Source organism: Sphingomonas mollis, assembly GCF_016427505.1.
Lineage (GTDB): Bacteria > Pseudomonadota > Alphaproteobacteria > Sphingomonadales > Sphingomonadaceae > Sphingomonas > Sphingomonas mollis.
The window spans coordinates 229,555-284,936 of record NZ_JAELXS010000003.1; the positions used below are offsets into that span (position 1 = coordinate 229,555).

Sequence of the window (55,382 nt, forward strand, 5' to 3'; positions counted from 1 at the left end):
CCATCACGCGTGACGGCAGCCATCGAGACTTCTAAAGCACAACCCATGCTTTCGAACCTGACCGCCGACCGCCCCACCTTCGTCACCCATCTCGAATGCTCGATGACGGGCGAGCGGTACGCGGCGGACCGGCTGCACGGTTTGTCACGGGCCGGGCGGCCCCTGCTGGTCCGCTACGACCTCGACGCCGTCGGCGCGGCCCTGTCGCGCGAGGCGCTGACCGCGCGCGACACCGACCTGTGGCGCTGGCGTGAGTTGCTGCCGGTGCGGCACACCGGCAACATCGTCAGTCTGGGCGAGATCGAAACGCCGCTGGTGCCGATCCCCAAATCCGCCGGCCCCAACGTGCTGGTAAAGGACGAGGGTCGCCTGCCCACCGGCAGCTTCAAGGCGCGCGGGCTGGTGATGGCGGTCGCGATGGCCAAGGAACTGGGCGTCACCCGCATCGCGATGCCGACCAACGGCAATGCGGGCGCCGCGCTCGCCGCCTATGCCACGCGGGTCGGGATCGAGACGATCGTGTTCTGTCCGGAGGACACGCCCGAGATCAACGTGCGCGAGATCGCTATGCAGGGCGCGCGGGTGTGGCGGGTCAACGGCCTGATCGACGATTGCGGCGCGATCGTCGGCAAGGGGGCGGCGGAGGGCCGCTGGTTCGACTTCTCCACCCTGAAAGAGCCGTACCGGATCGAGGGCAAGAAGACGATGGGCCTCGAACTGGCCGCGCAGTTCGGCTGGGAATTGCCCGACGCGATCTTCTATCCCACCGGCGGCGGCACCGGCCTGATCGGCATGTGGAAGGCGTTCGACGAACTGGAGAAGCTCGGCTGGATCGGGTCGAAGCGCCCGCGCATGTACGCGGTGCAGGCGTCCGGCTGCGCCCCCATCGTCCGCGCGTTCGAGGCGGGCGAGGAACATGCCGAGCGCTGGGAGGATTCGCACACGATCGCGATGGGCATCCGCGTGCCGAAGGCGGTCGGCGACTTCCTGATCCTGCGCGCGGTGCGCGAAAGCGGCGGCAAGGCGCTGGGCGTCGGCGACCCCGCGATCCTGAAGGCGGTGGACGACTGCGCCCGGCGCGACGGCCTGTTGCTGTGTCCCGAAGGCGGCGCGACGCTGGCCGCGTACCGCGAGGCGCTGCGCACCGGCGAGGTGGACGAGGAGGAACGCGTCGTCTTGTTCAACTGCGCGACGGGCCTGAAATACCCGATGCCGGCCGCGCCGCAGACGCTCGACCGCCACGCCGCGATCGACTTTGACGCGCTGTGACCCGTGCTGTGATCCCGGCTGCGATCCGCGTCGCGGCGCTCTATCGCTTCGCGCGGTTCGACGATCCCGTTGCAGTGCGCGACCGGCTGGAGACGGTCGCGAAGGCAGCGGGTATTCGCGGCACGCTGCTGATCGCGGCGGAGGGGATCAACGGCACGATCGCCGGTACGAACGAAGGGATCGACACAGTGCTGGCCGCCATTCGCGCGCTGCCCGGATGCGCCGACCTGACCCCCAAATTCGCCGAGGCCGCCACGATGCCGTTCCACCGGCTGAAGGTGCGGCTGAAGCGCGAGATCGTGACGATGGGCGTGGCCGACATCGATCCGCTGACCGAGGTCGGCACCTATGTCGCGCCGGCCGACTGGAACGCGCTGGTCGACGATCCCGACACCGTCGTGATCGACACGCGCAACGATTACGAGGTGGCGGTGGGCAGCTTCGCCGGCGCGGTCGATCCCGGCACCGCAAGCTTCCGCGACTTCCCGGCATGGTTCAACGCGCACCGCGACGAACTGGCGGGCAAACGGGTCGCGATGTTCTGTACCGGCGGCATCCGCTGCGAAAAGGCGACCGCGTTCCTGCGCCGCGAGGGCGTGGAGGATGTGTTCCACCTCGACGGCGGCATCCTGCGCTATCTGGAGGAAATGCCCACCGCCGACAGCCGCTGGCAGGGCGAATGCTTCGTGTTCGACGAGCGCGTGGCGGTGGGCCACGGCCTGACACCGGGCAGCCACGCGCTGTGTCGCGGTTGCCGCATGCCGGTAAGCGAAGCCGACCGCGCCTCGCCGCTGTTCGTCGAAGGGGTCAGCTGCCCCCGCTGCCACGCCGCCCGCGACGACACGCAACGGGCGGGTTACGCGGAACGGCACCGACAGGCGCTGCTCGCCGAGGCACGGGGTGAGGCGCATGTCGGGCGGGTGCAGGGGTAGGGTGGCTGATCTGCCGGCGGAGATCACGACATTTTTTACGACTAAGCCAGCGACATTTGCATAGGATTTTTGCATCGTGTGAACACTCGGGCCATTTTCTGACGATGCGAAATTTGTGATTTTTGCATCAGGGCCTGTGAGGTCGCTGGAAACCGGTCATTGACCGGAACTCGGATTATGCTGACAAACCAAGCATGACTAAGCGCACCTCGGCCGTCTTCACGCTTCTGATCTTCGTATCGACATCGGTAACGGCACAGCAGACTCCATCAGCGGCTGACATGGAGCGCATGGTGAGCCAGCTACAAGCGAGGCATATCTCAGCAAATGCGCCACCTGACTCAAGCTTCAGCAAAATTCTTGATCGCGATGTTCGAGCCTACCTCGCAGCGCACCAGCTACCTTCCAAGAAGGTGATGATCGAATCGCTTCGAAAAGGCGCGACACAGAGTGGAGTGTCGTATCCAAAATACTACATCTGGATTCGTGCGACGGATGCGGCAAGCCACCATGTTGAGGGTGCAATGCGTGTCGCGGCTATCGACCGAGTTAAATTCGAAGTTACTGACTTCACGCCTACCGATACGATCCGAACCGATCCAGCGTCACTCGCCGCCATTTATCCATCGCCCATCATACCTGCCATCCGACAGCACGCTGCAATTCGGTAGGGCCACCTGCTTGTAGGTGATTGTCGGCCGGACCTTCACATCGTTCTGTTGCAAAACTTTCAATCTCCGCATCACCGAAACCCCCGCAACAAACTCTCATACACCTCCAGCGCCGGCGCCCCCGGCACCTCTTCGCCCTCGCGTAGCAGATAGGCGTGGCGGATGATTTCCGCCTGTTGTTCCAGACCATAGCGCACCAGCGGCCAGCCCGGTTTGATCGTGTAGCTGTACCGGCAGAACGGCGCGCGAGCGAGGGGGAGGTAGATGCCGCGCTGCCATTGCCAGACATGGGCGAGTTCATGGACGAACAGGCCGCGCCGGTCGATATCCGCCTCGGCGAAATCGTCGCTCCACCCGTCGCCGTGCGGGTGGAAATGGATGTGGCCGCACGGCGCCATCGCGACCTGTCGCGGTTGGAAGAACGCCCATTTCCGCCGCCTGATTTCCACCCCGGTCAGGTCGATGCGATCGCCATAGACCGACCGGGCCAGCGCAATCTCGCCCGGTGTCAGTCGGCGTGCCGCGCCCGGGGCCATTCCTGAAGGCGTGGTCGCCATTATTCGGGCGCGGGATCGCCGGCGCCGACCGCCACTGCCTTGCGCTGGATGCGCGATCCGTCGGCGAAGGTGAAGGTCAGCAGGGTGTTGTCGCCCGGTTTCAGGTCGCGGCTGACCCCGAACAGCATCAGGTGGCGGCCCCCCGGCTGGAACGTCACCTCGCCACCGGCGGGCAGGGGGATGCTGTCGATCTTCGCCATCGTCGCCATGCCGCCCGACATCATCGATTCGTGCATCTCGGTCCGGATCGCATAGTCGGTGGACACCGCGACCAGCGTCGTCGCGGCCGCGCCGCCGTGCAGCGTGAAATACCCCGATCCGGGCCGTCCCTCGACGGCGGGCAGGCGGACCCAGGCGTGATCCGCCTCGATCGCGGCGGGCTTCAGGCATCCCGTCAGGAGCAGCGCCCCCCCCACTACCGGCGCCACCACCGGCGCCACCATCGCCATCATCGCCCGCATGCCCGCCACTCCCGTTTCATGCGGGGCTCACCCGCATCCTGTTGCATCATCGTCACGCTGGAGCGGTTCGTAGGTTCCACGCCTTCTTGCGGCAAGCGACATGCCACCTATATCGCGCCCATCACCCGGAGATTGCGCTTCCGTAACGGAGCGTGATCGCAAGGCTTTTTTTAATGTGATGAGGGGCATCAAGGACTCATGGCAAAAGTAATCGGTATCGATCTGGGCACGACCAACAGCTGCGTTTCCGTCATGGAAGGCGGCAAGCCCAAGGTGATCGAGAATGCGGAGGGCGCCCGTACCACGCCCTCGATCGTCGCCTTCGCCAAGGATGGCGAGCGTCTGGTCGGCCAGCCCGCCAAGCGGCAGGCCGTGACCAACGGCGACAACACGATCTTCGCGGTGAAGCGCCTGATCGGCCGCCGCTTCGACGATCCGATCACCAAGAAGGACACCGAGCTGGTCCCGTACAAGATCGCGCGCGGTCCGAACGGCGACGCATGGGTCTCGGCCGGCGGCAAGGATTACTCGCCGTCGCAGATCAGCGCCTTCACGCTCCAGAAGATGAAGGAAACCGCCGAGTCCTATCTGGGCGAGACGGTGACGCAGGCGGTCATCACCGTGCCGGCGTATTTCAACGACGCCCAGCGTCAGGCGACCAAGGACGCCGGCCAGATCGCCGGTCTCGAAGTGCTGCGCATCATCAACGAGCCGACCGCGGCGGCGCTCGCCTATGGGCTGGAGAAGCAGGACGGCAAGACGATCGCGGTCTATGACCTTGGCGGCGGTACGTTCGACGTCTCGATCCTGGAGATCGGCGACGGCGTGTTCGAGGTGAAGGCCACGAACGGCGACACGTTCCTGGGCGGCGAGGACTTCGACAACAAGATCGTCCAGTATCTGGCGGACGAATTCAAGAAGGCCGAGGGTATCGACCTCGCCAAGGACAAGCTGGCGCTGCAGCGGCTGAAGGAAGCCGCCGAGAAGGCGAAGATCGAGTTGTCGTCGGCGGCCTCGACCGAGGTCAACCTGCCCTTCATCACCGCGGACCAGAACGGGCCGAAACATCTGGTGAAGACGATCAACCGCGCCGATCTGGAGCGGCTGGTCGATGACCTCATCAAGCGCACGATCGATCCGATGAAGAAGGCGCTGGCCGATGCCGGCGTGAAGACCGACGACATCAGCGAAGTCGTGCTGGTCGGCGGCATGACCCGCATGCCCAAGGTGCGCGAGGCCGTGAAGGCATTCTTCGGCAAGGAGCCGCACACCGGCGTGAACCCGGATGAAGTCGTGGCGATGGGCGCCGCCATTCAGGCGGGCGTGCTGCAGGGCGACGTCAAGGACGTGCTGCTGCTCGACGTGACGCCGCTGTCGCTGGGCATCGAGACGCTGGGTGGCGTGTTCACCCGGATGATCGACCGCAACACGACCATCCCGACCAAGAAATCGCAGACCTATTCGACCGCCGACGACAACCAGGGCGCGGTGACGATCCGCGTGTTCCAGGGCGAGCGCGAGATGGCGGCGGACAACAAGCTGCTCGGCCAGTTCGATCTCGTCGGCATCCCGCCGGCACCGCGCGGCGTGCCGCAGATCGAGGTGACGTTCGACATCGACGCCAATGGCCTGGTCAACGTGTCCGCCAAGGACAAGGGCACGGGCAAGGAACAGCAGATCCGCATCCAGGCATCGGGTGGCCTGTCGGACAGCGACATCGACCAGATGGTCCGTGACGCCGAGCAGTTCGCCGAGGAAGACAAGAAGCGTCGGGCCGGTGCCGAGGCGAAGAACAATGCCGAATCGCTGATCCACACCACCGAACGCCAGCTGGCCGACAATGGCGACAAGGTCGACGAGGCGCTGAAGTCGGAAATCCAGGCCGCAATCGATGCCGCGAAGGCATCGGTCGAGGGTGGCGATCCGGATGCGATGAACGAAAAGGCGCAGGCACTGGCGCAGGTCGCGATGAAGCTGGGTCAGGCGATCTACGAGAAGCAGGCGCAGTCCGAAGCATCGCCGCAGGGCGACGGTGCGCCCGAGGCGAAGGCCGACGACGTGGTCGATGCCGAATTCTCGGAAGTCGACGACTCGCACAAGGCATAACGACACCATGATCGCGCCCCGTCATCCCATCGGCCGTCCCGGCCGGGGGATGGCGGGGCGCTTTCTGTGAGGCGATCATGAGCACCCAGATCGACTATTACGAACTGCTCGAATGCGAGCGGACCGCGGATGCGGGGACGATCAAGACGTCCTACCGCAAGCTCGCAATGAAATATCACCCGGACAAGAATGCCGGGTGCAAGGATTCGGAATCGAAGTTCAAGGCGGTGTCGGAAGCGTACGACATCCTGAAAGACCCGCAGAAGCGGGCCGCCTATGACCGGTTCGGGCATGCCGCGTTCCAGAACGGTGGCGGCGGTGGTGCGGGCGCGCAGGACTTCGGCGGCTTCTCCGACATCTTCGAAAGCGTGTTCGGTGAATTCATGGGCGGGCGCGGCGGTGGCGGTGGCCGCCAGCAGGCGCGGCGCGGCGCCGATCTGCGCTACGATATGGAAATCACGCTGGAAGAGGCGTTCCACGGCAAGTCGACCGAGATCACCGTCGATGTCTCGGCCGAATGCGATACCTGCCACGGATCTGGCGCGAAGCCCGGCACGCATGCTTCCACCTGCCGCCAGTGCAATGGTCATGGCAAGGTGCGCGCGCAACAGGGCTTCTTCGTGGTCGAGCGCGCCTGCCCGGTCTGTCAGGGATCGGGTCAGGTCATCGCGGACCCGTGCACCGATTGCCGGGGCGAGGGCCGGGTCGACAAGACCAAGACGCTTGCCGTCAACGTACCGGCCGGTGTGGATGAGGGCACCCGTATCCGCCTGACCGGCGAGGGCGAGGCGGGACCGCGCGGCGCGCCGGCCGGTGACCTTTACATCTTCCTGCACGTGAAGCGGCACGCGTTCTTCGAGCGTGAAGGCACGACCCTGTTCGCGCGCGCACCGATCAGCTTCACCACCGCCGCCCTCGGCGGATCGCTGGCGATTCCCGGCCTCGACGGCAGCACGCACGAGATCAAGATCCCGGCCGGCGTCCAGTCGGGCAAGCAACTGCGCCAGCGCGGCGCGGGTATGCCGGTGTTGCAAGGGCGTGGCGCGGGCGATCTGGTGATCCAGATCGAGGTGGAAACCCCCACCCGCCTGTCCACCCGCCAGCGCGAGCTGCTGGAGATGTTCCGCGAGACGGAAACCGGCGACGAATGCCCGGCCAGCCAGGGGTTCTTCGCGAAGTTGAAGGGTGTGTTCGCCGGGGAGTGACCGGTCGATCGGTCACCTCATACTTGAAGCCAGTGACGTCCGGTTTGCCCGCCCTTGTTACAGGGGCGGGCAACCGGTCGTACGACGCTGGTTCAGAGAGTGGTGAAGACCACTCCGACCACCAGCGCCTGTGCCGCGATCGCCAGCATGGAGCTGGTCACGGTTTCGAACATGCGCATGTAAGGTCTCCGATGCCGGAGAAATATCCGGCAAGCGCGATATGGCGATCATGTCGTGCTGACGCAATTTTGTAACAGTCCATCGCAGTTGCATTATTTGCAACTTAGACTGCCGCCGACGTCGGTCATCCCGGATCGGGGAAGCGGTCAGGCACCGCTATCTTGCTATTCGCCGCCACGTGTCCTTCACTCCAGTCTCTTCGCAGAGAAAGATAATGATGCTCCGTCGCCTGTAAGCCTTGCCGATCCTCTCTGCCGTCATCGCACGATGGCGGTGGCCGCCCCCAAACGCCACCCTGGATATCGGTCGCCAGCTTCGATGCCCTGCCTCAGCCGCTGCCGCTTTCCTATCACGCCGGCGACGGACGGGCGGACGTGGCAACGGCCCGCGCGCAATCAAGGCGCACAAGCTGTTGCCGATCGATCTCGGCCAGTGTGCCGGCGCTGTTGATCGTCGATTCAAAGACCAACCGCCTCGTCAATCGTGGCCGCGAAACCGCGCTCGCCGATGCCCGCAGCCTGACGCCGCAGGCGCTGGCGGACCCGGACGGCCTAGGTCGGACACAGACCCATCCGTCTTTGCGAGCGAAGCGAAGCAACCCAGAGCAGCACGTGATGCCCTGAGTTGCTTCGCTTCGCTCGCAAAGACGGGTAGACCGACGTCATCATATTCCAGATCGCCCCAACCGTCCGCTACGGGCGCGGCGTCAGACCGCGCCGAACACCCGCGCGAAGATCGTGTCGACATGCTTGTAATGATAATCGAGATCGAACTTCGACTCGATCTCCGCGACCGGCAGCGCGGCCGTCACGTCGGCATCCGCCTTCAACAGGTCGAGCAGCGATAGCTCGCCATCGGATTCCCACACCCGCATCGCGTTGCGCTGGACGAGACGATAGGAATCCTCGCGGCTGACCCCGGCCTGCGTCAGCGCCAGCAGCACGCGCTGCGAATGGACCAGTCCACCCATCCGGTGCAGGTTCTTCGCCATCCGCGCCGGATACACGACCAGCTTGTCCATCACCCCGGTCAGCCGCGCGAGCGCGAAGTCGAGCGTGATCGTGGCGTCGGGGCCGATATAGCGTTCGACCGACGAATGGCTGATGTCGCGCTCATGCCACAGCGCCACATTCTCCAGCGCCGGCGTGACATAACCGCGCACCATGCGGGCGAGGCCGGTCAGGTTCTCGGTCAGCACCGGGTTGCGCTTGTGCGGCATCGCCGACGATCCCTTCTGGCCGGGGGAGAAATACTCCTCCGCCTCCAGCACCTCGGTGCGTTGCAGGTGACGAACCTCGGTCGACAGCCGCTCGATCGAACTGGCGATGACGCCTAGCGTGGCGAAGAACATCGCATGGCGATCACGTGGGATGACCTGGGTCGATACGGGTTCGACCGTCAGGCCCAGTTTGCCGGCGACATATTCCTCCACGAACGGATCGATATTGGCGAAGGTGCCCACCGCGCCGGAGATCGCGCAGGTGGCGATATCGGCGCGCGCGGCGACCAGCCGGTCGCGGTTGCGGGCGAATTCGGCATAGGCCTGTGCCAGCTTCAGCCCGAAGGTGACGGGCTCGGCATGGATGCCGTGGCTGCGGCCGATCGTCGGCGTCAGCTTGTGTTCGATCGCACGGCGCTTCAGCACGTCGAGCAACTGGTCGAGATCGGCGAGCAGGATGTCGGCGGCGCGCGCCAGTTGCACCGCGAGGCAGGTGTCGAGCACGTCGGACGAGGTCATGCCCTGATGCAGGAAGCGCGCTTCCGGCCCGGTCCGCTCGCTGACATGGGTCAGGAAGGCGATGACGTCGTGCTTGGTCTCCGCCTCGATCGCATCGATGCGGGCGACGTCGAACGGGCCGGCGGCGGCATCGGCTTCCCAGATGCGGGCGGCGGCCTCCTTCGGCACGACGCCCAGCGCGGCGAGGGCATCGGTGGCGTGCGCCTCGATCTCGAACCAGATGCGAAAGCGCGCCTCTGGCGTCCAGAGCGCGGCCATGGGGGCACGGGAATAGCGGGGGATCATGATACCTCGTCTCGGTTCGGCCACGGGTCGTCGTGACTCCGCCCCGGGGGCGGGACGAGTTGCCGTTAGCAGCACTCGCGCCCCCCTTCAAATCCCGTCACGGGGAACATACCTACAGTATTGACGGTTGTACCGCACAGATTTCCACGCCGGCATCCAAGCATTGCGAGTGAGGCCGGTGCTACTATCGAAGGAGACATGATATGTTGAAGATGATCTTGCTCGCCGGAACGATGACTATCGCCGCACCGGCACTGGCGCAGACCATGGCACCGGTCGATCCGGGTGTGCAGACGGCACCGCAGACCACGATGGTGGACCCGTCGACAACTGCGCCGCAGACGGCTGTGGATCCCGCTACTTCGACGACGGCACCCGCAACGACGGCCGCCCCCGCGCAGACGGCGGAAGCAGCGTCGGCGGCCGATGGCACGCAGGTGGCCTCCGCGGTCGACACGCAGTTCGGCACCTATGACAAGAACGCCGACGGCAAGCTGAGCCAGGCGGAATTCTCGTCCTGGATGGTCGCGCTGAAGACCGCGAGCGATCCGGCCACGAAGGCCGGCAGTGCCGAGACCAAGAAGTGGGTCGGCGCGGCATTCGCGCAGGCCGATACGGACAAGAACAAGTCGCTCGACAAGGCGGAAGTCACCGGCTTCCTGACCAAGGGCTGATTTAGTCCCTTTCACCCCCAGCGGGTGAACGCAGCGCCGCCGGCATTCCCCCTGTCCGGCGGCGTTGTCGCGTCTGGATCAGATCAGGCCCTGCGCCCTAAGCGAGACATGGCCGGCGGTGCCGACGATCAGATGGTCGTGCACCGCGATCCCCATCGGCTTGCCGGCGGCGACGATCGATCGCGTCACGTCGATATCCGCCCTGCTGGGGGAGGGGTCGCCCGACGGATGGTTGTGGACCAGGATGATCGACGCCGATTGCAGGTCGATCGCCCGGCGGATCACCTCGCGGACATGCACCGCGGCCTGATCGATCGATCCCTTGCTCATCACCTCGTCCCGGATCAGCATATTGCGCGTGTTCAGGTGAAGGACGCGGAACCGCTCGACCCCGTGATGCGCCATATCTGCATGGAGATAATCCAGCAGCGCCTGCCAATTGCCCAGCACCGGCCGCGCCACCACTTCGCTTTGCAACAGCCGCGTCGCGGCGGCGGCGGCGATGCGGATCGCGGCGGTCGCCGTGTCGCCCATCCCGTCCACCCGCGTCAGCGCCTCGGTATCGGCCGACAACAGGCCGCCGATGCCGCCGAACTCGCGCAGCAGCGCCTTGGCGAGCGGCTTCGTGTCGCGGCGCGGGATCGCCAGCGCGAGCAGATACTCGATCAGTTCGTGATCCAGCAGCCCGGCCGGATCGGTCAATAGGCGGCTACGCAGCCGGGCGCGGTGGCCGGCGGTATCGGACGGGGGGTCTGCATCGGCCATCGCCCACGACCCTATAAGCGCGTGGATGACAATCAAGGGGGACAATCAAGGGGCGCCCGCCGCCCAAGCAGCGCTTGGTTGCCGCCCGGCCCCGCACCGCCTATCTCACGGGCATGGCCACCACAGTATCCGAAGTCGCCCTGTCCGCCGCCGCCGCCGCGCGCGTGGCGGCGATCGCCAACCGTCAGGGAAAGCCCGCGATCCTGCGCCTGTCGGTCGATGGCGGCGGCTGCTCCGGCTTCCAGTACAAGTTCGGTCTGGCGGATGCGCCCGAGGGCGACGACATGATCGCCGAGACGGACGGCGTGCGACTGGTGGTGGATTCGATCAGCCTCGATCTCGTGCGCGGATGCCGGGTCGATTATGTCGAATCGCTGGGTGGCGCGGCGTTCAGGGTGGACAATCCGCAGGCGGCATCGGGATGCGGCTGCGGCACCAGCTTCGCGGTCTGAGGCATGAAGATCGTCACGTACAACGTCAACGGCATCAAGGCGCGGCTGCCCCGCGTCATCGAATATCTGACCGAGGATCAGCCGGATATCGTCTGTCTCCAGGAACTGAAATCCAGCGACGAGACCTTTCCCCTCGCCGAGATCGAGGCGGCCGGATACGGCGCAGTGTGGCATGGGCAAAAGGCGTGGAACGGCGTTGCCGTGCTGGCAAAGGGATCGACTCCCGTCGAGCGCCAGCGCGGTCTGGCCGGCGAGCCGGAGGACGAGCACAGCCGCTATCTGGAATGCGAGATCGGCGATCTGGTGGTCGCCTCACTCTATCTGCCCAACGGCAATCCGCGTCCGGGGCCGAAATTCGATTACAAGCTGCGCTGGATGGATCGGCTGGCCGACCGCGCGCGTGCCATTCTGGCCGAAGAGAAACCAGCGGTGCTGGCCGGCGACTATAACGTCATCCCCAATGACGACGACACCTTTTCGGTGCGCGCGATGCATGATGACGCCCTGATGCAACCCGAAAGCCGTGCCGCCTATCGCCGCCTGCTGGCGCAGGGGTGGACCGACGCGCTGCGCACCCGCGAGCCGAAGGGCCGGGTCTGGACCTTCTGGGATTATCAGGCCGGCGCATGGCAGCGCGACGCAGGTTTTCGCATCGACCATCTGTTGCTCAGCCCGCAGGCGGCCGACCGGCTGACCGGGGCGGGCGTCGACAAGGCATATCGCGGCCGTGAAAAGGCGAGCGATCACGCGCCGACCTGGGTGTCCCTGCGATGAAGACCGCCGCGGCCGCATGGCTGGTGCTGGCCATGCTGCCGGGCGCGGCGATGGCGCAGAACCGCGATCTGTGCGCGCACCGGCCGGGGCTGGGCACGCCCGCCTGCACCGTCGATCCCGGCCATGTCCTGATCGAGACCGGTGTGGCCGACTGGACCCGCGACGACAGCGGCGATGGCCGTATCGACACGATCCAGATCGGATCGACGCTCGCCCGCTTCGGCGTGGACGATGCGACGGAGCTGGAACTCGGCTGGACCCCCTATGGCCATCAGCGCGAGCGGAGCGCCATGGGCGACGTGACGCACATGGGCCGGGTCGGCGACGTGACGGTGGGCGTGAAGCGCAGCATCGCCAATCCGGACGGGCACGGCCTGTCCCTTGCCGTGCTGCCCTTCGCCACGCTGCCGGTGGGCCGCACGCCGATCGGCGCCGGCGACTGGGGCGCGGGGCTGACCGCGCCGCTGACCTACGACCTGTCCGATGCGGTGCAGCTGGAATTCACGCCGGAGGTGGATGCCGCGGTGGACGAGGACGGTCACGGCCGTCACCTCGCCTACAGTGCCGTCGTCGGCGCAGAATGGGATGTGGCCGAAACCGTCGAACTGATCGGCGAGGTGCAGGCGATCCGCGATCGCGATCCGGGCGGCCGGGCGACGATGTATCTGGCCGGTCTTTCCGCCGCGTGGCAGCCGGGCAAGCGCTGGCAATTCGATATCGGCACCGCCGCGGGGCTGAATCACGATGCACCGGCCGTACGCGTTTACGGTGGGATCGCCGCGCTGTTCTGAACCCCGGTATACTTTCAGGTAAATTTCGCCAGACAATAGGATAATCTTCGGGCTGGTGGTGTACTTCACCAACACAGCTTTTGCTAAGTCATTGTAAAACCATCATCCTGAGTTTGGCACGGGCCATGCAAAGTGGTTCATGCGGAATGATCCGCATCGAAAAAGGGTGATGGAAATGTTCGGTTCGAAAATTTTTCTGACGCTGGCCGGCGCAACGACGATGCTGACGGCGGGCGTGGCACAGGCCAGCGAAAAGCCGGTCGTCATCGCAACCAGCGCACCATCGGCACCGGTGTCGATCAACCTCAACCAGCGTTACTGCATCGTCGATGACAGCGTCACCGGCTCGCGCATCCCGCGCAAGGAATGCGCCCCGCTCGGCCAGTGGAAGGATCGCGGTATCGATCCCACCCGGATGCGCCGCCGTTGACGGCGATCGCCTCGCGACGCCCGGCGTCGCGGGGCAGCCCGCCTACAGGTGGCGTTCGTAGATGATGTAGGTCTTGTTGACGTGGCTCTGGATCGTCTCGGCGATCGATCGCATTCCCTGATTGTCATCGAGGATCCAGCCGATCTCCGCCCGGCTCGCGCCATAACGCTCCACCGATGACCGGCGAATATATTCGATCATGGTGAAGGCGAGCTGGCTCGCCATCCGCGACGATTGCAGTTCCTTCACCACGCCCATCAACGGCACGCGCATCGTCCGCACCTTCGGCTTGCGCAGCCAGAGCAGCAACTTCGCCCAGCCGAAGGGTAACAGCGATCCCTTCAACGGCGCGATCGCCTCGTTCAGGTCGGGCAGGGTAATCATGAAGGCGACCGGCTTGCCGTCCAGTTCAGCGATGCGGATCAGGTCCTCGAACACGATCGGCTTCAGCTTGATGCCGACATCCGCGATCTCCGGTTCGGTCAGCGGCACGAAGCCCCAGTTGTCCGACCACGCATCGTTCAGGATGCCCAGAATGATCGCCGCTTCCTCGTCGAACTTCGACTTGTCGACTTCGCGGATGCGGATGCGCGCGTTCTTCTCGCCCGACTGGATGATGCGGTTGACGATCGGCGGGAACGGCTTGGTGATGTCCAGATCATAGGTCAGCAGCGTCTTTACGGCCGCATAGCCCGCCGCCTCGATCCAGCCGCGATATTCCGGTTTTGCATGGCCCATCATTACCGTCGGCGGATGATCGTACCCCTCGACCAGCAGGCCCGGCTCTTCCCAGATCGACATCGAGATCGGGCCGAGCGCCCGGCTCATCCCCTCGTCGCGCAGCCAGTCTTCCGCCCGCGCCAGCAACACCGTGAAGATGTCCTCGCGCTCCGCCTCCATCAGCCCCCATTGGCCGACACCGGGACCGAACCCCTGCGCGGCCGGCATGGTCAGCGCCAGCGTATCGATATGCGCGGAGATCCGCCCGACGACCTGGCCGTTCTCCTCCGCCAGGAAAAGTTGTGCCTTGGCATGACTGAACCAGCCGTTCTTGGCGGGGGTGATGAGGCCCAGCGCCTCGGATTTCAGCGGTGGGACCCAATTGGGATCGTCACGATACAGGCGGAACGGCAGGTCGACGAACGTCTTGCGATCCCGCGTCGTCCGTACTTCCCTGATCGTCACATCGTTCGCCATCGTGCCGCCCCCACATTCATTCCAACTGGCCCGTTCCCGGATCGGCGCACGTCGTAACCGGCGTATCCGATCATGGCGAGTGGCATTTCCGTCATCTCGCGCGCCCACCGGCGTCTGTAAAAGCCACGCTGCCGCCATTATCTGGTGGCAATGGATCACGCCATGAACACCACGCTAACCCTGGATCGCGCGACCCCCGGTGGCGCGAAGCCGGACCTTCGCATCGCCGATGACAAGGCGATGCTGCGCGCCGCGGCGGAGCTGACCCGCGATCTCGTCCAGCCGCGTCCGCGCATCTACTGGATGGACCTGATCGCGTCGGTCGTGATCGGGTACGGTGCGCTGGCGGTGGCGATCGCATCGACGTCGACCGGCCTGACGGTTGCGGCGATCGTCGTGGCAGTGCTCGGCCTGTACCGCGCGCTCAGCTTCATCCACGAAGTGTCGCATATGAAGCACGCGGCGCTGCCCGGCTTCCGGCAGGGGTGGGACACGCTGGTCGGCATCCCGATGCTGACGCCGTCCTTCATGTATGAGGGCGTGCACAACCTGCATCATGCCAAGACTCGCTACGGCACCGCCGAGGACCCGGAATATCTGCCGCTGGCGTTGATGAAGCCATGGACGCTGCCGCTGTTCATCGTCATTTCCGCCTTGGCGCCGGTGGCCCTGATCGTCCGTTATGCGATCCTGTCGCCGATCTCCCTGCTGTCCTCCAGGCTGCGCCGCGTCGTGGTGGAGCGGTATTCGGCGCTGGCGATCAACCCGCAGTTCCGCCGCCGCAGCCCGGAGGGCGACGCAGCACGCCAATGGGCACGGATCGAAACCGCCGCGAGCATCTGGGCGATCACGTTGCTGACGCTGGCAGTGACGGGCGTGCTGCCCTTGCGGTCGTTTCTCCTCATCCTCGGCGTCGCATCGGCGGTGGCGGTCATCAATCAGGTCCGTACATTGGTCGCGCATCTGTGGGAGAATGAGGGCGAGCCGATGACGGTCACCGCCCAGTATCTCGACACGGTCAACGTCCCGCCGCCTGCTTTGCTGCCCGCACTATGGGCGCCCGTCGGCCTGCGTTACCATGCGCTGCACCACCTGTTGCCGGGGCTTCCCTATCATTCGCTGGGAGAAGCGCATCGCCGCATCTCGTCGGCGCTCGACATGGCGTCGCCCTATCACAAGGCCAATTACGCCGGGCTTCCCGGTCTGGTCCTGAAGATCGGCCGCAGCACGATGGTATCGCGCCGCTAGCTCGTACGGCACGATCCCGTCGCGTCGGCGGTGATCGTCAGTTATTGATCGCCGCGCTGAAAGATGGCGCTGTAGAAGATATAGAGAATCCACAGGCCGATGATCGGCAGAATGACGTAATACGACGCGAAATGGCAAAAGGCATTCCATCCGGCCAATATGTCATTTAACATGTCGGTCGGCCCTGTGGATCATCATACGATACGAGCCCTGTTGCATCGACTGCAGCGGATGATGGCAATCTCGCCGCCGGCAACAGGATTGATCGGCGTGTGATCGATCGCTTCGTAGATCTGCTTCCGCGACCATCGATGTCCCCAGAAGCACCTCAACACATTCCCGATCCCTATTCGCGGCCGTCATTCTTTTGCCCGTTTCTGTGACCGGGCGCTGTCAGGCAAGGCGGCGGACTGGTATGTCTGCTCCGTTGTGGATGTATATCTTGGGTAAGGGCGGTGTGATGAGCGACGAACAGGATGGCACCAGCGTGCCGCCGCAAATCGATGGCGCGTGCCGCTGCGGACAAGTCCGCTTCCGGGTACAGGGGGCGGCGTTGATGACGATGGCCTGCCACTGCACCGGCTGCCAGCGAATGACCGCCAGCGCCTTCTCGCTAAGTTCGCTCTACCCGGCCGCGCATTTCACCGTCACGATGGGTGAACCCGTGATCGGCGGCCTGCACGGCACCACGCGACACTTCTTCTGTCCGCATTGCATGAGTTGGCTGTTCACCCGGCCGGCGGGGATGGACGATATCGTCAACGTTCGCGCGACTTTGCTGGACGATGCCGCCAGCTATCGGCCGTTCATCGAAACCTTCATCAGCGAAAAACTGTCATGGGCGACCACCGGCGCCCAGCACAGCTTTGCGGCCTTTCCGCCGCCGGACCGGTTTCCCGACTTGATGGCCGCGTTTGTCGATCGATCCTGAAGGACCGGCCGCTATTCCTCGGTCCGGAACAACACCGCTTCACCGATAAACAGGAACAGCAGGAACGGCGCCCACGCCGCCAGAAACGGCGGATAGGCCCCCAGATTACCCATCGCCAGCGCGAAGTTATCCGCGACGAAATACGCGAAGCCCAGCGCCATGCCGATCACCGCGCGCACGAACAGTTTGCCCGACCGGGCGATACCGAATGCCGCGACCGCGCCCAGCAGCGGCATCAGGATCGCCGACAGCGGCCCCGACAGCTTGTGCCACAACGATCCCTCCAGCGCCTTGGTCGGCCGCCCGGATTCCGCCAGATCGGCGATCGCCGCGCGCAAGGCGCCGAACGACAGGCTGTCGGCATCGACCGACGCCAGCGTGAACTGGTCGGCGCGGATGCCCCGACCGATCACCAGCGTGTCGAACGGGGTCAGCTTGCCGCTCGCCACGTCGAACCGCGTACCCGGCCCGACCCGCCAACCGCCGGAAGCATAGACGCCGCGTGTCGCCCGCACGATCGACCGCAGGTTGCCGCCGGTGCGATCGTACAGCGTGATGCCGCCCAGTTGCGTCGCCGCCCCGCGTCCCCGTGTCTGGCTGACCTCGATCAGGTCGTCGCCGTCGCGCACCCACACATTCGCCCGGTCGCCCCGGTCGATCGGCATCTTGCCGTAATCGACATTCTGCCACTGCGTCAGCGTCGCGGTGGAACGCGAGACGATACGGTCGTTGAACACAAACGAGACGATTGCCACACCCAGACTGGCGACCAGCAATGGCGCCAGCACCTGATGCGCGGACAGCCCCGCCGCCTTCAATGCCACGACCTCGCTGTTCTGGTTCATCGTGATGAGCGTCAGGATCGTCCCCAGCAACACGCAGAACGGCAGCAGGAACGAGATGATCTGTGGTGACCGCAGCGACACATAGGTCCAGATCTGCGACTGCCCGTTCCCCGGCACCGCCAGGATATCGCCGGTGGTGCTGAGCAGATCGAGCGTCTGAAGCACCAGCACCAGACCCAGCAGGATCGCAAAGGTGCGGACCAGGAACAGCCGCGCCATATAGATCGCGACGGTGCGCGACGGGAAAAAGCTTGCGGCCTTCACGACACGACCTCCGCCTTGCGCCGGCGTCGGCCGGGCAGGCGGCGCATGATCGCCTGACCCGCCTTCGAAAATACCCGTTCCAGCGCGCCGATCGGCTGGCCGCCGGGGACATAGGCGACCGTGTAGTACATCCAGAACACCAACCCCGCGAAGATCGCGAACGGCACCCACAATGCGATGGCGGGATCGACCCGACCCAGCTCGCCCACCGCCTGCGCATACTCGTTCACCTTGTGATAGGTGACGATCATCACGATCGACAGGAACACGCCCAGCGCCGACGACGATCGTTTCGGCGGAATGCCCAGCGCCAGCGCCAGCAGCGGCAACAGGAACATCGTCGATACCTCGGCCAGACGGAAATGGAACTCCGCCCGGCTGGAATCGCGCTGTTGCTCGGTCGCGCCGTCATTACGGCCCAGCCGCGCCAGTTCGGGCAGCGTGAATTCCAGATTACGGCCGCCGCGCTGACGGAAATTCTCGAACCGGGGCAGGTCGATGGGCAGATCGTGGCTGCTGAACTGCAACACGCGCGGGGTCGGAAATTCCGGCCGGTTGTGGACGAGGATGCCGTTGGTCAGGCGAAAGATGATGACGTTGGGATCATCGGTCGCCATGAAGCGCCCGCGCTCCGCGGTCACGCCGATCCAGTCGTTCTTGGGCGTCTGGACATGGACGAAGATGCCGCTCAGGTCGCGGCCCTTGTCCTTGCTCTCCTCGATGCGCAGCGTCATCCTGGGGCCGAGATGGGTGAACTCGCCCACCTTGATCGATGCACCCAGCGCCCCCGTGCGCAGCTCGAACCGCAGCCCCTCGTAATAATAACGCGCGATCGGCTGGACATAGCCGACGATCGCGAGGTTCACGAGCGCCAGCCCGATCGCGTACATGTACGGCACGCGCAGCATCCGCGTGTAGCTCATCCCCACGCCGCGCATCACATCCAGTTCGGATGAGGTCGCCAGCCGGCGAAAGGCGAGCAGGATGCCCAGCATCAGCCCGATCGGGATGCCCAGCCCCAGATATTCCGGCAACAGGTTGGCGAGCATCCGCCACACCACGCCGATCGGCCCGCCCTGCGTCGCGACGAAATCGAACAGCCGCCGGATGCGGTCGAGCACCAGCAGCATCGCCGCGATGATGAGCGTCGCGAACAGCGGCACGGCGATCAGCTTCGCCAGATAGCGGTCGATGGATTTCAACAAGGGCGGGGCTCGGACGACAAGGCCTGCCGGCTATAGGCGGCGGCGCGGCGGGCGTCAGGGGAAAAATGACATCGGCGACGCCAAAGCGCATCGGCGAGGGCGGGCGGGGGCGGGGGCGAGTCAGGGGCCGGCCGTTACTCCGCCGCCACCCGGTCCGGCGGCGCCGCATGGCCATCCATCGCCGCCGCCAGCGCCCGTTCCAGACGCATCAGCGTGAACGGCTTGCGCAGCACCTGATATCCGCTGAGTTCGCCCGCGCCGGCATCGCCGGCATAGCCGGTAACGAACAGCACCGCGACATCGGGGAAGCGCGCACGCAGCCCGGCGATCATCTCCGGCCCGGTCTGGTTCGGCATCAGCACGTCGGATACGACCAGATCGATATGCGGCAATTGCGCCAGCAGCTCGGGCGCCAGCAACGGGTCGGCACAGGCAACGGGGCGGTGGCCCAGTTCCTCCAGCGCATCGACCGTCGCGGCCAGCACGCGGGGATCGTCCTCCACCACCAGCACGTCCAGCCCCGCCCGGTCGGGCGTCGCGCCCATCGGCACTTCCCTGGTCGTCTCCGCCGCCACGGCCGCGACATCGCGTGGCAGATACAGCGACACCGTCGTGCCGGCGCCCGGCGCGGTCTCGATCGCGATCTCGCCGGCATGCTGGCGCACGAACGCGAAGATCTGGCTCAGGCCCAGACCCGTTCCCTTGCCGACTTCCTTGGTGGTGAAGAAGGGCTCGAACGCCCGCTCCGCCACCTCCGGCGTCATGCCGCAGCCATTGTCGGCGACCGACAGCATCACATAATCGCCCGCCGCACAGTGGCCGACCGCGTCCGCCGCCAGCGTCACTGCTTTGGTGACGATCCGGATCGTGCCGCGCCCGGCCAGCGCATCGCGCGCGTTCACGGCCAGGTTCAGGACGACATTCTCGAGTTGCACCTGATCGGCGCGCACGCACCACCCCTTCGCCTCGTCGCGCCGCGCCAGCGTGATGCCACCGCCCAGCGTCCGGTCGAGCAGGTCGGACATGTCCGCGATCAGCGCTCCCGCTACGATCGCCTCGGGCTTCAGCGATTCCTCGCGACTGAACGCCAGCAACCGGCGGGTCAGCGCCGCCGCCCGGTTCGCCCCCTCGGTCGCGCTGTCCAGATGGCGCAGCATCGATGCCGGATCGCTATCGGCATGACGCCGCGCCAGTTCCAGTCCGCCGACGACCACCGCCAGCATGTTGTTGAAATCATGGGCGATGCCGCCGGTCAACTGGCCGACCGCCTCCATCTTCTGCACCTGGCGCAGCTTGGCTTCCTGCAAGCGCAATTCGGTCGTCGCCGTCGCCACCGCCGTCGCCAGCGCCTCGGCCTGTTCGCGGGCGGCATCGGCATCGGCGCGCGCGACGATGCGTTCCTCGACCGCGCGCAGGCTCATCCACCCCAGCATCACCGCGCCCAGCACCAGCAGCACGCCGAACACCGCCAGCACGCCCGCAATCCGGCTCGACCGGTCGACCGACGCCGTCGCCGCCGCGATCCGCTGGTCGAGCAACGTGCGTTCGTGGCGGATGATCCCCGCCAGTTCCCGCTCGATCGCGCCCAGCGACTCGGCCTTGCGCGCCCGGTAATATCGCGCGAACGCCAGATTGTTCTTGCCGTAACTGGTCGACAGCGCGGTGATCGACAGCTCCTCGCCGCGCGTTTCGTACGCCGCGCGCAGCCGGTCGATCGCCGGGTCCTGATCCTTGTTGTCACTGGTCAGCCGCGCCAGCCGGTCGATCTGCGACCCCGCCAGCGTCCACTCCTCGAAATACAGCTGGCCCTGCTGCTTGTCGCTGGAGATCACGTACCGGCCCAGCGACGCTTCCGACCGCGCAATGCTGCTCGACAGCGTGCGCGCCAGAATCATCACGTCGTAACTATGGCGCTGCAACTCCAGCGCGCGGTCCCGCTCGCGATTGGAACCGCCCAGCGTCACGATCAACGCCACCAGCACGGCAGCCGCCAGCAGCGCCATCACGATCAACGTGACGGTCTGCCACCAGGCGGCGCCCCCTTGCGCGTCCGTGTCACCCTCGCGGTCCACGGTCATTGATCTACCTCAACTGTGGTACGCGGAAAAGACGTCCTCGGTCAGCCGATTGCGCCCACCGCGCGACCGGCGGCGGCGAACTTCGCCAGCACCGCGTCGATCTGCGCCGTCGTATGTTCCGCACACAGCGAACAGCGCAGCAGATACGTCCCTGCCGGGGTCGCGGGCGGCCGCGCCATGTTAACGTACAGCCCATCTTCCAGCAGCGTCTGCCACATCGCGACGGCCTGTTCCTGATCGTCCAGGATCACCGCGACGATCGCGCTGTCCGGCAACTTGGTGCCCAGCCGGAATCCCATCGCGGTCAGCCCGCCGTGCAACTGCCGCGCGTTCGCCCACAATTGCGCCCGCTTGTCGTGCGCGGTCATCAGCTTGCGGATCGATGCGGCGGCGGTCGCCACCACCGACGGCGGCAGGCTGGCGGTGAAGATATACGGGCGGCAGGCGAGGCGGATCGCCTCGAACTTCGGATGGTTCGACACGCAGAAGCCGCCGACCGTACCGACCGATTTCGAAAAGGTGCCGACGACGAAATCGACGTCGCCTTCCAGCCCCTGATCCTCGTACACGCCGCGGCCGTTGGGGCCATAGAAGCCCATCGAATGCGCCTCGTCCGACAGCACCATCGCGCCATGCTTCTTGGCGACGGCGACCATCTCCTTCAGCGGCGCGACATCGCCCAGCATCGAATAGACGCCTTCCAGCACGACCAGCTTGGCCGGCTCCTTCGGCAACCGGCCCAGCCGCTTGTCGAGGTCCTCGACCGAATTGTGGCGGAACCGGACGATCTCGGCATTGCCCTGCGCGCAGCCATCATAGATCGATGCGTGGCTGTCGGCGTCTAGGATGACGTATTCGCCCTTGGCCGCCAGCGTCGATATCATGCCCAGATTGGCCATGTATCCGGTCGAAAACACGATCGCGCCGGTCATGCCGTAAAAGTCGCGGAGCGCGGCCTCGGCATCCATATGGTCGCGGAACGTGCCGTTGAGCATCCGGCTGCCGTTGGTGCCCGATCCGAACTGGTCGAGCGCGGCATGGCCGGCGGCGATCACGTCCGGGTCGAACGTCATGCCCATGTAATTATACGTGCCGAGCAGGATCGTGTCGCGACCGGCGATCACCGCCTCGGTCGGCGATTTCACCTGATCCATCACGATCGCGAACGGATCGATCACGCCGGTGTCGATCAACGCCTGACGTTCGGCGATCAGGCCGTCGAACTTGCTCATCAGGTCGCGTTCCGGCGCGATCGCCGGCGGGTCCATCGATAGCGTCTCGGACTGAAAGCCTGCGTCGGTCATCAGTTACCCTTCAGCTTCGCGACCGCATCGACCAGTTGGCCGACCGTCTCGATCTCGGCCTGCATGTTCATCGTAATGATGATGTCGAATTCATCCTCGATCGCCGCGACGAAATCCATCACGGTCAGGCTGTCCCATTCCAGATCGCCCTGGAACGTGGTCGCATCGGTCAGCGCGACGCCCTTCTTGTTGAAAGGCTCGATCTGGGCGGTGACGGTGTCGAAGATGCTCTGGCGATCGGTCATGTCTGTTCCTTGATCCGCAATTGCGGCACGGGTGCGGCGCTATAGCAGGCCGGCGCGGCGATACCACCTGGCGGTATCGGCCAGCCCGGCCATGGTGGGGATGGACGGCGTCCAGATCGACGGCGGCGGTCGCCTGTCCGGATCGATCGTCCAGTCGGGATGGCAGAAATAGGCGACCCGGTCGGCGGTCAGCCGCGCCTTGTCGCCCCGCCACCAGCGATCGCCGCGCGCGACCAGCGACAACAGCCCCTGCGGCAGGTGCATCGGCATCACCCGCCGGCCGACCGCCGTGCCGATCGCGCGGGCGAAACCATCATAGGTCCAGCCCGCCGACCCGTCATCCGCCTCGTAGATCGTGCGCGCCGGTTCGGCGGCGGCCAGCGCCAGCAACAGCCGCGCCAGATCGTCCACCGCGATCAGCGACAGGCGGCCGGGCGGCGGCAGGAAGGCGAGGCCGTATCGCGCGATCCTGAACAGATCGAGCTGATCCATGTCGCCGGGGCCATAGATGCCCGGCGGCCGCACCATCGTCCATGGCAGGGCGCTGGCCGCCACCAGCCGCTCCGCCTCCGCCTTCGACCAGCCGTAATTCGACAGGCCCGGCTCGCGCGCGGCCAGTGACGACACATGGACGAAGCGGGGGCCACCAGCGCGGCCGGCGGCGGCGAGGATCGCGCGCGTCCCCTCGACATTGCCGGCGACGAACCCGGCGCGATCGGGCGCATTCACCACGCCCGCGACATGCACCACCACCTCCGCACCGTCGACCAGCCGGTCGAGCGCCGCCGGATCGTCCAGCGCCCCCGCGATCCAGACGACGCCGTCGCGCTCGGGTTGAGGCCGTCGCGCAAGCGCCCGCACCCGGTGCCCGGCTTCCACCGCATGCCGGATCAACACCCCGCCGACGAACCCCGTCCCCCCGGTAATCGCGACGATCATGGGACGAGCCGCCCCCTCCACTCTTGTTCCCCGGCGGAGGCCGGGGCCCAGTTGGAAAGTTGGTGGTGATGATGCACCGACGTTCCCCAACTGGACCCCGGCCTCCGCCGGGGAACGGCACGGTCATCCCAAACGGTCGAAACCTCACCCATCACAGCAAGGCCAGATGGTTACGATGCACCAGCGCCGTCCGCGGCGCATAGCCCAATATCGCCTCATGCTCGTCGCTGCGCCGGCCCAGCAATCGCTGCGCATCACCCGCATCATATTCCGACAGCCCGCGCGCGACGGCACCGCCCGGTCCCATCACCGTCACCAGATCGCCGCGCAGGAAACCGCCCTCGACCCGGACCGCACCCGCCGCCAGCAAGCTGCCGCCGCCGTTCAGCGCCGCCGCCGCCCCGGCATCGATATGGATTGCCCCCGCCGCGGTCAGGCCCCCCGCCAGCCACGCCTTGCGCGCCGGCGCGGTCCGTTCCGCGACGAACAGCGTATGCCGCTGCCCGCCCGCCAGCGGCCGATCGACCCGGCCGGATGCGATCGCCAGCGGGATGCCCGCCGACACCGCGATCCGCGCGGCGGACAGTTTCGACACCATCCCGCCCGATCCCATGCCCGACGCCGATCGCGTGTCGGCCATCCCCGCGACGGCATCGATCCGCTCGACCACCGGGATATGCCGCGCGTCGGGATTGTGGGAGGGGTTGGCGTCGTACAGCCCGTCGACGTCGGACAGCAGCACCACGCCCTGCGCGCCCGCCGCCTGCGCTACCCGTGCGGCGAGGCGGTCATTGTCGCCGAACCGGATTTCCTCGGTCGCGACGCTGTCGTTCTCGTTGATGATCGGCACCACGCCCAGGCCCAGCAATCGCCCCAGCGTCGCCGCCGCATTCAGATACCGCCGCCGATCCTCCAGATCGCCCAGCGTCACCAGCATCTGCGCCGCCGTCAGCCCCTCGGCACCCAGCAGTTCCGCCCATGTCTGGCTGAGCGCGATCTGGCCCGTCGCGGCGGCGGCCTGCGCGTCCTCCAGATTGGCGCGGCCACCCTTGGCCAGACCCAGCCTGCGCGCGCCCAGCGCGATCGCGCCCGACGACACGATCGCCACCTGTTGCCCACCCCGCGTCCGCGCGGCGATATCCGCGACCAGCCCGGCCAGCCATTCGCGCCGCACCGCGCCGTCCGGATCGACGAGCAGGGCGGAGCCGACCTTGACGATCAGGCGCGGGGTAGAGGCGGGGGAGAACAGCGTCACGCCGCCGTCCTTACCGCCGGTAACCGCCGCCGCCAATCCGGCAGCGTGCGTCCGCCTGTTGCGGGCTTCTTCCTATCGCGCGCGCCACGCGGTGAAGGCGGCGAACACGCACAGCACGGATACCACCAGCAAGGCGCTTTGCAGTTCCAGCCAGTTCAGTTCGAGATTGAATGCAGGCTTCACGGCCATTCCTTCGATGCGGGGGCAAGAGCGGTCATCAGCACTATAGGATGGCTTTCTTGCTGCATCTCGGCAGCTATGTGACGAAGTGTTGCTGCCCGCGCGGCAACCGGATGATCGCCGCCAGCCCGCCCGCCGCCCGGTTTTCCAGCACGACGCTGCCCCCTTCCGCCGCCACCGCCCGCGCGACGATCGACAGGCCAAGCCCGAACCCCACCGTATCGCGGCGCCGCGCCGCATCCAGCCGGACGAACGGCTCGAACACCAGCAACAGCGATTCGTCGGGGATACCCGGCCCGTCATCCTCGACGCGGATCTCCACGCCCCCGTCCGTCGCCGCGACGTGAACATCGATCCGCCCGCCATAATGCAGGGCATTGTCGACCAGATTGACCAGCGCTCGCTTGAACCCCACTGGCCGCAACCGATGATCGAGATGGTCCGGCCCGTGATAGGTCGCCGTCCGCCCGCGATCCTGCGCGTCGTCGACCAGATTGGCGCACAGCACCGCCAGATCGACCAGCACCGCGCCCTCCGAATCCGCCTCGCCCCCGAGGAACGCGAGCAGCGAGGCGACCATCACCTCCATCTCGTCCAGCTCGCCCCGGATCATCGTCCGCATCGCCGGATCGTCGATCCCGTCCACCTCCAGTTGTAATCGGGCGAGGGGGGTGCGCAGGTCGTGGCCCACCGCCGCCAGCGCGCGGGTACGTTCCTCGATCAGCCGCATGATCCGCCGCTGCATCGCGTTGAACGAGCGGGTCAGCCGCCGCACCTCGCCCGTCCCGCGTTCCGGCACCGGCTCGGGATGCGTGCGCCCCAGCCGTTCCGCCGCATCGGCCAGCTGGCGCAGCGGGCGCAGCGTCCGCCGGATCAGCAACCCGCCGATCGCCGTCATCGCCAGCGCCGGGGCCAGCGCCAGCATCACCCGGCTCAGCGTCAGGTCGATCGTCCGCACCGCATCGCGCGTCTCGAACCGCATCCAGCTGTCGTCTTCCAGCCGGATATGCCCCGAAATCACCGATCGCGGCCCCGACGACAGGAACCGCAGTCTCAGGCCCGCGCGCTCCAGCGTCGGCTCCCACGCCACGATCTGGTCGCGCATGCCGTCCAGCGCCGGGGCGACCGGCGGCAACAGCGGTGCCTGCGGCGACCAGCGCACGACATAACGATCGGTCGTCAGCTCGTCGGCGATCGCAGTGCGTTCCTCGACCGGGCGTTCCGACAACAGCCGGTTCGCCACCACCAGATGCTCCGCCAGCCGCCGCGCCTCGTCGTCCTGCACCGCAAAGGTGCTGGCGCGTTCGTACAGCAACGTGCTGACCCCGAAATCGATCGCCATCGTCAGCAACAGGATGCCGACGATCTGCCCCACCAGACTGCGCGGCAACTGGCGCAGGCGCTGCCCCAGCGTGCGGGGGGACTCGACGCTCATCGGCTTAGCGCTCGACCGCGACGTTCAGCATGTACCCGATGCCGCGCACCGTCACGATCGGGGCAGGGGCCCCGTCGCTCGACAGTTTCCGCCGCAGCCGGCTGACCAGCACGTCGACGCTGCGGTCGGAGGCATCGCCGATCCGCGCCCGCGACAGCTCGATCAGCCGCTCGCGCGCCACCACCCGTTGCGCATGGTCCAGAAACGCGACGAGCAGGTCGAACTCCGCCCCCGTCAGGTCGACCACCGCGCCGCTCGGCGACAGCAATTCACGCCGCGGCAGGTTCGCGGTCCACCCGGCGAAGCGCAGCATCCCCCCGGCCGGATCGGCCGCGCCCGTCATCTGTCCCCGGCGCAGCACCGCCCGGATGCGCGCGACCAGTTCGTGCGTGCCGAACGGTTTGGCCAGATAATCGTCCGCGCCCAGTTCCAGCCCGACGACGCGGTCCGTCTCGCTGCCCTTGGCGCTGACGAAGATGATCGGTACCGCGCTCCGCTGGCGCAACTGCCGGCACAGGTCGATGCCGCTGGTGCCCGGCAACATGATGTCGAGCAGCACCAGATCGACGCCGCCCGTCTCGATCCCCTGCCACATCTCCGGCGCGGCCCCGGCCAGCCGCGTGGCGAAGCCGTTTTGCTGCAGGGTCCGCGCGATCAGCGTGCGCAGCGCCGGGTCGTCCTCGACGATCAGGATGGTGGGGGCGGTCATCCGCTTCCCCGCTAAGGCCCGATCGCGCCGGGATCAACGCCGACCCCGCCGATCGCCCGGGGCGACCGGCGGGGTCTGGCTACAAATGTCAGGCGAACCGGACCCGCGTCGTGATCGCGCGGCGGCGGCGCAACGCGAACGCCGTCAGGCCGAATCCGGTCAGCATCAGCGCCCAGGTGCCCGGCTCCGGCACGGCGGCGATCGCGATGCCGAACAGCGACCGGTCGACCAGCCCCACCTGCGACAGCGCGCCCGTGGTCAGGTTCACATTGTACAGCGTCCGCCCGTTCAGCGCGAAGGCGTCCGTTCCGGCGATATCGAAGCTGGTGCGCGCGCCGACATTGGTGCCGAGCGACCCGACCGTGTTCAGCGTCCCCGCGCTGTTCGCCTGCCGCGTCAGCACGTCGAGCGCGGTGTCGATCGCATAAAGCTGCGTCGATGCCGCCGCCGCGCCGAAGGTCGAGCTGGTATAGGCCAGCGCGGTCACATCGGGATTGGCCCCGACATTCGCGTCGCCGGCGGTATAGAAGACCGGCGTCGCCGTCGTCAGCGACCCGTCATTGGGATTGAACACGTAATTGTCGTTGCTGTTGCTGACGATGCGCAGGCGATCGATGGTCGGATTAAAATCGAACCCGAATTCGGTGCCGGTCAGGTTCAGCACGCCGCTGACCGCGCTCGCGACGCCGGTCGCCGTGTTGATGGTATAGACGACCCGGTCCGTCCCCAGCCCGTACAACACATTGTTCAACGGCCGGAAATCCAGCGCCTGAATGCTGTTGGTCACGCCGGTGATCGCGCGCGACGACGTCGTGATCGCGGGATTGCCGCTATCGATCGTCACCAGATTGTTCAGCTCGTCGACGCCGAAGATCGTCGCCGCCTGTGCCGATGTCGCGGCGGTCAGCGCCAGCAACGCGGCCATTCCAGTCTTCACCATATCGTACCTCCCGTTTGACGTCCGGCGATGCCAGACCGCGACAGGTACGCAGCAGCATCGCTGCCGGATGTCGAAAGATGAAAATATTGTTAAGATCGTGAATTCGCCACCGCATACGGCTCTTCTTTACCGGCGCGGAAAGCGGTATCGATCGCGCATAGTCCTCTCGACGAAAGATCCATCGATGCGCTCTGGTCACCTCATGCTTGCCTGTATCACGCTCGGGATCGGCACCGCCGCCATCGGCCAGCAGGGCGTCACCCCCGCACTCACCGCTGCGATCAAGGCACCGACGCGGACCCCTGCCAACATCGCCCGCGACCCGTATCGCCACCCCGCCCAGACGCTCGCCTTCTTCGGCGTGAAGCCCACCGACACGGTGGTCGAGATCTGGCCGAGCGGCGGCTGGTACACCGAAATCCTCGCCCCCTATCTGGCGGCGCGCGGTACGCTCTACGCCGCCGGCCCCAGCGACAAGGGGCTGGCCGGCGTGAAGGCCAAACAGGCCGCGACCCCGGCCGCCTATCGCGCGGTCCGCTACGCGACCTTCCCCACCAGCACGACCGCTGCGGCTCCGGCCGTGCCCGCCGGCACCGCCGACGTCGTCCTCACCTTCCGCAACGTCCATAACTGGCGCTTCGGCGCGACCGACCAGACGCAGGCCGCCTTCGACCAGATGTTCGCGATGCTGAAACCCGGCGGCACGTTGGGTGTGGTCGAACACCGCCTGCCCGAGGAACCCGGCCCGATCGAGGAAGCCAAGAGCGGCTACATGAAGCGATCGTCGGTCGTCGCCTATGCGACCAAGGCCGGGTTCAAGCTGGCCGCCGAGAGCAAGGTCAACGCCAACCCCCGCGACACCCACGACTATCCCAAGGGCGTCTGGACGCTCCCTCCGGGCTACGCCGAAGGCGACAAGGACCGCGCCCGCTACGCCGCCATCGGCGAAAGCGACCGCATGACGCTGAAGTTCGTCAAGCCAAAGTAAGCGAGGTCGTCTCGGTCCGGCGAAAAAAGGAATGTTCGCGCGGAGACGCGGAGACGCGGAGAAGAAGAAGCTGGAGATCATGGAATCGTGATCGTCGGGGAACTGTGGCACCGGTCGCAGGCAGCGCCACAATCTTCCAGCTTCGTGGCGTGACAGGCCTTCGCCGGAAAAGGCTGTTCCCCGGCGAAGGCCGGGGCCCAGTTGGGTGAAGCTGCGTGATTTATCCGCGAGGGCTTTTCCAACTGGACCCCGGCCTCCGCCGGCAACACCCGGCCATCGACGGGCAAACAGACCCGTCCGTCATTGCGAGCGCAGCGAAGCAACCCAGTGTTCCGCGTGACGCCCTGGGTTGCTTCGCTCCGCTCGCAATGACGGGGTCAAACCGACCCTCATCACACGCTGAGGCCGGCCCACGACCGGCCCGAACATCAGCCAAAACCGCAACCCCTCCGCGTCCTCCGCGCCTCCGCGTGAACCAATACATTCTTCGCGCCTTCGCGTGAAATTCAATCGCCGTGCCTAAGACTATCGACCCCGAACCTCATCCCGCACCTTACCCCCGCCAGCACGCCCGGAAACACCCGGCCGGCAAACCCGCGCCACCGGCTGGCAAGCAATGCCCGGCATCGAACACCGCCGCACCCCGCGATCGACCGCACACGCCCGGCACTGTCGCTTCACATCGGTACAACCCGCCGGCGTCGCCAGTGCGACCAGCATCATCAGCAACACGCCCGATCCTCCGTCACGCGCGGCAGGTCACACCGGCGACCATTCCACCGCATCCTCTTCACCGTCATCGTCCACGGCCTTGCCCGATTCCGGTCCGATCGCCTCGATCATCCGGTCCAGAACCCAGTCGACACCGACGCCGCTGACGCCGGAGATCGGGATCACGTCGACCCCCGATGCCTCGGCCAGTTCCGCCGACAATATCTCGATCAGCTCGTCGTCCAGCATGTCGATCTTGTTGAGCGCCACGACATACGGCTTCTCGATCAGCCCGCCGCCATACGCCGCCAGCTCCTCGCGCACGATGCGATAGCTTTCGCCGACATCGTCGTCGCTGGCATCGACCAGATGCAGCAGCACGCGGCACCGCTCGATATGCCCCAGAAACCGGTCGCCGATGCCGGCGCCGTCCGCCGCACCCTCGATCAGGCCGGGGATATCGGCGACCACGAACTCGCGCTGCTTGTGCCGCACCACGCCCAATTGCGGGCGGGTGGTGGTGAAGGCGTATTCGCCGACCTTCGCCTGCGCGTTGGTGACGGCATTGATGAAGGTCGACTTGCCGGCATTGGGCAGGCCGACAAGGCCGGCATCGGCGAGCAACTTCAGCCGCAGCCAGACCCACGCCTCCTGATACGGCCAGCCGGTGCCGTGCTGGCGCGGGGTGCGGTTGGTCGACGTCTTGTAGCTGGCGTTGCCGCGCCCGCCGTCGCCGCCGCGCAGGAACACCTCGCGCTGGCCGGCATGGGTGAAGTCGAGCAGGACCTCCTCCTTGTCCTCGCTCAGCACCTGCGTGCCGATCGGCACCTTAATGACCAGATCGTCGCCGCCGCCGCCGGTGCGGTTGCTGCCCGAACCACCGGCGCCGCGCGGCGCGCGGAAATGCTGGGTGTAACGGAAGTCGATCAGCGTGTTGAGGCCGGCGACCGCCTCGAAGATCACGTCGCCGCCCTTGCCACCGTTGCCGCCGTCGGGGCCGCCATATTCAATGAACTTTTCACGGCGAAAACTGACGGCGCCGGGGCCGCCGGCGCCGGAACGGGTGAAGATCTTGGCCTGGTCTAGGAAATGCATGGTGCGCGTCTATCGATTTTGTTCTGCAAAATCGAGGAACAACGCGTGCCCGGCCGGCCTCGCCACAGCGAGGACCGACGACGCGGCTTTGCCGCGGCGCCCCGCTTCACGCGCGACCCGCATCCGATCCCAGCAGCGCCGCCAGCGCCAGATCACGCGCTCGCGTCCGCGACAGGCCCAGCGCGCGCGCCATCGGCGCGCCCAGCAACGCGTCGCCCAGCGCCATCAGCACCAGATGCAGCGTCTCCTCCGCGATCGGCCGTGCACCGATGCCGGTACCTGCGGCCAACTGATCGACCAGCCGGTGGATCGCCTGCAGGATCGGGTCCAGCGCATCCTCGTTGCCCGTCAGGATCATCCAGCTCGCCAGCGCGCCCGCACCTTCGCGGTCGAACGCGTCGAACGTCAGGTCCACGATCGCGCGCGGATCGCGGGTGCCGGCGCGCGCGGCCAGCACCGCCTCGCCGATCGTCGCGGTGATGTCCGCCGCCATCCGCTCCGCCAGCGCCTTTTGCAGGCCGGCAGCCGATCCGAAATGGTGGAGCAGATTGGCATGCGTCCGCCCGATTCGCGCCGCCACCGCCTTCAGCGTCACCGCCTGCGGCCCCGATTCGATCAACAGCGCCCGCGCCGCATCCATCGCGGCCGCGCGCGATTCTTCGGGGGCAAGGCGGCGACGATTTGACACGGGGAGGGGATGCCCTTACTTACACGACTGTCAGTAGGGCGCGTTTGCCCGACGATATGCACGACCTTGGAGAATTTGATGGCGAAGGCAACCACCCCCGTCGATCTCACCATCACCCCCCGCGACGTCCGTTTCGGCCGCGGCACGACGCTCGGCCGCTACTGGCTGAACGACGACCCCATCGCCACCGCCTTCTACAACGCCCTGTCGGTGACCTTTCCGAAGGGCGAGGCCTATTTCTGCGAGAGCGTGAAGGCGTTCCGCGAGGGCACGTCGCCCAAGCTCCATGCCGAGATCCAGGCCTTTGTGAAGCAGGAGGTGATCCACAGCCGGGAGCATGTCGCCTTCAACCGCCACGTCGTCGATCAGGGCTATGACGTGTCATTGCTTGAGCGCCATGTCGACGAGGCGCTGGCACTGACGAAGGGCCGCCACCCGATCGGCAACCTCGCCGCGACGATGGCGCTGGAGCACTTCACCGCGATGCTGGCGCACGAGTTGATCGCCAACCCCCGCCATCTCGCGGGCGGCGAGGCGCAGGCCAAGGGCCTGTGGCAATGGCACGCCGCCGAGGAGATCGAGCACAAGGGCGTCGCTTACGACACCTGGCTCCACGCCACCCGCGACTGGACCCGCTTCCGCCGCTGGAAGGTGAAGTCGCTGGTGATGCTCATCACGACGTGGAAGTTCTTCCAGGGCCGTCGCAAGGGGATGCTCGAACTGCTGCGGCAGGACGGCATGACCGGGCCGAAGGTATGGGCGAAGCTGGCCTGGTACGCGTTCGGCCGCCCGGGCATGGCGCGCAAGGTGTCGGGCGTGTGGTTCAGCTATTTCCTGCCGGGCTTCCATCCATGGATGCACGACGACCGCGCGCTGATCGCGCTCGCCGAAAGCGAGTATGAAGACGCGCTGCTACCCGGCGCGCGCAAGCTGGTCGCTGCATAGGCGGCGTTCGTTCCGAGCGAAGTCGAAGTCCCGAATAAGGGTCAGCGCTGGCAGGTGATAAAATGACAAAGACTCATCCGTCATTGCGAGCATAGCGAAGCAACCCAGAGCCTAGTCCATGACGCTCTGGGTTGCTTCGCTATGCTCGCAATGACGGGTTAAGCCGAAGTCATCAGGCCCTAACGGTAGATACAAGCCATTCTACGCCGCGATCGGCATCGGCACTCGGTCATCCTCCGCCAGATCGAGCGTGTATTCCACGCACGCCGCCTGCTCGCGCCGCCCCGCTGACTGCCGGACGATCGTCGTGCCCGTGGGGCGGAAGCCCAGCTTGCGCAACACCCGGCCCGACGCCGGGTTGTCGGCGAAGTGCCACGCGTCGAGTCGGTCGAGCGGCAGCGCATGGCGCGCCATCTCGATCACCACGCGCCCCGCCTCGGTCGCATAGCCGCGACCCCAGGCGTCGGGCGTCAGCCAATAGCCGAGGTTCGGCCGACCCTCATACTCGCTGATCCCGATCCCGCCGATCAGCGCGGGCAGGCCGCGATCATGCGCCTCGATCACGAATCGCGGCTCGTGCGCCCCGCGGGGCTGCGCGACCCAGAAATCGGCATCCTGCGTCGTGTAGGGGTAGGGGACCCGCGCCAGCATCCGCACGACCCGCTCGTCGCCGATCGCAGCCGCCAGGGCAGGGGCGTCCTCCGGCCAGGCCGGCCGTAACGTCAATCTCTCCGTCCGCGCGAACATTCCTCGTCTCCTTCGCGTCACCGGCGCCATGCCACGCCACGATGACGGGACGGCGACAACGGCCATGGAGGGAGGCAAGAAAAAAGGGAGCCGGGGCGACCCGTCTCCCTTGTTCTGGCTGGTTCCGTTACCGGAACTACCGGGTCGTCCTGGTGGACAACCCGGTCGGTTGTCCGATGTTATTCGGCGGCCTCTGCCATAATCTCTACCGAGCAATAGCTGCGGCCGAGTTTGCCCTTGGCAAACGCGACACGGCCGTCGACCAGCGCAAACAAGGTGTGATCCTTGCCGATGCCGACGTTCGCGCCCGGATAGAATTTGGTGCCGCGCTGACGCACGAGGATGTTGCCGGCAACGCACTCCTGGCTGCCGAACTTCTTCACGCCAAGGCGACGGCCGGCCGAATCACGACCGTTGCGCGATGAACCGCCTGCTTTCTTATGTGCCATGTCGAATAACTCCTGGGGCTCTGTTCGCTCAGCCGACCGAAACGATCTTGAGGATCGTGTGGTTCTGGCGATGGCCATTCTTGCGACGATAATTGTGACGGCGGCGCTTCTTGAACACGATGACCTTGTCAGCCTTCGCCTGCGCCACGATCTCGGCAGCGACCGTCAGGCCCGTTACCGACTTCAATTCCGAACCGTCGCCTGCGAGCAGGACATCGCCCAGCGTCACGGACGAACCGGCCTCGCCGTCGATCTTTTCGACGACAATCTTGTCTCCGGCGGCGACGCGATACTGCTTGCCGCCCGTGCGCACGACTGCGAACATGGCCCTCATCACTTTCAAAATGCGTAGCCCGCGCATGGCAGGTGCCAGGCGGGTAAGAGCGGCCAGCTAGGCAACACACGCCCGCTTGTCAACCGTAACCGTCGCCCGACGTGGTTAGTGGCGGTGTTCCTGCCGCAACCGGTATCGCCCGTCGGCATAGCTGGTGAAAAGCCCGGAAATCGCCGGATGATCGACCGGTTCGTCACTGTCGTCGGGCACCAGATTCTGCTGGCTGACATAGGCGACGTAGCTCGATTCCATATTCTCGGCGAGCAGATGGTAGAAGGGCTGGTCCTTGTGCGGCCGAATCGCCTCCGGAATCGCGTCGTACCACTCGTCGGTATTGGCGAAGACGGGATCGACGTCGAAGATCACGCCGCGGAAATCGAACATGCGATGGCGCACGACCTCACCGATGCTGAACCGCGCATGCGCGATCATCGGTGTGACGGGGGGCTCTTGGCCGGTGGAGATCGCATCGTGGCGGGGCATGTCCATCATCTAGGCGCTGCGATGCCGCCCAACAAGCGCAAGCCCGCTTGTGCCCGCCGCAACCTTGCGTTAGAGGCCCGCCCTCGACCGACCGGCCCCGTCGTTTTGCGACGGAAAAAGTCCTTCTGCGGAGAGGTGGCAGAGTGGTCGAATGTACCGCACTCGAAATGCGGCGTGCCCTCACGGGTACCGTGGGTTCGAATCCCACCCTCTCCGCCATTTACCGATTCACGAACGAAGCGCCGTGCCGGTCGGCCCTGGCCAGGGTCGCTGCCGGCGATCCTACGCCGCCTGCGCGAACACCGTCTTCAACAGCGCGTCGACGCCGGTCCCCTCGACCGGACGGCTGAAGAAATATCCCTGGATGTTGCCGCATCCCTGATCGCGCAGTTGCGCCAACTGGTCGCGGTCCTCCACCCCCTCGGCCGTGGTCTCCATGTCCAGTGCGCGCGCCAGATCGACGATGGCGCGCACGATCGCCGCGCTGCTGTCGTTCGCCGCCAGCCCGATCACGAACGAGCGGTCGATCTTGATCTTGTCGAACGGGAAACTGCGCAGATAGCTGAGCGAGGAATAACCCGTCCCGAAATCGTCCAGCGCCACCCGCACGCCCATTTCGCGCAACCGGTGCAACAGCGCCAGCACCGGCGTCTCGCCCGCCAGGAACACCGATTCGGTGATCTCCACCTCCAGCCGGTTGGGGGCCAGGCCGCTGCGCGACAGCGCCTGCAGGATCACCGCCTGAAAGCCGGGATGCCGGAATTGCAGGGGAGAGACGTTGACCGCGATACGCACATGGTCGGGCCACGACGTGGCATGACGACACGCCTCGTGCATCACCCATTCGCCGATCGCGGTGATCAGGCCGATCTCCTCGGCCACCGGAATGAACTCCGCCGGGCCGACCTCGCCCCGCACCGGGTGCGCCCAGCGCAACAGCGCCTCGAACCCGCCGATCCGGTCGGCCTTCAGGTCGAAGATCGGCTGGAAGTTCAGGCGGAACTCGCCGTTCTGCAACGCATCGCGCAGGTCCACCTCCATCTGGCGGCGTTTGCGCGCTGCTTCGTCCAGCGACGCCTCGAAGAACCGGAACGCGCCGCGCCCGTCATGCTTGGCCCGGTACAGCGCCAGATCGGCGCTCTTGAGCAACTGGTCGGGATCGGCGCCGTCGCCCGGCCCGATCGCGATACCGATGCTGATCGAACTGGCGATCTGGTGCCCGTCGACCGCGACCGGTTGCTGCGTGGCGTTCAGGATCGATTGCGCCAGCGCGCGCGGGCGATCGGGGTCGAACGTGCCGCTCAGGATGATCGCGAACTCGTCGCCGCTCAACCGCGCGACCATGCCGTCGGGGGCCAGCGCATCCAGCATCTCGCCCATCTTGCGCAGCAACGCATCGCCGACCGGATGGCCCAGCGTGTCGTTGATCGCCTTGAACCCGTCGAGGTCCAGGCACAGGATCGCCACCGCTTCCCCGGCGCGCATGGCCCGGACGATCGACTGGTCCAGCGACTGCCGGAAATAGCTGCGGTTGGGCAGGCCGGTCAGCGAATCGTGGAACGCGATGTGCGAGATGCGATGTTCGCGCTCGACGATTCCGGCGGACATCCGGTTGAAGCTTTCGGCCAGCCGGCCGATCTCGTCATGACCCGTCACCGCCACCTCGGTCCGCTCGCCCGCCTCCAGCGTGCGCGCGGCGATATCCAGCGCCATGATCGGCCCGGCGATGTCACCCGCCAACCGGCGACTGGCGATCACCACCAGCACGATGCCGATCAGCCCGGCCAGCGCCAGCCCGATGCGAAGCGGCAGGAACGGCGTCAGCGCCGCCTGCATTGGATACCGGATCAGCAACGCCGCCTGATCGCGTCCGCCCGGTCCGCGTAACGGCTTGGCGAGCGCGAAGGCCGCACCATCCGCCAGCGACAGCGTGGCCAGTTGCCGCGTCTCGCGCGATGCCTGCACCAGCGTGTCGATCGCCGGATCGGCGGCGATCGTGCCGTCGATCGCGATCCAGTGATCGCCGGCATCGCGCCGCAGCATCGTCGCCTTCAGCGGGATCGCCGACAGTTTCTCCAGCCCGCTCATCTCGGCGGTGTCCAGCGGCACGGCGAACACGACCCAGCCGATCTCGGTCGGCGCCAGGATCGGCGACACGACGATGCGGAACAGGTGATCGCGCGAGGCGATCACCGCGTCGCGCCGGTTATCCTGCAACGCCATCGGCAGTGTCGCGACGATTGGCCCAAGTCCCGCCGCTGCGCCGATCACGCCGCCGTCCAGATCGACCACCATCGCATAGCGCACGCCGGCTCGGGTGCGGAGCGAGGCGAGCGCGGATTCGATCGTCGGCCGGTCGCCGCTCGCCACCGCGGCACGAAAGCCGAAATCGCGCGCCAGCACATCGGCCGAATCGATCAGCGTCTTGGCCCGCAACTGCCACAACCGGTCGTACACGCTGCCGCTGGCGATCAGTTCGGCCTGCACCGACGATCGTGCGTGCGTGCGGATCATCACCTGCGCGGTGATCGCCAGCAGCGCCAGCGCGACTGCGAACAGCCCCGTATACAGAACGGCAAGCTTCGTCCGGAGCCGGTGGAACCGGGGCACGCTGATCCGCATCAGCGGCGGATCGTCAGCGTGGTCGACAGGCCCGTGGCGGCGATCGTGGCGGACTGGACCAGCACGTTGCCCGGCGCGCGGATGCCGGGCGACCAGACGCGGATCGTCGCCGCGCCGGCGGGTACGTCGGTCAGGGCGATGCGGCCCATGCCGTTCGTCTTCGCCGCGAACGGCGTCGCGGTGACGATCACGAATGCGTTCATCGAATCATGGATATTGCATCCCAGCGCGACGACGCCGGGCTGGTCGAACACGATGCTGCGCTGATCCTCGCGGCCGTACAGCTTCAGGTCGAACTTCTTCGCCTTGGAAAAGGAATAGACATGGTGGCGTACCGGATCGCGATTGGGGAACGACACCGCCGCCCCGACCGGCACGATCAGCACATGCGGCTGAAACGCGATCGCCTTCTGCTCCATCGTATAGCTGCCATGCGGTACGGCACGGGGGCCGCCCGCGACCTCGACCATCACCACCGCATCGGCCAGCGGCTGGCCATTTGCGCCGCGAACGTCGATCGTAACGGGGGCGGCCAGCGCCGCGGCGGGCAGCATCGACAGGAACAGGAAAGCGATAAAGCGGTACATGGATCAACGCTTTAGGCTGCATCGCTTGCCAATCCGTGAAGCCCGTCTTCACCAAAAATAAACGACGATCGGTGACAAGGAACGCTCACCGGAGCCATCGATGTTCAAGTCAGCGTTACTTCTGTCGACCGCCATCGTCGCGGCCTTTCCCGCCATGGCGCATGAACGCCGCGATGGCGGCAAGCTGTTGCTGACCGGCGGCGTCTCCAGCGTCGATGGCGCGGCCGGCGGCGGGCTGGCGAGCTGGGCGCTGATCGCCGGCGACGAGACCGAGGATGGCCGGGGCGGCTCTGCGCATGCGACCTATGTCGCGCTGCCCGATTTCGACCTGACCTCGGCGGGTGTGGCCGCGGGCTTCTCGAACCGGGTCGAGATTTCCTATGCCTATCAGCGTTTCGACACGCGCAAGGCGGGGGCGGCATTGGGCCTCGGGCGCGGGTTCACCTTCGGCCAGCACGTGATCGGCGCCAAGCTGCGGCTGGCGGGCGATGCGGTGTGGGATCAGGACCGGCTGATGCCGCAGGTGGCGGTGGGCGTGCAGTACCATATCGCCGAAAAGGCCCCCGTGCTCCGCGCGGTCGGCGCGCGGGAAAGCGAGAGCGCCGATTTCTACATCGCCGCGACCAAGATCTTGCTGGCGCAGGGCATGGTCGTGAACGGCACCGTCCGTTTTACCAATGCCAACCAGTTCGGCCTGCTCGGCTTCGGCGGCGACCGTCACCGCGGCCGCAGCGCGCAGTTCGAGGGGTCGGCGGGCAAGCTGCTGGCCGCCAATTTGCTCGCCGGCGTCGAATACCGGACCAAACCCGACAATCTCGGCTTCGCGCAGGAGGATGACAGCTACGATCTGTTCGTCGCCTGGGCCTTTCATCGCCACGCATCGCTGACCGCCGCCTATGTCGATCTGGGCGATATCGCCACCGTGAAGCGCCAGCGCGGCCTGTTCCTCTCGCTGCAGGGCAGCCTTTAGGATTTCCGACCATGTCGTTCGTCCCGATCATCCTGCTGCTGATGACGCAGGCCGCAACGCCGCCGGGTGAGCAGCCCGTCGCGCCGTATCCGCATCACAACGCCAATGCCGGCGCCACCCCGTTCGCGGACGCGCGGATGTGGCAGGCGTTCCACGAAAGCGCCGGCGTCGGCCGGATCGTCGACGATCTCGTCGCGACCAACATCGCCGATCCGCGCATCTCCGATATCTTCAAGGGGCAGGACATGGTCCGCCTGCGCCGCACGCTGAAGGAGCAGTTCTGCTATCTGCTGAACGGCGGCTGCGACTATAGCGGCCGGGCGATGGCCGCCGCCCATGCCGATATGGGTATTCAGGACGCCGACATGGCGGCGCTGGTCGAAAACCTACAAGCCGCGATGCGCCGCGAGCATGTGTCCTTCGCGGCGCAGAACCGGCTGCTGGCGAAACTGGCGCCGATGCGCCGCACCATCGTGAAACAACGCGATCTGGACCGGCGTCGACCGGGGGGCTGACTTCGATCACACAGCCGGGGGTGTCCTACATCGGCACCAACGAGTATTCCCGTCTGACGACCGCTCTTTCTCCCCGTCTGCTCGACCCGCATATCCGCCCTCGCGCGTGCGCACGCGTACGTGGGTGTGACTTTCGGAACTTTCCGCATCCGTCGACCGGCATGAAAACCAATCGATCCGCCCCGATCCGCGATCGTCAACGGCATCTTTACTACCTCCGGCTAGGGCGGCCTTCCCTTTCCGGATCGCTCCCTTGAACCAACCGATTTTCTACGACGCCACCGGGCGACGCGCGCTGTGGGTGCGCGGTACGCTGGCCATCGTCGCCATTGCGGCCGTGGCCATCGTGGCATGGCTGTTGACGACGGTGATGACGATCGACCCGCGCCGCCCGCTGCGCTTCGCCGTGGATGCCAGTGCGCCGCAAGCCGTCGTCGATCCGGTGGCGGCATCGACGGCCAAGGGCGCATGGCTGCCGGCGGCGGCACCGGGCGCATCGGCCGGGCGGCCGCCGATCATGGCGTTCTACATGCCATGGGACGAACCGTCGCGCCGCTCGCTCGCCGACCATGTCGGCCGGATCGACTGGCTGGTCCCCGGTCTCGCCACCGTCACCGGCGCCGACCACCGCTTCGTCTATGAAAGCGATCCGGCGCTTCGCAAAATTCTCGCCGCCGCCCCGCGCTCGCCGCGCCTGCTGCCGATGGTCCAGAACGCCCGCGAGGACGGCGAATGGGATGGCGAGGCCACCGCCCGCCTGCTCGCCGACCCCGCTGCCCGCAGTGCCTTCGTCGATCGCCTGACCGCGATGGTCGTGGCGGAGCGCGGCGGCGGCGTGATGCTCGATCTCGAAAGCCTGCCCGCCACCGCGCATCCGCATTATCGGCAATTCCTGCGCGACCTCCGCGCCCGCTTCGCCCCACATGGCTGGCAGGTCGCGATCGCCGCCCCCGTCGCCGACCCGGACTGGGACCTCGCCGCCTATGCCCGCGTCGCCGACCGGGTGGTGCTGATGGCATATGACGAACACTGGATGGGCGGCGAGGCGGGGCCGATCGCCTCGCAACCTTGGTTCGCCACCGTCGTCGCGAAAGCGGTCGCCGACACCGGCCGCGACAAGGCGATCGTCGCCATCGGCAACTACGCCTATGACTGGTCGCCCGGCCACACCGAACCGCTCTCGATCGCCGCCGCGTGGAGCCTGGCGCGACAGGCCGGCACCGTGCCGCAATTCGATGCGGCGAGCGGCAACAGCCATTTCGCCTATCGACGCGACGGGCAGCTACACCGCGTCTGGCTGCTCGACGCCGTCACCGCCGCCAACCAGATGCAGGTGATCGCCCGCACCGGTGCCGCCGCCGTCGCCCTGTGGCGGTTGGGAACCGAGGACCCGCACGTCTGGACCGCGATGGCCGATGGCACGCGGCCCGACCTGCGCCTCATTCCCGCCGCCGCCGGTGTCGAGGTGCGCGGCGCGGGCGAGGTGATGCGTCTAGACGCCGCCGCCGCCGATGGCCGCCGCACCGTCCGCTACGACGCCGCCGGATTGATCCGCGATGCGGCGCTCACCCACCTGCCGACGACCGACGTCGTCCAGCGTGTCGGCGCGCACCGCAAGCTGGTGGCGCTGACGTTCGACGATGGCCCCGACCCGACATGGACACCGCGCCTGCTCGACGTGCTGAAGCGCGAGCGGGCGCCCGCCACCTTCTTCGTCACCGGCGCGAATGCGCTGGGGCAGGGCGACCTGCTGCGCCGGATCGTGGCGGAGGGCAGCGAACTGGGCAATCATTCGACCACGCATCCTGATCTCGGCCAGCGTTCGGAAACCACGATACGGCTCGAACTGAACGCCACCGAGCGACTGGTCGAAGGCTATACCGGCCGCGCGATGCGCCTGTTCCGGCCGCCTTTTCTCGGCGACGCCGATCCCGATCGCCGCGACGAACTGCACGCCACTCGCGTCGCCGCTGGCATGGGTTATCTGACCGTCGGCCTGAACGTCGATCCGCTTGACTGGCAGGCCCCCGCCGCCGCCGCCATCGTGGCGCGGACGATCGCGCAGGTTGAGGCGGGGACGACCGAACGACCCGCCCAGATCGTGCTGCTGCACGACGCCGGCGGCGATCGGACTCAAACGCTGGCGGCATTGCCCGGCATCATCCGGGGCCTGCGGGCACGGGGATATGATCTGGTCGGCGTCTCGCGGCTGGCAGGGCTGTCGCGGGATCAGGCGATGCCGCCGCTGGCCGGCAGCGCGCGCGCCGGCGCGTCGGGCACGCGTGGCCTGTTCGACGGCATGGCGGGCCTGCGCGACATCCTGTCGGCGCTGTTCGTCGCGATCATCGCGATCGGCATCGTCCGGGCACTGGCGCTGACCGCGCTGGCGTGGCGGGCGCGGCACAGTGGCGGCCCGCCGGTGGCGGCCCCGCATCTGGTACCGGGTTTCGTCTCCGTCCTGATCCCCGCCTTCAACGAGGCCCGCGTGATCGAGACATCGGTGCGCCGCATCCTGGCGAGCACCGGCATCCGCATCGAGGTGATCGTCATCGACGACGGATCGACTGATGGCACGTCCGACGTCGTCACGACTGCGTTCGGCATCGATCCGCGCGTCCGGTTGCTGACGCTGGAAAACGGCGGCAAGGCGCGGGCGCTGAATACCGCGCTGTCGGTGGCACGCGGCGACGTGGTGATCGCGCTCGACGCGGATACCCAGTTCGAGGCCGACACCGTGGCCCGGCTGAGCCGCTGGTTCGCCGATTCCGCGATCGGTGCCGTCGCCGGCAATGCCAAGATCGGCAACGCCGTGAACCTCATCACCCGGTGGCAGGCGGTGGAATATGTCACCGCGCAGAACCTCGAACGCCGTGCGCTTGCCGCACTCGGCGCTATCACCGTCGTGCCCGGCGCGGTCGGGGCGTGGCGGCGGACGGCGCTGGACGAAGTGGGCGGCTATCCCGTCGATACGCTGGCGGAGGATCAGGACCTGACGATCGCGATCCAGCGCGCCGGCTGGCGCGTCGCCTGCGACATCGACGCCATCGCCTGGACCGAGGCGCCGGAGACGGCGCGCGCGCTGTTCCGCCAGCGTTTTCGCTGGGCATACGGCACGTTGCAATGCCTGTGGAAGCACCGCGCGCTGATCGGTCGCGGCCGTCCGCGCGGGCTGGCGATGATCGGCCTGCCACAGGCGATCCTGTTCCAGCTGCTGTTCACGCTCGCCGCGCCGTTGATCGATGTGGCGCTGATCGGCAGCATTGTCGGCACCGTCTGGCGCGTGGCCGATCGCGGATGGGCGCTGGCGGGGGGCGATGCGATGACCGTCGCGGCGTTCTGGGCCGCCTTCACCGCGATCGATCTGGCGTGTGGCTGGGTGGCGTTCCGGCTCGACCCGCGCGAGCCGTCGTTCCCGGCGATGCGCCTGTTGCTTCAGCGCTTCGGTTATCGCCAGTTGCTCTATGCCGTCGTCCTGCGCGCGGTGTTCGCCGCGCTGACCGGCCCGCGCGTCGGCTGGGGCAAGCTGGAACGCAGCGGCCGGGTCAGCATCGCCGCGCCGGTGGCGGTCCCCATGCCGTACCGCACACCGCAGCCGCTGCCGAAGGCGGCGTAAGGGATCAGCGTACGCCCGGCTCCAGTTCGATCAGCACCACGCCCTGGCGCGGCACGGTCAGGTCGATGGTCGCGCGGCCACCGCGCGTCTCGATCCGTTGCGGCGCGTCGGCGGTCAGGGTGGCGGCACGCGCCAGTTGCGCATAGCGATCCGCGTCCGGGGCGATCGGCGATCCCATCGCCTTCCACGCGGTGAAGGCATTGGCGTGCGTCGCATCGACCCGCCACGTCCGCATCGCTCGTGGCGCGCCGCCCAGTCCCGCCACGGCGATCCTCACCCGGGCGGCGGGGCCGGCGACGTCGTCGTCATGATAATGCCATGCCAGGATCGCGACCCGTCCGGCGGCATCACGCGTGGCAATCGCCGCGACATCGGGTGTGCCGCGAACGCCGTCGGCGATCATCGTGGCCAGCGACACCTCACCACTGCTCGTCGTCGCCAGCCGGTCCGGCCCCAATTTGGCGAACAGCCGGAACACGTTCAGCACGGGCAGGTCGATGCCGTTGGTCGCCAGCTGGCGATAGCCGGCGAACCATGGCTGGTCCTCGAACGTGAACGCCCAGGTCAGCGCGCCGTCCAGATTGACGCGGTGCTTCGCCGCCAGATCCCAGATGCGGGCGAAGCTGGCGGCGGTATAGCTCGAATACATCGTGCCGTTGCGATACGCGTTCTGCGCGCCCGGACAGGCGGCGCATCCCTCGGGATCGCTTTCGCCGATCACGATCGGCTTGTCATTCAGCTCCGGCACCGCTGCGATCTTGGCGAAGCCGGTGTCGACGCCGCGCAGATGGTTGGCGATGCCCATCCGGACATGGCCATCGACGAAGCTGGGGCTGCCCTTGGCATGGAAGGCAAGGAAGTCGGTCGGCGTCCCGACCTTGCCCGTTGCGAAGTTCTTGCCGCGCGCGACATGCGCCAGAAAGGCATCCATGAATGCCCCACCCGATCCCGCCACATCGGGGCCACCGACCCGCGCATCGGGCAGCGCGCGGCGGACCGCGTCGATCGCGGTGTCATGCAGGCGCTGGAACTCCTCGGGCGTGCCGGTCCAGTATGACGGCCCGTTCGGCTCGTTCCACACCTCGAAATACCAGTGGCGCACTTCGTCGGCGCCGTATCGATCGACGTTATGGCGCGTCCAGCGATAGACCAGCTCGGCCCATTTGCCGTAATCGCGCGGCGGCGCGTTCCACGATCCGCCGATCAGTTCATAGGCGAAGCCGGGCCGCCAGCCATGTTGATACGCCGTCCCCGCCGGCGCGCTCGACAATGCCTGCGGCATGAAGCCGAGCTGCAGATAGGGCCGCACGCCGCGCGCCAGATAGGTGTCGATGATCCGGTCGACGACGGTGAAGTCATAGATCGGCTTGCCGTTCCGGTCCTCGGTATAGATGTTCGTGCTGCCCCATTTGAACGCGGGCGTGCCGTCGCCGGTGTTCAGCAGGTTGTGCGCCCGGAAATAGATCGAGCCGGGCCTGAGCGCACCCAGATCGGCGATCAGTTTCCGTCCGTCCTTCATCGTCGCGTAATTCGGTTCGTCCGCGCCGAAGAAGCGCCAGATCGGCGGCAGCGCACCGGTCGATCGGCTCGCATCGACCGTGATGGTCACCGATCGCGCCGCCGGGGTCTGCGCCTGTCCGGCCGTACCGAAGGCAAGCGCCAGCGCGGCGGCCCTCATGATCGTGGTCGTCATGGCATTCTGCTCCCTCGTGACGCCCGGTCGTCGCGCGGGGCCTGCCCGGATCATCGCCCAACTTCCCCCGTCGCGCCAGTGCCACCGTATGCAACCTTCTGGTGCTTGCCGGTTTGAAAGGGCATGACCGGTCTGCACAGGCTATCATGGGAGTGACAATCCGGTGGCGAACGATCACGACAGGCGATCAACCATCACCGACGAATTGCTGCTGGGCGCGCGGCAACTGATTGCCGCGAAACGGGTTCTCGCCGCCGCCATGCCACGCGGTTACGTCCATGATTACGCCATCCTGATCCTCTACAGCCTCTATATCGCCGCCGCGCACGACACCGCGATGACCGCGCCCGAAATATCGGCGGCGACCACCGGCGACATGCTGATTACCCGGCGCTGGATGAGCGCGATGGAGAGTGATGCGCTGGTCGAGGCGGTCGATCCCGCCGCGCACCCCGTCCGCTGGCAACTGACCGCAACCGGGATCGACAAGGCGACCGCGACCCTGATGGCGATCGCCCGCGCGCGTCATATCTGCAGCATGGAGGCGACGCCGCCAGCCGCCGCCACCGATCATTACAATGGCCGGGCCTGAGGTTCGGTCGATCCGCGTTCAGGCGCCCGGCTGATTCTCGACCGATACCGGCTGCACCTGGGCATAAGGCATGATGAGCGATCCATCGGGCGCCGCGGTGAAGGTCGTCTGCGTCGGATAGGGAATGACGATCCCCTCCGCCGCAAACCGGCGCATCAGCGACACGAGAATACGGTCGCGGGTAGAATGCGCGGTGGGCCAGTCGTCGCCCGGTACGTCGAACTGCAAAGCGAAGTCGAGCGAACTGGCGCCGAAACTCTCGAACCCGGCGCGCGCCACCTTGCCGCCTTCGCCCTCGACGATCTCGGTCAGGATCTGCGGCACGCGCGCCAGCGTGTCGGGCGGCGTCTCGTATGCGATGCCGATCGTGAACGGCACGCGGACGTGATCGCGGTTGGAGATGTTCTGTATCTCCTTGTCGAGCAATTGCCGGTTCGAGATCACGCGCATCTCGCCCCCGAACGATCGGATGCGCGTCGATTTCAGGCCGATCGATTCGATCACACCCGTCGTCGTGTCGTACGATACCTTGTCGCCGCGCCGGAACGGACGGTCGAAGATGATCGCGAGCGCCGCGAACAGGTCGGCGAAAATGCCCTGCGCCGCCAGACCGATCGCGATACCACCGACACCCAGACCGGCGACCAGACCGGTCACGTTGACGCCCAGATTGTCGAGCACCACGACGAAGGCGATCGCGAACAGCGCGAACGTCACCAGCAGGCGGATCAGACCCATCGCCGACAGCAGCGCCTCGCCCGAATAATGCGCCGATTGTGTGCGATGCTCGATCGCGCCGAGAATGATCTCCCGTGCCCAGATCGCGAACTGGAAGACGGAGGCCAGCGTCCACAGGAAATTGACCGTGGTATCGACCTGGCTCGGTGCACCGGCGTAACCCACGACCAGCTTGGCCGCGAGCATCAGCATGAAGAAATTGCCGGTCCTGACCAGCGCGCGACCGATGATCGACACCCAGCCCGCCCGCCCCTGCGGATCGCGCGCGGCCAGCTTGCCTGCCACGCGGCGGGCGGCATGCAGTGCGAGGACGATCGCCGCGCCGACACCGAAGGCGATCAGGATCTGCAGCCAGTGGGTATGCAGCCACACCGTGCTGGCGGATGCCAGCCCGCGGGTCTGTTCCTGCAACCCGTCGGTATCGATCAACGGAGCAGCGGTATTGGTTACGGAGGAATTGGCCATGAATCTACTCGTCAGGCGCCCGTCGCGGGGCTGCCGGTTTCCAGAAAGGCGATGAGGCCACGTTCCTCACGGCTTAGATACCGCTTGGCGCGCGGCAGGCGCACCGCGGCGCGGAAGGTCGATTGACCCTTTTTTACCAGTGCGATCAGGGCGGGGTGAACATAGCTTTTGCGCGCGATCGCCGCGGTATTGCCCAGCCGCGCGACCACCGGCTCCAGCATCGTCTTCAAACTCAGGTCGCGCTCCGCCGATGCCAGCGCCTCGAACGCGGTCACGCTGGCGCACCATGTGCGGAAATGCTTGGCGGTGAAATCGTGGCCCGACGCTTCCTTGATATAGGTGTTGACGTCGGATGACGTGACGGGATGGGCCGCACCCTCGGCATCGACCCAGGCGAACAGATGCTGCTCGTCCAAATCCTGCATCGACCGGACGGTCCGGGCAAGCGCGCGGTCGGTGATCTTCGTGTCGCGCTCCTTTCCCGATTTGCCCTTGTACCGTAGCCGCAGTGTCGCACCCTTCACGTCGCCATGCCGTTTGCGCAGCGTCGTCGCGCCGAAACTCTTGTTCGCCTGGGCGTACGCCTCGTTGCCGACGCGGAGGTGGCCGACGTCGAGCAGGCGGACGATCGCCGCGACCGCGCGATCCTTGCACAGGCTGCGCTTGCGCAGATCGCTTTCGATCCGTTTGCGGATGCTGGGCAGGCAATGGCCGAAATCGGCGCATAGCTCGTACTTCGCGGCCTCCTGCGCCTCGCGGAAACCGGTGTGATAGCGATACTGCTTGCGACCCTTCTCGTCCCAGCCGACCGCCTGGATATGGCCGTTCGCCCTGGGGTTGAACCACGCGTCGCGATAGGCTGGCGGCAGGCCGATGGCGTTCAGGCGGTCGATTTCGTCGCGGTCGGTGATCCGATCGCCGTCGACCGCGTGATAGGCCCATCCGTTACGGACCTTCGCCCGCGTGATGCCGGGTTTCGAGTCGTCCGAATACACGATCCTGCCGGCCATCGACTCTCCTTCGCTTTGCGCCACGGACGTTTCATCATGGCCAATGCGCAAGGTCGTCGCATCGTTCCGGAACGGCCGGGCAGGGCGGGGGTTGATGCGGATCCCCGATCCACAGGAGTTACGTCATGGCCGACCTATCGAATGCGCGCGTGCTGATGCTCGCGGCCGACGGTTTCGAAACGGTGGAACTGTTCGAACCGAAAAAGGCGCTGGAAGCCGCTGGCGCAAAGGTGACGCTGGCATCGATCCGGCTCGACCCGATCCAGGGCATGGAACAGGACATCAACAAGGCGGAAACCGCGACGCCGGACCTGACGCTGGATGACGTCGATACCGACGATTACGACGCACTGATCCTGCCCGGCGGCACCTGCAATCCCGACAAGCTGCGGCTGGAGGAACGGGCGGTCGAGATCGTCGCGGAATTCATGGAGGACGACAAGATCGTCGCCGCGATCTGCCACGGCCCATGGCTGCTGGCCGAGGCGGACGTGATCGATGGCCGCAAGCTCACCAGCTATCCCTCGATCCGCACCGATCTGGAAAATGCCGGCGCCGACGTGGTGGATCAGGAAGTCGTCGTCGACGGCAACCTCATCACCAGCCGCAATCCGGACGATATCCCCGCGTTCAACCGGGCGATCATCGACGCGCTGGTCGAGGAACTGGCGGACGAGCCGGCCTGATCCGTTAAAAACCGGCGGTGGCCGGTTGGCTGTCAAATGTTTTGGGCTATGATGGTGGTTACCAGCGGCTGGTGGAGGCCGCGCGACAGGCCGTCATCATGACCCGACCCGCCCACCGCCGTCCCTTGTCGAGAATGCTGCCGGTCATCGGCGGCCTTGTCGCCGGGGCGGCGGGGGCGGGGTTTGCCGCACAGGTTCCAGCAGACCGGCTGGCCGATCTGGGCCGGCTTGCCGGGACGGACCGGTTGCCCGGGCCGACCGTCCTGCTGCTGACGGCGGGCTGCGCATCCGGTCTGGTCGTCTGGGCCGCGCTCTATCTGATCTGGGGAAAGGGCGGCCCGTTCGACCGGCCGTTGGGCGATGCACCCATCGTCCGCCGCGCCGACGCTCATCCCGACGCGCCGCCGCGCTGGCCGCTGACGATGGCGGAAATCGGCACGCCGCCCCCCCGCGAACAGGAATTGCCGACCGATCTGGACCAGCCTCTGGCCAGGTTCGATCCCTATGCCATTCCCACCATGTCCTTCGAGTCGATCCGTCGAAGCGGTCTGCGCCCCAGCCGATAGACCATACCCGTTATCCGAAAAGGACTTGTCGCCCGGATTGCGCCGGTAGATACTCGATGTCCAAAGAATAGGAATCGGGAGAGAGCATGGCGGATACCGCCCCCGGCCGCGATGCGGCCACCGATGGCGCGGCGTCCCACGCGTCTCCCTATGCCTGGTATGTACTGGGCATCCTCTTCCTCGTCTATGTCCTGAATTTCGTCGACCGCCAGATCATCTCGATCCTGGCCGAGGATATCAAACGCGACCTGAACCTGCGCGACGAGGATCTCGGGTTCCTTTACGGCACGGCGTTCGGCGTCTTCTATTCGCTGTTCGGCATTCCGCTCGGTCGGCTGGCGGACAACTGGCATCGCGGCCGGCTGATGGTGATCGGCCTGACCCTGTGGTCGACGATGACCGCGCTGTCCGGTCTGTCCCGATCGGGAGGACACCTCGCCGCGGCGCGGATCGGCGTCGGCATCGGCGAGGCGACGGCCAGCCCGTCGGCCTATTCCCTGATCTCGGACTGGTTCCCCAAGCGCCTGCGCGCCACCGCGCTGTCGATCTATTCGGCGGGCCTGTATGTCGGCGGCGGCGTGTCGCTCTTCATCGGTGGCCTGATCGTGCAGAACTGGAACCGGGCATGGCCGAACGGCGGCCCCGGCGGGCTGGTCGGCTGGCAGGCGGCGTTCATGGCGGTCGGTCTGCCCGGTCTGCTGGTCGCCCTGTGGATCAGTACGCTGCGCGAACCGATCCGGGGCGCGGTAGAGGGACTGCCCCCGCCCGACCGGCATCCGGCGCCGTTCCGCGCCTTCGGGCAGGAACTGGTCACGATCATCCCGCCGCTGACGCTGATCGGGGCGGCGGCGGGTGGTTCGCGAGCGCTGATGGTGAATCTGCTCGCGCTCGGCGTCACCGTCGCGGCGGTCACGGGTCTGGTGTCGATCGGCGAACCATGGCCGCAATGGACCGCGGTCGGCATCGGCGCCTATGCGGTGTTTTCATGGGGATGCGCGCTGCGTCGTCGCGATCCGCCGGCCTTTGCCCTGATCGTCGGCACGCCGGCGTTCCTCTGCACCGTCGCGGCCTATGGCCTGAACGCCTTCATGGCCTACGCCGCCAGCTTCTGGGCAGCGCCCTATGCGTTGCGGGTCTTGGGCGCCTCGCCGGCCACCGCCGGCTTCTACATTGGTGGCACAGGCGCGCTGGCGGGATTTCTGGGTGTGACGCTGGGGGGCGTGGTGGCTGACCGGTTGCGGGTCGGCAACCCGGCCGGAAGGCTGATGGTCGTGATCTTCGGCGCGATCGTGCCGGTGCCGTTCCTCGCGCTCGCCTTCACCGCGACCAGCACGACGCTGCTCTATCCGATGCTGTTTCTGGCGCAGGTGACCGCCAGTTGCGCGCTGGGATCGGCGGCGGCGACGACGCAGGACATGGTGTTGCCGCGGATGCGCGGCACGGCGACCGCCACCTTCTTCATCGGCACCACGCTACTCGGTCTGGCGCTCGGCCCCTATATCGCCGGCCGGGTTTCGACCCTTAGCGGCAGCCTGTCTACGGGCATGTTGTCGTTGCTGGCCAGCGTCCCGATCGCGCTGGCGGCGGCGATCGCCGCCTATCGGCTGGTCCCCGCCGCCGAGGCCACGCGCGAGGCGAGGGCCAGGGCGGCGGGGGAAGACATCTGAGCGTTTAGTTCGCCGTCAACACACCGCAGGCGATGCGCCCGCCGCTGTTGCCGGACGGATCGGTCTTCAGGTCGTCGGGATTGGCATGGATCACCACCGCCGATCCGTCTGCATCCAGCAGTCCTGCCATCGTCGCGCCGGGGATCGTCACGCCCAGCGTTCCGCGGCCATCGGTACCGACGATCAGGTTCGGCATGTCGCCGGTATGCGGACCCTGCGGGTTCATGGTGCCATGCTGCATGCTCGTCGGGTTCCAGTGGGCGCCGGCGCTCGCGAAGTCGGGCGCGTCGCAGCGGCCGACCATATGGACATGCGCGCCGTGCGTCCCGGCCGGCATGCCGCGTGCATCGATCGTGAAGCGCAGGCCGCCACCGACCTCCGTCGCGGTCGCCCGCCCCACATCCACGCCAGCCGCCGTCCGCAGCATCGCCGTGGCACTACGACCGCCGGGCGTGCTTTCGCCCAGATCGGCCTTGTCACCACCGCTTTGACATGCCGTCATCGTCAGCGCCGCGACACCGATCGCCGCCATCTTCATTATTGTCATCACTCGTCTCCCCGTTCCAGGTTCATATGCAGCGAACCGCCAGCCGCCTCGCCGGTTCCCATCGGCGCCACCAACGGCCACCGTGCCACCGGCTCGTACACCGCACCACTGCGCGCGAGTTCGCTGCGATACAGGATCAGGTGCGGCAGGACGAACGGCTCGCTCGCCAGTGCCGCATGCGCCGCCAGCCATCGCTCGATCTCGATCGCGCCACCCAGCGACCGGGGCAGGCGCGCCACGGTGATGTGCGGGCGATATGCGCGCCGTTCGGGCGGCAATCCGGCCTGCGCACAGGCCTGTTCCACCTTCGCATGCAAATGCGCCAGCGGTCCTGCCGGCGCCACACCCGCCCACAGGCTTTCTGCGCGGCCACGCTGTCCGAAACTGCCTACGCCCGCCAGAGCCACCACCGGCGCCGGCGCGTGGATATGCCCCAGCGCCGCCACCAGATCCTCCGCCTGATGCCGATCGACTTCGCCCACGAAGCGCAGCGTCAGGTGCAGTTGCTCGTCGTCCTGCCACCGCGCGCCCGGCACCCCGTCCATCAACGCGGACAATCGGTCGCGGATGGCGGGCGGGGGACGCAGGGCGACGAACAACCGGATCATGACGGATGGTTAACCGACGGACCGATCGGACATGCAACCGCTTTCGCTTGAAAAGGGTTGAGGGGAGGACGATATTGTCGGCAACCGGCCCTCTTGCCGGCCACCAGGAGAATTTTTCAGATGGCGAATTGGTCTGATCCTCGACCCACCGCCGCGCCGTTCGGTACGACGCGCGCGCGGGCGGGTGACGCGGCCCACGACGCAGGGCTGCGCTCGTACATGCTATCGGTCTATAACTATATGGCATCGGCCGTGCTGTTGACGGGTATCGTCGCGCTGATGTTCGCGGCCGGTGGGGCGGATTCGCCCGCCGCGCAGGTGTTCACGCAGGGCGGCATCCTGAAATATGTCATCATGTTCTCGCCGCTGGCGATCGTCTTCGCGATGAGCTTCGGCCAGGCACGGATGAGCACGGCGACGATGCAGATGCTGTTCTGGGGCTTCGCGGTCCTGATGGGTCTGTCGATGTCGACGATCTTCCTCGTCTATTCGGGCACGTCGATCGCGCAGGCGTTCTTCGCGACCGCCGCCGGTTTCGCGGCGCTGAGCCTGTACGGCTACACGACGAAGAAGGACCTGTCGGCGTTCGGCACCTTCCTCATCATCGGCGTCGTCGGACTGCTGGTCGCCAGTGTCATCAACATGTTCGTGCAGTCCGGCCCGATGGGTCTGGTCATCAGCGCGGTCGGCGTGCTGCTGTTCGCAGGGCTGACCGCCTATGATACGCAGCGTACCAAGAACCTGTATTATCAGGTCGCCGGTACGGACATGCAGGGCAAGGTCGTCATCATGTCGGCGCTCAGCCTGTATCTCGACTTCATCAACATGTTCATGTTCATCCTGCGCCTGTTCGGGTCCAGCCGCGACTAAGCGTTACGTTGATCGATGTTTCAGGGGCTCGGCGGGTAACTGCCGGGCCCCTTCTCTTTGGGGGAAGACCGGATGCGCGTGCGCCTGATGATCGAGGCGGATCTTGATTATGCGTTGCCCGAACCCGCCGACATCCTGTTGCAGGTGGAAGTCGCGGCGATGGCCGACCAGCGGCTGGACGAACAGTCGCTGACGATCTGGTCGGATCACCCGATCGCCGCCGTCGTCGGCGAAGAGGGGATCGGCCAGCGCAGCTGGGCGCGGGGCGAGGGGCGGTTCGTCGCCGAATATCGCGCGACGGTGACGATCGATCGCCCGCCCGTCGATCTGTCGGTCCTAAAATCGACCCCGCCGCGCGCCATCCCCGGCGCGGTCGTGCCGTACATGCTGCCCAGCCGTTACTGCCAGTCCGACCGGCTGGAGGGCTTCGTCCGCCGTACGTTCGGTGGCCTGTCGGGCGGCGCGATGGCGCAGGCGCTGCTCGACTGGACCAACGACGCGCTCGTCTATCGCGCGGGCGTCAGCGAAGGCAGCACCACCGCGCTCGACACGTTCGGCAGCCGCATGGGCGTATGCCGCGACTATGCGCATCTGCTCGTCGCCCTGGCGCGGGCGGCGGAAATCCCTGCCCGCTGCGTCGCGGCCTATGCCCCCCGCGTGGAGCCGCCGGACTTCCATGCCGTCGTCGAACTGTGGCTGGACGGCGCTTGGAGGCTGGTCGATCCCACCGGCATGGCGACGGCGGACGAGATCGCCCGCATCGGTGTCGGCCGCGATGCCACCGATATCGCCTTCATGACCGTCTTCGGCTCTGCTTTCTACCAGCGGCAACGCGTGGCCGTGACTCGTCTTGCCTGACCGGAACGCGGACGCTGTCCGATCGTTTTACCTCAGCAACGATATTCCGAGAGGATCAAAGTCATGAACACTATCGACGATCGCGCGCTCGACAGCCTGTCGGTTGCGCCGGACGACTCTTCCGGCGGTCGCGATCCGCGTCAGGACGCCGGCCAGGATAAATCGATCGCCAAGCGGTTGCAGAAGAACCCGGACAGCGTCGATGCCCGTCTCGACAATGGTCTGGACGAGACGATGGACGGCAGCGATCCCGTGTCGATCTCCGAACCCAATGGCGGTGGCGAACCTGCCCCGTCGTCGGGATATGACGAAGCGGCCGAACAGGAGCGTCAGCGCGACGCCTGACTCATAAGGTCCGGCGGATCATCTGACATGTTGCGCGGGTGCATCACGATGCGCCCGCGTTTTCATATTATTCTCGGCTCGTCGCATATCATGTTGCGGCGCAGCGGTTTTCATCGTTCCTTGTGTATCGCCGGGCCGATGCAGGAAAGGTGGCGTTAACCATCGTTCCGCTACCATCGCTTGGTTGGTTTGGCTGTTCGGGGCGGGGTGACATCATGGGATCCAGAAACAAGCCGGCCCAGGGGGCGATGACGCTGGCCGAAATGAAGGAGTTCGCGGGCTTTCCCGCCTCCACGCAACGATACATCCGTCGGTCGCTGGATATCGGGCTGGATCGCGAGGACGCGATGACCCGCTGGTCGCGCGATATCGTCGAAGCCGCCAGCATTCGCGCGCAGGCGCGGCTGTATCGGTCGCTGCCCTCCCTGCGGGAGATCGTGCCGGACGACAGCGGCCTCGATTCGATCGAGCCGTTCCTCGCTCCGCTCGTCACCGTCGTCGCCTTCGATCTCGGGCAGGGGCGGCTACCCAGCTTTTCCGCCGCGCGTTTCCTGTACGAACGTCTGATCGGCGCATCGGTCCGTCCGTGGTTGCCGGCCGCCTTCTGCGCCGCGGCGGCCTTGCCGCACCTGCATCCGGAACTGCGTCGCAAGCTGCTGCAATCCATCAGCGAGGCGGCTGCGACCGCGTCCGGCTGGTCCAATCGCCAGCCGGCGTTCTTCCCCTATTGGGTCGAGAAAGTCGACACCGGCCAATCGCTGGCCAACTGATCGACGGCACGGGCGTGGCGCCCTACCGGCAGGCCCGCCACCCCATGCTGCCGCGTGACGCCTGATCCAGATGCAGGTGATCGCGGTGGGCAGCATTGTAATCCGGCGACAACGTGGTCGAAAAAAGCCCGCAGGCGCCATCGCGCACCGTCCTCAGGAATTGCGCCGGGGCGCCGTCACCCTTCCAGTCCCGAACCACCGTGATGCGCCGGCCGTCCGTCAGGCGAAATCCGGCGATATCGACCGCGTTGGCGGTGGAATGCTCGCTCCAGTTGCCGCTGTCGCGACCATAGAGGCGCCGACAGCTATAGCTGCCGAAGTGATCGATCTGCGCGACCCGCGATCCGAAGAAGCGCTCGGCCGCCGGTTGCACGACGTTCCACTCCCACGCCGCCAGCGCCGCCGCGACCGGACAGGCGACGCCGAGCCCGGTCGGCGCGAAGCTGATCCTTCGCGATCCGCCGGCGACGAAGCGAACGCCGTTGGCATAGCCGCATTGCCCCTCGCCCTCGCGCGGCGGCAGCGCCGTGTAGCGCACACCGGCCTTATCAAGCACCGCCCTGCACGCCGGGAAATCGTCCGTCAGCCCGGCCAGCTTGCGACCGGTGAACATCCCGACAGGCTGTCCCAGATCGAGCGGCGTCCACGGCAAATCCTGCGGCCGCCCCCGCATCGTCGCCCATACGACGAACGCGAGCGCCAGCACGATGCCGCCGATGACCAGAAGCCCGGCGATCCGCCGCAGCGCCCGCATCAGCCGCGCATCGCCGACGACAGCGGCTCGGCGGTCACCGGATAGCCCAGACCAGCGGGAATGCAGATATGCTCGACCCCGTCGCGATGTTCTGACCAAGGCACGATCGTCTGCACGGGATAGGCCGCCGCATCCCTTACGATCGACGCCACGCTCGAAAACTGCGCCAACCGCTCCAACGTCCGCCGGGTCGGGAAGATCACGTCAGCCGTGGCAAGCATCGCCTCCGCATCACGCCACGCCAGCGCCACGTTCTCGGTGCTATCGACCGTCGCGGCAGGGGCCTCCGCCGGCAGGCTCGTCACATAGAAACGCGCATCGAACACCCGTGTCGTCTGATGCGATGGCCGCCATCGCCCGTACGGCACCAGCAGATCGGGATGGATGGTCAGGCCATGGTC

55 protein-coding genes, 1 tRNA gene and 1 pseudogene (1 of these 57 running past the window's edge) are annotated in these 55,382 nt (G+C 66.6%); 27 read left to right on the top strand and 30 right to left on the bottom strand.

Annotation, left to right across the window (positions count from 1 at the left end; translation table 11 throughout):
• The first annotated feature begins 45 nt into the window (after window positions 1-45).
• The 3 genes from JAO74_RS06855 to JAO74_RS06865 all read left to right on the top strand — a co-directional run bounded on the left by JAO74_RS06855 (window position 46) and on the right by JAO74_RS06865 (window position 2,872).
• On the top strand, window positions 46-1,269 hold the full coding sequence (locus JAO74_RS06855; RefSeq protein WP_199036403.1) for a threonine synthase: 1,224 nt from the start codon (window positions 46-48) through the stop codon (window positions 1,267-1,269).
• Entirely contained in the window at window positions 1,266-2,201 is a 936-nt protein-coding gene (gene trhO, locus JAO74_RS06860; RefSeq protein WP_199036405.1) for an oxygen-dependent tRNA uridine(34) hydroxylase TrhO, read from the top strand. Before JAO74_RS06855 ends, trhO begins: the two co-directional genes overlap by 4 nt.
• Before the next feature lie 194 nt (window positions 2,202-2,395).
• Window positions 2,396-2,872 carry a hypothetical protein gene (locus JAO74_RS06865; RefSeq protein WP_199036407.1) on the top strand — a complete coding sequence of 159 codons (477 nt, stop codon included), beginning with the start codon at window positions 2,396-2,398 and terminating at the stop codon, window positions 2,870-2,872.
• Between the two features lie 71 nt (window positions 2,873-2,943).
• On the opposite strand, the gene JAO74_RS06870 is transcribed toward JAO74_RS06865, so the two are convergent.
• Window positions 2,944-3,408, bottom strand: a complete 465-nt coding sequence (locus JAO74_RS06870; protein WP_199036409.1) for a vgr related protein — start codon at window positions 3,406-3,408, stop codon at window positions 2,944-2,946.
• A gap of 20 nt (window positions 3,409-3,428) precedes the next feature.
• Window positions 3,429-3,890, bottom strand: a complete 462-nt coding sequence (locus JAO74_RS06875; protein ID WP_233150753.1) for a copper chaperone PCu(A)C — start codon at window positions 3,888-3,890, stop codon at window positions 3,429-3,431.
• A gap of 198 nt (window positions 3,891-4,088) precedes the next feature.
• On the opposite strand from JAO74_RS06875, the gene dnaK reads away from it, so the two are divergent.
• The 3 genes and pseudogenes from dnaK to JAO74_RS19245 form a co-directional block, all read left to right on the top strand.
• Window positions 4,089-5,996, top strand: coding sequence for a molecular chaperone DnaK (dnaK, locus tag JAO74_RS06880; protein WP_199036411.1), 1,908 nt, complete (start codon window positions 4,089-4,091; stop codon window positions 5,994-5,996).
• A gap of 77 nt (window positions 5,997-6,073) precedes the next feature.
• Window positions 6,074-7,201: a molecular chaperone DnaJ gene (gene dnaJ, locus JAO74_RS06885; RefSeq protein ID WP_199036413.1), complete on the top strand. Its 1,128-nt coding sequence runs from the start codon at window positions 6,074-6,076 to the stop codon at window positions 7,199-7,201.
• Window positions 7,202-7,815: 614 nt separating this feature from the next.
• Window positions 7,816-7,923 (top strand): annotated as a pseudogene (locus tag JAO74_RS19245) (thioredoxin family protein); the annotation flags it as partial.
• Between the two features lie 164 nt (window positions 7,924-8,087).
• On the opposite strand, the gene purB reads toward JAO74_RS19245, so the two are convergent.
• Window positions 8,088-9,404, bottom strand: a complete 1,317-nt coding sequence (gene purB, locus JAO74_RS06895; protein WP_199036415.1) for an adenylosuccinate lyase — start codon at window positions 9,402-9,404, stop codon at window positions 8,088-8,090.
• A gap of 203 nt (window positions 9,405-9,607) precedes the next feature.
• Here purB and JAO74_RS06900 point away from each other — a divergent pair, with 203 nt between their 5' ends.
• A complete protein-coding gene (locus tag JAO74_RS06900; RefSeq protein ID WP_199036417.1) occupies window positions 9,608-10,078 on the top strand; it encodes an EF-hand domain-containing protein in 471 nt (156 codons plus the stop codon).
• Between the two features lie 78 nt (window positions 10,079-10,156).
• Here the strand turns inward: JAO74_RS06900 and radC are convergent, their stop codons facing one another.
• Window positions 10,157-10,843 (bottom strand): RadC family protein, encoded by a 687-nt coding sequence (radC, locus tag JAO74_RS06905; RefSeq protein WP_199036419.1) that lies wholly within the window; start codon window positions 10,841-10,843, stop codon window positions 10,157-10,159.
• A gap of 113 nt (window positions 10,844-10,956) precedes the next feature.
• Here radC and JAO74_RS06910 point away from each other — a divergent pair, with 113 nt between their 5' ends.
• The 4 genes from JAO74_RS06910 to JAO74_RS06925 all read left to right on the top strand — a co-directional run bounded on the left by JAO74_RS06910 (window position 10,957) and on the right by JAO74_RS06925 (window position 13,290).
• Window positions 10,957-11,295 carry a HesB/IscA family protein gene (locus tag JAO74_RS06910; RefSeq protein WP_199036421.1) on the top strand — a complete coding sequence of 113 codons (339 nt, stop codon included), beginning with the start codon at window positions 10,957-10,959 and terminating at the stop codon, window positions 11,293-11,295.
• Between the two features lie 3 nt (window positions 11,296-11,298).
• The gene (gene xth, locus JAO74_RS06915) at window positions 11,299-12,069 is read left to right on the top strand and encodes an exodeoxyribonuclease III (RefSeq protein WP_199036423.1); all 771 of its coding nucleotides are present in this window, start codon (window positions 11,299-11,301) and stop codon (window positions 12,067-12,069) included.
• Window positions 12,066-12,860 carry a transporter gene (locus JAO74_RS06920; protein WP_199036425.1) on the top strand — a complete coding sequence of 265 codons (795 nt, stop codon included), beginning with the start codon at window positions 12,066-12,068 and terminating at the stop codon, window positions 12,858-12,860. The genes xth and JAO74_RS06920 overlap by 4 nt, the downstream gene beginning before the upstream one ends.
• Before the next feature lie 169 nt (window positions 12,861-13,029).
• Window positions 13,030-13,290 (top strand): hypothetical protein, encoded by a 261-nt coding sequence (locus tag JAO74_RS06925; RefSeq protein WP_233150755.1) that lies wholly within the window; start codon window positions 13,030-13,032, stop codon window positions 13,288-13,290.
• A gap of 42 nt (window positions 13,291-13,332) precedes the next feature.
• On the opposite strand, the gene JAO74_RS06930 is transcribed toward JAO74_RS06925, so the two are convergent.
• Window positions 13,333-14,487: an N-acetyltransferase gene (locus tag JAO74_RS06930; protein WP_199036429.1), complete on the bottom strand. Its 1,155-nt coding sequence runs from the start codon at window positions 14,485-14,487 to the stop codon at window positions 13,333-13,335.
• Between the two features lie 162 nt (window positions 14,488-14,649).
• Between JAO74_RS06930 and JAO74_RS06935 the strand changes: the two genes are divergently transcribed.
• Window positions 14,650-15,735 carry a fatty acid desaturase family protein gene (locus tag JAO74_RS06935; protein ID WP_199036431.1) on the top strand — a complete coding sequence of 362 codons (1,086 nt, stop codon included), beginning with the start codon at window positions 14,650-14,652 and terminating at the stop codon, window positions 15,733-15,735.
• 460 nt (window positions 15,736-16,195) lie between these two features.
• Complete coding sequence (locus tag JAO74_RS06940) at window positions 16,196-16,666, top strand: GFA family protein (RefSeq protein ID WP_199036433.1); 471 nt, start codon at window positions 16,196-16,198, stop codon at window positions 16,664-16,666.
• 11 nt (window positions 16,667-16,677) lie between these two features.
• Here JAO74_RS06940 and lptG read toward each other — a convergent pair whose 3' ends face one another.
• The 10 genes from lptG to JAO74_RS06990 form a co-directional block, all read right to left on the bottom strand.
• Window positions 16,678-17,730: an LPS export ABC transporter permease LptG gene (gene lptG, locus JAO74_RS06945; protein WP_199036746.1), complete on the bottom strand. Its 1,053-nt coding sequence runs from the start codon at window positions 17,728-17,730 to the stop codon at window positions 16,678-16,680.
• Window positions 17,731-17,771: 41 nt separating this feature from the next.
• Window positions 17,772-18,977 (bottom strand): LPS export ABC transporter permease LptF, encoded by a 1,206-nt coding sequence (gene lptF / locus JAO74_RS06950; protein ID WP_199036436.1) that lies wholly within the window; start codon window positions 18,975-18,977, stop codon window positions 17,772-17,774.
• Window positions 18,978-19,114: 137 nt separating this feature from the next.
• Window positions 19,115-21,058: an ATP-binding protein gene (locus JAO74_RS06955; protein ID WP_199036438.1), complete on the bottom strand. Its 1,944-nt coding sequence runs from the start codon at window positions 21,056-21,058 to the stop codon at window positions 19,115-19,117.
• 41 nt (window positions 21,059-21,099) lie between these two features.
• Window positions 21,100-22,362 carry a serine palmitoyltransferase gene (spt, locus tag JAO74_RS06960; protein WP_199036440.1) on the bottom strand — a complete coding sequence of 421 codons (1,263 nt, stop codon included), beginning with the start codon at window positions 22,360-22,362 and terminating at the stop codon, window positions 21,100-21,102.
• Complete coding sequence (locus JAO74_RS06965; RefSeq protein ID WP_199036442.1) at window positions 22,362-22,607, bottom strand: acyl carrier protein; 246 nt, start codon at window positions 22,605-22,607, stop codon at window positions 22,362-22,364. Before JAO74_RS06965 ends, spt begins: the two co-directional genes overlap by 1 nt.
• Before the next feature lie 39 nt (window positions 22,608-22,646).
• Entirely contained in the window at window positions 22,647-23,546 is a 900-nt protein-coding gene (locus JAO74_RS06970) for an SDR family oxidoreductase (protein WP_199036444.1), read from the bottom strand.
• A gap of 151 nt (window positions 23,547-23,697) precedes the next feature.
• Window positions 23,698-24,801, bottom strand: a complete 1,104-nt coding sequence (gene proB, locus JAO74_RS06975) for a glutamate 5-kinase (protein WP_199036446.1) — start codon at window positions 24,799-24,801, stop codon at window positions 23,698-23,700.
• Between the two features lie 256 nt (window positions 24,802-25,057).
• A complete protein-coding gene (locus JAO74_RS06980) occupies window positions 25,058-26,416 on the bottom strand; it encodes an ATP-binding protein (protein ID WP_199036448.1) in 1,359 nt (452 codons plus the stop codon).
• 4 nt (window positions 26,417-26,420) lie between these two features.
• Complete coding sequence (locus JAO74_RS06985; protein ID WP_199036450.1) at window positions 26,421-27,125, bottom strand: response regulator; 705 nt, start codon at window positions 27,123-27,125, stop codon at window positions 26,421-26,423.
• 88 nt (window positions 27,126-27,213) lie between these two features.
• Complete coding sequence (locus JAO74_RS06990) at window positions 27,214-28,065, bottom strand: DUF4394 domain-containing protein (RefSeq protein WP_199036452.1); 852 nt, start codon at window positions 28,063-28,065, stop codon at window positions 27,214-27,216.
• A 202-nt stretch (window positions 28,066-28,267) separates the two neighbouring features.
• Here JAO74_RS06990 and JAO74_RS06995 point away from each other — a divergent pair, with 202 nt between their 5' ends.
• Window positions 28,268-29,053 carry a class I SAM-dependent methyltransferase gene (locus JAO74_RS06995; RefSeq protein ID WP_233150757.1) on the top strand — a complete coding sequence of 262 codons (786 nt, stop codon included), beginning with the start codon at window positions 28,268-28,270 and terminating at the stop codon, window positions 29,051-29,053.
• A 759-nt stretch (window positions 29,054-29,812) separates the two neighbouring features.
• Here JAO74_RS06995 and obgE read toward each other — a convergent pair.
• A complete protein-coding gene (gene obgE / locus JAO74_RS07000; RefSeq protein ID WP_199036456.1) occupies window positions 29,813-30,859 on the bottom strand; it encodes a GTPase ObgE in 1,047 nt (348 codons plus the stop codon).
• 106 nt (window positions 30,860-30,965) lie between these two features.
• Window positions 30,966-31,499 carry a TetR/AcrR family transcriptional regulator gene (locus JAO74_RS07005; RefSeq protein ID WP_199036748.1) on the bottom strand — a complete coding sequence of 178 codons (534 nt, stop codon included), beginning with the start codon at window positions 31,497-31,499 and terminating at the stop codon, window positions 30,966-30,968.
• A gap of 126 nt (window positions 31,500-31,625) precedes the next feature.
• Between JAO74_RS07005 and JAO74_RS07010 the strand changes: the two genes are divergently transcribed.
• The gene (locus tag JAO74_RS07010; RefSeq protein WP_199036458.1) at window positions 31,626-32,492 is read left to right on the top strand and encodes a metal-dependent hydrolase; all 867 of its coding nucleotides are present in this window, start codon (window positions 31,626-31,628) and stop codon (window positions 32,490-32,492) included.
• Window positions 32,493-32,693: 201 nt separating this feature from the next.
• Here the strand turns inward: JAO74_RS07010 and JAO74_RS07015 are convergent, their stop codons facing one another.
• The 4 genes from JAO74_RS07015 to hspQ form a co-directional block, all read right to left on the bottom strand.
• A complete protein-coding gene (locus JAO74_RS07015) occupies window positions 32,694-33,239 on the bottom strand; it encodes a GNAT family N-acetyltransferase (protein ID WP_233150758.1) in 546 nt (181 codons plus the stop codon).
• A gap of 179 nt (window positions 33,240-33,418) precedes the next feature.
• On the bottom strand, window positions 33,419-33,688 hold the full coding sequence (gene rpmA, locus JAO74_RS07020) for a 50S ribosomal protein L27 (protein WP_056531103.1): 270 nt from the start codon (window positions 33,686-33,688) through the stop codon (window positions 33,419-33,421).
• A gap of 28 nt (window positions 33,689-33,716) precedes the next feature.
• The gene (gene rplU, locus JAO74_RS07025; RefSeq protein ID WP_056531100.1) at window positions 33,717-34,013 is read right to left on the bottom strand and encodes a 50S ribosomal protein L21; all 297 of its coding nucleotides are present in this window, start codon (window positions 34,011-34,013) and stop codon (window positions 33,717-33,719) included.
• A gap of 114 nt (window positions 34,014-34,127) precedes the next feature.
• The gene (gene hspQ, locus JAO74_RS07030) at window positions 34,128-34,511 is read right to left on the bottom strand and encodes a heat shock protein HspQ (protein ID WP_199036461.1); all 384 of its coding nucleotides are present in this window, start codon (window positions 34,509-34,511) and stop codon (window positions 34,128-34,130) included.
• Window positions 34,512-34,634: 123 nt separating this feature from the next.
• Between hspQ and JAO74_RS07035 the strand changes: the two genes are divergently transcribed.
• Window positions 34,635-34,724: transfer RNA gene (locus tag JAO74_RS07035), tRNA-Ser, on the top strand.
• A gap of 63 nt (window positions 34,725-34,787) precedes the next feature.
• Here the strand turns inward: JAO74_RS07035 and JAO74_RS07040 are convergent.
• Both JAO74_RS07040 and JAO74_RS07045 read right to left on the bottom strand, forming a co-directional pair.
• The gene (locus tag JAO74_RS07040; RefSeq protein WP_199036463.1) at window positions 34,788-37,127 is read right to left on the bottom strand and encodes a putative bifunctional diguanylate cyclase/phosphodiesterase; all 2,340 of its coding nucleotides are present in this window, start codon (window positions 37,125-37,127) and stop codon (window positions 34,788-34,790) included.
• Window positions 37,127-37,714: a methylamine utilization protein gene (locus JAO74_RS07045; RefSeq protein WP_199036465.1), complete on the bottom strand. Its 588-nt coding sequence runs from the start codon at window positions 37,712-37,714 to the stop codon at window positions 37,127-37,129. Before JAO74_RS07045 ends, JAO74_RS07040 begins: the two co-directional genes overlap by 1 nt.
• 100 nt (window positions 37,715-37,814) lie before the next feature.
• Between JAO74_RS07045 and JAO74_RS07050 the strand changes: the two genes are divergently transcribed.
• The 3 genes from JAO74_RS07050 (at window position 37,815) to JAO74_RS07060 (ending at window position 42,812) form a co-directional block, all read left to right on the top strand.
• On the top strand, window positions 37,815-38,684 hold the full coding sequence (locus tag JAO74_RS07050) for a DUF3034 family protein (protein WP_199036467.1): 870 nt from the start codon (window positions 37,815-37,817) through the stop codon (window positions 38,682-38,684).
• An 11-nt stretch (window positions 38,685-38,695) separates the two neighbouring features.
• Window positions 38,696-39,199: a group I truncated hemoglobin gene (locus JAO74_RS07055; protein ID WP_199036469.1), complete on the top strand. Its 504-nt coding sequence runs from the start codon at window positions 38,696-38,698 to the stop codon at window positions 39,197-39,199.
• Between the two features lie 253 nt (window positions 39,200-39,452).
• Window positions 39,453-42,812, top strand: coding sequence for a polysaccharide deacetylase family protein (locus tag JAO74_RS07060; RefSeq protein ID WP_199036471.1), 3,360 nt, complete (start codon window positions 39,453-39,455; stop codon window positions 42,810-42,812).
• A gap of 4 nt (window positions 42,813-42,816) precedes the next feature.
• Here JAO74_RS07060 and JAO74_RS07065 read toward each other — a convergent pair whose 3' ends face one another.
• Window positions 42,817-44,505, bottom strand: a complete 1,689-nt coding sequence (locus JAO74_RS07065; protein WP_233150760.1) for a GH39 family glycosyl hydrolase — start codon at window positions 44,503-44,505, stop codon at window positions 42,817-42,819.
• Window positions 44,506-44,668: 163 nt separating this feature from the next.
• On the opposite strand from JAO74_RS07065, the gene JAO74_RS07070 reads away from it, so the two are divergent.
• The gene (locus JAO74_RS07070) at window positions 44,669-45,097 is read left to right on the top strand and encodes a hypothetical protein (protein ID WP_199036473.1); all 429 of its coding nucleotides are present in this window, start codon (window positions 44,669-44,671) and stop codon (window positions 45,095-45,097) included.
• Window positions 45,098-45,115: 18 nt separating this feature from the next.
• Here JAO74_RS07070 and JAO74_RS07075 read toward each other — a convergent pair whose 3' ends face one another.
• Together JAO74_RS07075 and JAO74_RS07080 are read right to left on the bottom strand one after the other, a co-directional pair.
• Window positions 45,116-46,300, bottom strand: a complete 1,185-nt coding sequence (locus JAO74_RS07075) for a mechanosensitive ion channel family protein (protein ID WP_199036475.1) — start codon at window positions 46,298-46,300, stop codon at window positions 45,116-45,118.
• A gap of 11 nt (window positions 46,301-46,311) precedes the next feature.
• Entirely contained in the window at window positions 46,312-47,310 is a 999-nt protein-coding gene (locus JAO74_RS07080; RefSeq protein ID WP_199036477.1) for a DNA topoisomerase IB, read from the bottom strand.
• Window positions 47,311-47,435: 125 nt separating this feature from the next.
• Here JAO74_RS07080 and JAO74_RS07085 point away from each other — a divergent pair, with 125 nt between their 5' ends.
• The 3 genes from JAO74_RS07085 (at window position 47,436) to JAO74_RS07095 (ending at window position 50,229) form a co-directional block, all read left to right on the top strand.
• On the top strand, window positions 47,436-47,996 hold the full coding sequence (locus tag JAO74_RS07085) for a type 1 glutamine amidotransferase domain-containing protein (protein WP_199036479.1): 561 nt from the start codon (window positions 47,436-47,438) through the stop codon (window positions 47,994-47,996).
• Between the two features lie 134 nt (window positions 47,997-48,130).
• Window positions 48,131-48,562 (top strand): hypothetical protein, encoded by a 432-nt coding sequence (locus JAO74_RS07090; protein WP_199036481.1) that lies wholly within the window; start codon window positions 48,131-48,133, stop codon window positions 48,560-48,562.
• An 86-nt stretch (window positions 48,563-48,648) separates the two neighbouring features.
• Entirely contained in the window at window positions 48,649-50,229 is a 1,581-nt protein-coding gene (locus tag JAO74_RS07095) for a spinster family MFS transporter (protein WP_199036483.1), read from the top strand.
• A gap of 4 nt (window positions 50,230-50,233) precedes the next feature.
• Here the strand turns inward: JAO74_RS07095 and JAO74_RS07100 are convergent, their stop codons facing one another.
• Both JAO74_RS07100 and thpR read right to left on the bottom strand, forming a co-directional pair.
• Entirely contained in the window at window positions 50,234-50,776 is a 543-nt protein-coding gene (locus tag JAO74_RS07100; protein WP_199036485.1) for a superoxide dismutase family protein, read from the bottom strand.
• Entirely contained in the window at window positions 50,776-51,384 is a 609-nt protein-coding gene (gene thpR / locus JAO74_RS07105; protein WP_199036486.1) for an RNA 2',3'-cyclic phosphodiesterase, read from the bottom strand. The genes JAO74_RS07100 and thpR overlap by 1 nt, the downstream gene beginning before the upstream one ends.
• A 120-nt stretch (window positions 51,385-51,504) precedes the next feature.
• Here thpR and JAO74_RS07110 point away from each other — a divergent pair, with 120 nt between their 5' ends.
• The 4 genes from JAO74_RS07110 (at window position 51,505) to JAO74_RS07125 (ending at window position 54,227) form a co-directional block, all read left to right on the top strand.
• The gene (locus tag JAO74_RS07110; protein WP_199036488.1) at window positions 51,505-52,254 is read left to right on the top strand and encodes a Bax inhibitor-1/YccA family protein; all 750 of its coding nucleotides are present in this window, start codon (window positions 51,505-51,507) and stop codon (window positions 52,252-52,254) included.
• A gap of 78 nt (window positions 52,255-52,332) precedes the next feature.
• Window positions 52,333-53,112: a transglutaminase-like domain-containing protein gene (locus JAO74_RS07115; RefSeq protein ID WP_199036754.1), complete on the top strand. Its 780-nt coding sequence runs from the start codon at window positions 52,333-52,335 to the stop codon at window positions 53,110-53,112.
• A 63-nt stretch (window positions 53,113-53,175) separates the two neighbouring features.
• Window positions 53,176-53,457 carry a hypothetical protein gene (locus tag JAO74_RS07120; protein ID WP_199036491.1) on the top strand — a complete coding sequence of 94 codons (282 nt, stop codon included), beginning with the start codon at window positions 53,176-53,178 and terminating at the stop codon, window positions 53,455-53,457.
• A gap of 215 nt (window positions 53,458-53,672) precedes the next feature.
• Window positions 53,673-54,227, top strand: coding sequence for a transcription elongation factor Spt5 (locus JAO74_RS07125; protein WP_056531037.1), 555 nt, complete (start codon window positions 53,673-53,675; stop codon window positions 54,225-54,227).
• A 22-nt stretch (window positions 54,228-54,249) separates the two neighbouring features.
• On the opposite strand, the gene JAO74_RS07130 is transcribed toward JAO74_RS07125, so the two are convergent.
• Both JAO74_RS07130 and JAO74_RS07135 read right to left on the bottom strand, forming a co-directional pair.
• A complete protein-coding gene (locus JAO74_RS07130; RefSeq protein ID WP_199036493.1) occupies window positions 54,250-54,981 on the bottom strand; it encodes an extensin-like domain-containing protein in 732 nt (243 codons plus the stop codon).
• A protein-coding gene (locus JAO74_RS07135; protein WP_199036494.1) for an NUDIX hydrolase crosses the window boundary here: on the bottom strand, window positions 54,981-55,382 show its 3' portion. 348 nt of this gene lie beyond the right edge of the window; the window shows 402 of its 750 coding nt (coding positions 349-750); the start codon falls outside the window, past its right edge; it ends in the stop codon at window positions 54,981-54,983. The genes JAO74_RS07130 and JAO74_RS07135 overlap by 1 nt, the downstream gene beginning before the upstream one ends.

Bases quoted from the DNA above. Each gene is read 5' to 3' on its own strand.
- JAO74_RS06855 (WP_199036403.1), top strand. From the start codon at position 46: ATGCTTTCGAACCTGACCGCCGACCGCCCCACCTTCGTCACCCATCTC.
- JAO74_RS06865 (WP_199036407.1), top strand. From the start codon at position 2,396: ATGACTAAGCGCACCTCGGCCGTCTTCACGCTTCTGATCTTCGTATCG.
- JAO74_RS06870 (WP_199036409.1), bottom strand. From the start codon at position 3,408: ATGGCCCCGGGCGCGGCACGCCGACTGACACCGGGCGAGATTGCGCTG.
- JAO74_RS06875 (WP_233150753.1), bottom strand. From the start codon at position 3,890: ATGCGGGCGATGATGGCGATGGTGGCGCCGGTGGTGGCGCCGGTAGTG.
- dnaK (WP_199036411.1), top strand. From the start codon at position 4,089: ATGGCAAAAGTAATCGGTATCGATCTGGGCACGACCAACAGCTGCGTT.
- dnaJ (WP_199036413.1), top strand. From the start codon at position 6,074: ATGAGCACCCAGATCGACTATTACGAACTGCTCGAATGCGAGCGGACC.
- purB (WP_199036415.1), bottom strand. From the start codon at position 9,404: ATGATCCCCCGCTATTCCCGTGCCCCCATGGCCGCGCTCTGGACGCCA.
- JAO74_RS06900 (WP_199036417.1), top strand. From the start codon at position 9,608: ATGTTGAAGATGATCTTGCTCGCCGGAACGATGACTATCGCCGCACCG.
- radC (WP_199036419.1), bottom strand. From the start codon at position 10,843: ATGGCCGATGCAGACCCCCCGTCCGATACCGCCGGCCACCGCGCCCGG.
- JAO74_RS06910 (WP_199036421.1), top strand. From the start codon at position 10,957: ATGGCCACCACAGTATCCGAAGTCGCCCTGTCCGCCGCCGCCGCCGCG.
- xth (WP_199036423.1), top strand. From the start codon at position 11,299: ATGAAGATCGTCACGTACAACGTCAACGGCATCAAGGCGCGGCTGCCC.
- JAO74_RS06920 (WP_199036425.1), top strand. From the start codon at position 12,066: ATGAAGACCGCCGCGGCCGCATGGCTGGTGCTGGCCATGCTGCCGGGC.
- JAO74_RS06925 (WP_233150755.1), top strand. From the start codon at position 13,030: ATGGAAATGTTCGGTTCGAAAATTTTTCTGACGCTGGCCGGCGCAACG.
- JAO74_RS06930 (WP_199036429.1), bottom strand. From the start codon at position 14,487: ATGGCGAACGATGTGACGATCAGGGAAGTACGGACGACGCGGGATCGC.
- JAO74_RS06935 (WP_199036431.1), top strand. From the start codon at position 14,650: ATGAACACCACGCTAACCCTGGATCGCGCGACCCCCGGTGGCGCGAAG.
- JAO74_RS06940 (WP_199036433.1), top strand. From the start codon at position 16,196: ATGAGCGACGAACAGGATGGCACCAGCGTGCCGCCGCAAATCGATGGC.
- lptG (WP_199036746.1), bottom strand. From the start codon at position 17,730: ATGGCGCGGCTGTTCCTGGTCCGCACCTTTGCGATCCTGCTGGGTCTG.
- JAO74_RS06955 (WP_199036438.1), bottom strand. From the start codon at position 21,058: ATGACCGTGGACCGCGAGGGTGACACGGACGCGCAAGGGGGCGCCGCC.
- spt (WP_199036440.1), bottom strand. From the start codon at position 22,362: ATGACCGACGCAGGCTTTCAGTCCGAGACGCTATCGATGGACCCGCCG.
- JAO74_RS06965 (WP_199036442.1), bottom strand. From the start codon at position 22,607: ATGACCGATCGCCAGAGCATCTTCGACACCGTCACCGCCCAGATCGAG.
- JAO74_RS06970 (WP_199036444.1), bottom strand. From the start codon at position 23,546: ATGATCGTCGCGATTACCGGGGGGACGGGGTTCGTCGGCGGGGTGTTG.
- JAO74_RS06980 (WP_199036448.1), bottom strand. From the start codon at position 26,416: ATGAGCGTCGAGTCCCCCCGCACGCTGGGGCAGCGCCTGCGCCAGTTG.
- JAO74_RS06985 (WP_199036450.1), bottom strand. From the start codon at position 27,125: ATGACCGCCCCCACCATCCTGATCGTCGAGGACGACCCGGCGCTGCGC.
- JAO74_RS06990 (WP_199036452.1), bottom strand. From the start codon at position 28,065: ATGGTGAAGACTGGAATGGCCGCGTTGCTGGCGCTGACCGCCGCGACA.
- JAO74_RS06995 (WP_233150757.1), top strand. From the start codon at position 28,268: ATGCTTGCCTGTATCACGCTCGGGATCGGCACCGCCGCCATCGGCCAG.
- obgE (WP_199036456.1), bottom strand. From the start codon at position 30,859: ATGCATTTCCTAGACCAGGCCAAGATCTTCACCCGTTCCGGCGCCGGC.
- JAO74_RS07005 (WP_199036748.1), bottom strand. From the start codon at position 31,499: ATGGATGCGGCGCGGGCGCTGTTGATCGAATCGGGGCCGCAGGCGGTG.
- JAO74_RS07010 (WP_199036458.1), top strand. From the start codon at position 31,626: ATGGCGAAGGCAACCACCCCCGTCGATCTCACCATCACCCCCCGCGAC.
- JAO74_RS07015 (WP_233150758.1), bottom strand. From the start codon at position 33,239: ATGTTCGCGCGGACGGAGAGATTGACGTTACGGCCGGCCTGGCCGGAG.
- rpmA (WP_056531103.1), bottom strand. From the start codon at position 33,688: ATGGCACATAAGAAAGCAGGCGGTTCATCGCGCAACGGTCGTGATTCG.
- rplU (WP_056531100.1), bottom strand. From the start codon at position 34,013: ATGTTCGCAGTCGTGCGCACGGGCGGCAAGCAGTATCGCGTCGCCGCC.
- hspQ (WP_199036461.1), bottom strand. From the start codon at position 34,511: ATGGACATGCCCCGCCACGATGCGATCTCCACCGGCCAAGAGCCCCCC.
- JAO74_RS07040 (WP_199036463.1), bottom strand. From the start codon at position 37,127: ATGCGGATCAGCGTGCCCCGGTTCCACCGGCTCCGGACGAAGCTTGCC.
- JAO74_RS07045 (WP_199036465.1), bottom strand. From the start codon at position 37,714: ATGTACCGCTTTATCGCTTTCCTGTTCCTGTCGATGCTGCCCGCCGCG.
- JAO74_RS07050 (WP_199036467.1), top strand. From the start codon at position 37,815: ATGTTCAAGTCAGCGTTACTTCTGTCGACCGCCATCGTCGCGGCCTTT.
- JAO74_RS07055 (WP_199036469.1), top strand. From the start codon at position 38,696: ATGTCGTTCGTCCCGATCATCCTGCTGCTGATGACGCAGGCCGCAACG.
- JAO74_RS07065 (WP_233150760.1), bottom strand. From the start codon at position 44,505: ATGACGACCACGATCATGAGGGCCGCCGCGCTGGCGCTTGCCTTCGGT.
- JAO74_RS07075 (WP_199036475.1), bottom strand. From the start codon at position 46,300: ATGGCCAATTCCTCCGTAACCAATACCGCTGCTCCGTTGATCGATACC.
- JAO74_RS07080 (WP_199036477.1), bottom strand. From the start codon at position 47,310: ATGGCCGGCAGGATCGTGTATTCGGACGACTCGAAACCCGGCATCACG.
- JAO74_RS07085 (WP_199036479.1), top strand. From the start codon at position 47,436: ATGGCCGACCTATCGAATGCGCGCGTGCTGATGCTCGCGGCCGACGGT.
- JAO74_RS07090 (WP_199036481.1), top strand. From the start codon at position 48,131: ATGCTGCCGGTCATCGGCGGCCTTGTCGCCGGGGCGGCGGGGGCGGGG.
- JAO74_RS07095 (WP_199036483.1), top strand. From the start codon at position 48,649: ATGGCGGATACCGCCCCCGGCCGCGATGCGGCCACCGATGGCGCGGCG.
- JAO74_RS07100 (WP_199036485.1), bottom strand. From the start codon at position 50,776: ATGACAATAATGAAGATGGCGGCGATCGGTGTCGCGGCGCTGACGATG.
- thpR (WP_199036486.1), bottom strand. From the start codon at position 51,384: ATGATCCGGTTGTTCGTCGCCCTGCGTCCCCCGCCCGCCATCCGCGAC.
- JAO74_RS07110 (WP_199036488.1), top strand. From the start codon at position 51,505: ATGGCGAATTGGTCTGATCCTCGACCCACCGCCGCGCCGTTCGGTACG.
- JAO74_RS07120 (WP_199036491.1), top strand. From the start codon at position 53,176: ATGAACACTATCGACGATCGCGCGCTCGACAGCCTGTCGGTTGCGCCG.
- JAO74_RS07125 (WP_056531037.1), top strand. From the start codon at position 53,673: ATGGGATCCAGAAACAAGCCGGCCCAGGGGGCGATGACGCTGGCCGAA.
- JAO74_RS07130 (WP_199036493.1), bottom strand. From the start codon at position 54,981: ATGCGGGCGCTGCGGCGGATCGCCGGGCTTCTGGTCATCGGCGGCATC.